Source organism: Polyangiaceae bacterium, assembly GCA_020633205.1.
In the GTDB taxonomy this organism is placed as follows: domain Bacteria; phylum Myxococcota_A; class Polyangia; order Polyangiales; family Polyangiaceae; genus JAHBVY01.
In genome coordinates, this window is the sequence record JACKEB010000020.1 from 230,686 (window position 1) to 288,356 (window position 57,671).

Genomic DNA, 57,671 nt, shown 5'->3' on the forward strand with positions numbered 1-57,671 from the left:
AATGCCTCTCGCTCGGCGTCTAGCTGGGACGCAGAGGTGCCTTCGCTTGAAGGAGCGGCGAGCGGCTCCGACTCCGCGAAGCGCGCAACGGAGGGACCTGGCGCAACGTCGAGGTCGCTGGCTGCGCCTTCTATCTCCGCACTTCCAGTTCGGTCGGACCTGGAGCCCCGCCCGGCAACGCCACGGGGCGCGCCGGCTGCTGGAGCCTCGCCACCCGGCTCGGAGGCAGCTACGTTTCCGCGCGGTTTCACTTGAGGCGTAGGCGCTTGCGGCGCCGTGGGCTGACTTCCGCTGACCGAGCGTTGCTCCTCACCCCCTGATTGTGAGTTGGCACCAGGGCTCGAGACGAGGTGACCCACGCCTGCCGTCGCGCCGCCGAGCACCAAGCCAACGACCAATAGCTTCAGCACGCCGCCCCCCGCAGCAGTCGTCACCGAACCACCCGTGGCCAGCGTCGCTGCGCCGGCCGTCTTCGTGGTGGCTGCAACAGCTGAGCCGGTAGCCTGCGTCGCACCAGCGCTGGTGGCGACGTTCGCAGCGCCCAAGCCGAGGTGCGCGCTCAACGCCAGGAACACCTGCTCCTGGGCCCCCTCCGGGGGCTCTGGGCCATCCTCACGCATGAGCTCGATCAGCTCTTGCTCGAGGTCGCTAGCGCCGTCGTCGGGCCAGTGGCGCATCAGTCTTGTCCTCCAACGCGCAACCAAGCGCCTTCGCGGGCGCGCAGCCGAGCTAATTCCTTACGGAAACCAGCGCGCGCGAGCCTCAAGCGTGAGTGGACGGTGCCAAGGGGGATCGCCAGCCGCTCGGCGACCTCTTGGCTGTTCAGCCCTTCGAGCTCGAAGCACACGAAGACCGCACGCTGCTCGAGGGGTAGGCTCTGGAGAATGCGTGTCGCCAGCGCTTTGAGCCCCAGTCGCTCGTCGCCTGCCTCGTCGAGCGCATCGTAGGCGGCCTCATCCGGGTGCTCGAGGGACTCGAAGCGCTGGCTCGCGCGTCGACGTCGGTCACTCGCCACCCGCATGCAGATCCCGTAGAGCCAGGTGTCCATCCTGGAGCGGCCTTCAAACTCTTCTAGCTTGCGATGCACCACCACGAACACGTCCTGAACCGCATCGGGCAGGTCACGCTCCGGTACACCCAGGCGCGCCAAGAAGCGCCACACCTGCCGGAAGTGCTGCTGGTAGATGCGCTCGAAATTCACACGCAGTCCATGAGTGGCTCGGCTGGGGGATCTGCATCACCAAATCGACCTGGGCCGCTCGCTTTGCCTGGGACCCTGGCGAAATCAGCCCGATTCAAGCTAGATCTCGCCTAGAAATGCGCACCGAGCTCGAGGGTGATGAGCGGCATCAGTCGCCAGGTGGTGAAGGCGTCCCCCTCCACGTTCGCCACGGTGATCTTCTCTTCAGTCAACGCGAGCATCCCGAGCGTCGTCATCCCCGCCTCCCAGTGCTCGCTGAACGCCTGGTGCACACGGACGCCAAAGCTGAGCCCTGGCTGCCAGCGCGCCACGCTCGAGTTACGGTCGTAGCCCTGCCCCTCCGCCGAGAGGCGCCCAACCCAGCCGCCGCCGCACACCCCGAAGAGATCGAAGAACAAGTAGCAGACATCGCTACCGAACCCGAGCCAGCTGAGATCCACCCGCCCCGGCCCGTGTTTGATGCTCGAACCAAACTGATACAAGAACCAAGTGCTGAGCTCCACGACCCCGGTGAACCTGCCGTAGGCTCCCACGACGGCGTGGGGCGCGAGCACTCCCCCCAACCCGAGCGAAGCGCCGAAGCGCGACTGCCAGCGGACCTCCTCATTTGGTTCCTCGGGGATTCGTCCAGCGGGTGTCCACTCGGGCTCCTGCACCGCAGGCAGGCGCGCGGGCGCGGCGTCCACCAGCATGAGCAGGCTCAGGCCCGTCGCCCGCGCGAGCTCCCCGCAGTCGGAGCCTTCGAGGCTGCGTACTCGGCCTGCTTCGTCCTTGATTTCCGCGTCGTAGCGCCCACTCCAGGGCCGGAACTGGACCTCGTAGTCAGCCGGGCCGGAGGTCACGGGCTGAAGGCGTAGACGCCCCTCACTCGCCTCGAGGTCCGCGACCAGCTCCTCGGCGGTCGGGCACTCCGGCGGGCCAGTCACGTGGACGCTGGGGAGACTCCGGCGATCACCGGGGAGCAGAGCTGGACGCTCAGCGATGATCCCTGGCTGTGGGGCCACGCTGTCCGGACCCGCGTCGGCGGCTGCGTCAGTTGGAGGCGCAGCAGGCGGCGCAGCAGCGTCGGCCCCTGCATCCGCCTGAGCCAAGGCGACCGCACTGCAGCGAGTAGCAACAGAGCCAACCAGGCACACAACCAGCGCGCCACCGAACAGCACTCGCTTCACGCACCGCCTCCGGTCTGCAAGCGCCACAGCGCGGCGTAGGCCCCCCCCTGCCCGAGCAGCTCCTCGTGGGTGCCCCGCTCGACGATGCGCCCCTCGTCGAGCACCAGGATGGCATCCGCGTGGCGCACCGTGGACAAGCGATGGGCGACGACGATCAGCGTGCGATCCTTTGCGGCGCGCTCCAAGGAGCGCTGGATGGCGGCTTCGGTCTCGTTGTCCACCGCGCTGGTCGCCTCATCCAGCACCAAAATAGGCGGATCACGATACAGCGCGCGGGCCAGCGCTACGCGCTGGCGCTGGCCTCCGGACAGCTGCAGCCCGCGCTCACCGACTTGCGAGTCGTATCCGTCGGGTAACGACTCGATGAAGTCGTGGGCCTCCGCCGCGCGGGCTGCCGCGCGCACCTTCTCAAGGTCTGGATCGAGCTCTCCGTAGGCGATGTTTTCGAGCAGCGTGCCATCGGTGAGGAAAGGATCTTGCGCCACGTAGCCAATGGCGCGCCGTAGCTCCTTCGTGTCGAGGGCCTGCACGTCTTCCCCATCGACGCGCACCGTGCCGGCGCCCGGCGTCTCGAAGCGCAACAGCAACTTGAGCAGGGTGCTCTTTCCACTGCCGGTCGCGCCGACCAATCCGAGTGTCTTGCCGGCGGGCGCTTCCAGGCTGACGTCGTGGAGCACGGGCGTTTCGTCGTAAGCAAACGAGATGCCTTCGAAGCTCACGCCGCCACGCACGGGCTCGGGCAACTTGGCGCTGACTTCGTGCGGCGGCAGCGGCACCTGGAGCAAGTCATCGACCCGCTGCACCGACGTCATCGCGCGCTGGTAGAGGTCCGTCATGTCCGCCAAGCGGGTGAGCGGCCAGAGCAAGCGCTGGGTCAGGTACACGAGCGCGGAATAGCTGCCGACGCCCAGCGCCCCTTGCAAGGTGAGGCGCCCGCCGTAGAGCAGCGTCGCCACGAAGCCCGCCAGGATCGCGATGCGGATCACTGGCGTGATCGCCGCTGCGACGCGGATCGCGTCGGCGTTGCGTGCGCGGTATTGCTCCGAGCTGTGCATCAGCTGCTGGGCTTCGAACGTTTCCGCGGTGTAAGCCTGAATCGTCGGCATGCCGAGCAGGTTGTTGTTCAGGCGGTGGGAGACTCCGGAGGCCGCTTCGCGCGCCGCAGCGTAGCGAGGTGCCAGACGGCGCAAGAACCAGAAGGCGCCCACGAGGATCAGCGGCACCGGGAGCAGCGCCAGGGCCGCGAGGCTCGGCGTCAGCGCAAAGAACACGGCGCCGACCATCAGGCTCGAGCAGGCCACCTGAATCAGGTCGTGGGCGCCGTTGTTCACGAAGCGCTCGATCTGGTTGATGTCCTCGTTGAGCACCGCCATCACGCGCCCAGTACGCAGACGAGTCAGCACCGCTGGCTGCAGCCGCTGGAGGTGTCCGTACGTCTCCATGCGCAGCGCGTGTTGCAGGTTCTGTGCGAGGTTTCGCCACTTCAAGTTGGCGAGGTATTCCGTCAGCGACTCGAAGCCCCAGACGCCGATGGTGAGCAACGTGAGCACCACCAGCTGCTGAGTCGGATCGCTGAGGCCCATGCGCGCCAGGAAGGACTCCTTGCGGTTCACCACCACATCGACGGCGACGCCAATCAGCAGCTCGGGCAGAACGTCGAAGAACTTGTTGAGGACGGAGAACACCGTCCCCGCTCCCATTTGGCCGCGCCAGGCTTGAGCGTGATGCAGCAGTCGCTTGAGGGGGTGCATGATCTAGTCTGAAAGAAAGATGGATGTGGAACGCCGGCAGCGACCACTCACGGGATGTAGCGCAGGAAGCGCTGGCTGAGAACGGCGCAACAGCCGCTCGTTCATGAGGCAAGCTTAGGAGGAAGTGATGCGTACTTGGCTAATCTTGGGAGCCTGCCTTGGGCTCGCTGCATGCGACACCAACTCGAGCGAGGTGGGTGGGGTCAACGACAAGGTCGGTAACCAGGGCGGCACCGGCGGGCAAGCCGGTAGCGGCGGTACCGCAGGCAGCGGCGCGACGGGAGGCACGGCGGGCAGCGCGGGCAACGGAGGCAATGCGGGTAGCTCTGGGAGCGGCGGCAGCCTCGGTTGCGACACCGTAGCCGATGAGTTCCGCGCCTTCGCGGCGGCGAACAACCACTGCACCACGCGCGACGATTGCTTCGACGCGACACCCGAGTGCCTGGCGATGGACCAGTGCGAGCAGAACCTGACGAGTCAGGACATCGATCGGGATCAGCTGCAAGACTACGCGAATCGCATGCAGGCGTGCGCGACGTGGACCTGCGGAGCCTGCGCAGTCCAATGGGCGGAGCCTGACTGCGTCAACAACCAATGCGTCCCGGGCACCCTCAACCAGGAATGCGGGGGCCCCGCCCAAGTGCAGTGCAACGCGGGTCAGTACTGCGACAAGCCCGATGGCGCGGACTGTGGCCCTGGACCGTGCTTCGGCACTTGCAAGCTCTCACCGGAAGGCTGCGTGACCGCCGAGTGCCTCGGCGTGTGCGGCGACGACGGCAAGGTGTACTGCAATGCCTGCGAAGCGCACAAGGCGGGTGTCGATGACGTCGCTGGAGACAGCTGCAACCTGAACGGCAAGGGCATCGGCGACACCTGCCAGACCGACCCGGAGTGCCAAGGCGGCCTCAAGTGCTGCTATCCGTGCGGCATCGCTGGGTGTGACAACCAGTGCATGGTCCCCGACGAGAGCGGCGAGTGTCCGCTGTTCCCGTGAGCTGACTTCACGAACCGGCCATGGGCAGGTGTCGGCGTTGTTACCGACTTCTGCCCGGGTCGGTTCGGCGTCTGTCCACCCCGTGGGCGAGCTAGAGCGAACCAGAGCGAGGCCATGGGCGGCGATCGCCCGTGGCGCCCATCGGAGCCACCGCGTGTGGTCCCATAGGGGTCATTAAGAATGAAAAGCAACTTGGACATCAGGGAGGTCCTTCTCGTAATGGAGAGGCGTGCTCGAAGACGCCAGACGATTGGCGTCCGCGCGCACACCCATGGTTCAGCGTTTCATGCTCGACGTCGCCCTTGAACTTCAAGCGCAGCAGGTTCTCCAGCGTTCGACCCAATACCCTGTGCTTCCCTCTGCTCTCCCTTGGCCATTCATCGCTCTGTGACCCACATGCGATGCCGGGAGGATCTGCGGGCCGTTTTGAGTCAGGGTCACGCCAGCTACGGCAAGCCGCAAAGTACGGGATGAGCGGGATCGAGGGCGTGTTGGTTGCGATGCGTGCGTCGGAAGACGACCTGATCTCTTGGGCACGTGCGCACCGTGTAGACGGACGTTCGCGGAGCGCGTGGGGACTCAACCTGGGCTTGCAGAGACCTGCCAAGCGCAAGCCGCGGAGCACTCGGGGCGGGTTGCCTCAGACCAAGTTGGTCGAGCTGGTTCCCGCGGCTCTGACATTCCCCGCTCAACATCAACGCTATGTGATCCGCGTAGGCGGCGCAGAGCTCGAGTTCAACGACCACTTCCGAGAGGAGACGCTATCGCGGATCGTCAGGGTGCTGCGACCATGTTGAGTCTGCCTCCCACGGTCCGGGTGTTCGTGGCGATCGCGCCAGCCGACATGCGCGGGTCGTTCGATGCATTAGCTGGGGCGACCCGACGACTTGGCTCGATCCGGTCGATGGGCACCTGTACCTCTTCTTGAACAAGCGTCGCCGAATCGCCAAAGCGCGGTGGTTCGATGGTCGGGGTGGTGCGTGCTTGCGAAGCGTCTTGAGGCGGGCAGTTTTCAGCTCCCCGCGCTTCGAGGCGACGAGGGGCAGGTCGTGATCGACGGAGCGGCGTACGCCTCACTTCTCTGAGGGATTGACTTCACCGCGTCGCGAGATGGTTGGTATCGCCGCACGGCAGCGAGATAGGGGATCGACACCGATCACGGTCTGTGATCTTCTGTGCAGGTGCTCGACTTCGAGGCGCTGCTGAAGGAAAACGCCGCGCAGAGCGAGCAGATTGCTCGACTCGTCGAGCAGATCGCGAGCCTCAACGATCGCATCCGGGAGCTGCTGGCGGTCGCGCAGCGCAAGCAGCGCAAGCCCGCAGAGCCCAAGGCACCGCCGCCGCCACCGGTGGTCGATGCGGAGGCGAAGGCCGCGTTCGAGGCGCGCCCAAAGCCGCCGGTGCTGCCGCCGAAGGAGCGAGGCAAGAAGAAGGGGCGCAAACCCACCGGTCGCAAACCCTTGCCAGAGCACCTGGAGGCGGAGGAGCACCACCTGCGCCCAGATTGCTGCGAGCATTGCGGCTCGTCTGACCTCGACGTAGCTGACGAGGTCGTCGAAGAGAAGCTCCACGTGGTCAAGGAGCACCAGCGGCGTCGCGTCGTCAAGCGCAAGACGTGCCGTTGACGAGCCTGCTTCAAGCGCACCACGCCGCGGTCCTTGCCCGCACCCTACGCTCGGTCGAAGGTCACCTGCGACTGGCTCGCGTGGTTCATTCACGCCAAGTTCTCCGTGCTCACTCCGCTCGACCGTATCCGTCGCGATCCCGCCGAGCGCGGCGTACCCCTCGCCATGCGCACGCTCGTGAGCTTCGTTGAGCGCGCTGCGGATCTGCTCGAGCCGATCGACGGATTGCACTGGAAGAGTCTGTTGGCGGGCTCCTGGATGGCGACTGACGGCACCGGGCTGAAGGTGCTGGTGCCCGGGTTGCCGGCAGCTCACAACGGCTACTACATCGAGTTGTACCGCAACGCGGAGTACGCCGTGTTTCAGTATGCCGCGGACAAAAGCGGTGACGACGTCGTCTCCAAGCTCAAGCGTTTCCCGGGACACTGACGGCGGCTGCTGAACACCGATTCAACGACGTCTATGCGAGCGGCCGCGTCACCGAAGCGGGCTGCAACGCTCACGGCCGGTGCAAGTTGCGGAACGCCGAGGCCACACAACCCACCCTGGCGGCAGAAGGTGGCGCGTTCATCGCAGCGATGTACGCCGCCGAAGACGAGGCTCAGAAGTTGGAGCTTCGCGGAAACGCACTCCTCGCGCATCGACGCTCCAAGATCAGACCCATCGTCGACGAGTTCGAGCGCTGGTGTGAAGCGATCGAGCCAACCTTGTTGCCATCCGAGCTACTCCGAGCTGCCGTGCGGTATTACAGAAATCACGGCAAGGCGCTCTTCCGCTTCATCGACGACCCGCTGGTCCCTATCGACAATCGCCAACGGAGCGAGAGTTTCAGAACGTCGCCAAGCCCCGACTCAACATGCTCTTCGCTGGCAGCACTGAGGGAGCACACCGAGCCTCGGTCTTGCTCGGCATCGTCGCGACTTGTCGCGCGATCGGAGTCCCAGCCCAGGCTTACCTCGCATGGGCATTCGAGCGCCTCGGGACTCATCGCGGAGTGCACGGGCTCGAACTCCACGAGATGACTCCGACCGCGTTCAAGAAAGACGCTCGTCTAGCGCGCACCTATGTCTACGCGGAAACGATACCGGACTAGTTCTGCTGATCACGCCGATGTGCTCAGCTCCATCGCCCCAAGCTCCGGCCCTGCCCATCGCTGGATGCCGAGGTTTCTAAGTCAATTCGTGCCCAGAGAGGCGCCTGGGTGAGATTGCACCACGCACGGCTCCCAGCAGCCTCCCGGCGTCTCTGATCGATCACAACGTAGCCGCCGACCTGCACGAGGCCGCGCGTCTTGGCGTCGCTCTATTGCTCGAAGACGACTCGCTATCTCCACACGGAACAAGAGGTCCGCCTGGGTCTCCGCGAAGTCGCCGTCGATGAAGCTCGGAGCAAGACGTCCAGCCAGCACCGCTTTTGACCTTCGAGAGAATCGTCGAGTCTACGGGAACGTTCCGATCGGCGCCATCACAGTGGGCTCGAAGCCGTTGTGAATGATCACTCGACACGTGTTTTCCTGACCACAAGTCGCTGCACCGGTTCCGGACATCCGCACGTTCACATAGATAATCGTGTTTGGAGGGATGAAACAATAGGTTTTGCGGCTCAGGGATGCGTTGAGGGATTCATCTACGAAGTTGGTTGTCTCGAGGACGGTCTGGCTCGCCTGACAGCCCAGATCCGGCGGATTGAAGTCGCCCGGTGTCGTCGAGAAGGCTACATCGAACGTGCCGTAAGTGCTGAAGCTCTGGTTCGTGGTGACCGCAAGCTGCTGAAGAGAAGTGGAGGTTTTGAACGGGATGCGCATAGCGTACTTCTGCGTACCGAAAATCGTTCCCTGGAACTGGCAAGCATTCTCTGGCCCGGAGTGGCCAATACAACCCGGTATGTGCATCCGGTCCCCGAAACTTGCACGGTCGAAGACGATAGTCCCATCTGGTGCAGTCCAGGTGCCATGACCTGGGTCTAAGGCCGAACCGCCGCTTCCTCCTGTCGCGCCTCCGCCACCCGCCGCGCCGCCGGAGCCAGCGGAGTTGCCACCGGAGCCAGCGGAGTTGCCACCAGAGCCGCTTCCGCCGTTTGGGGAGCCTGCGCTGCCGCCATTACTGGAGCCGCCGCCGCTCGTGCCTCCAGTGGCTGAACCGCCGCTCGCGCTGCCACCGTCATCTCCGCTCGCGCCTGACAAGCCAGCGCTGCCGCCAGATGCAGTGCCGCCCTGGCTTTCGATGTGGTGCTCTGCGCTCTCAGCACAGGCGACGAGCGCAGGGGTACCGAGAAGGGCTGCAACCGAACCAAGCGCTACCGCAGCGCGAATGACCTTCATCTGGGAACTCCTTTCAGAACCGTACTGCGTTCCGAGGAAACATCTCGCAGCTCTGATTTATGTGGGGGGAAGGCGATGGCGTTGAACTCCAACCGTCGCTCGAACCTCTCCCATGTGAACGACCGCATTGGCGAGCGGCGGTCGAGCCACTTGAAGCGCACTCTCTTCGCGCTTGCCGTGTTGCGGCCTGTACACTCCCGTCCACGCTTCGCCCAGCACCTCGCGCGGCAAGACCCAAGACTCGGGACAGTGACCTCTCGGTACTTCCGCTGATGAGCTACGCTCGGGAACCTCCCGCGAGCGGCGCTCGCTGGTCGACCGCAGCCCTCTGACGCACATTTTTATCGAAGTTATCAGGTTGTTGGCAGAAAACAACTCCGTTCATGCTTGCTCGTCCTCGCAGACGCGTCTGCCCCTGCGAAACTCGTGGCTTATGTCATCGGGTACCCGGCAGACGCTTGGACGACATGCGCTGCGTCACCAGATCGCCTCCGGTGGGTTGGCGACGGTGCCCTTCCTTGAGGCATTGAAGAGCTATCGTCAGGCGGACGCAATCATGGCCGTGCCGTCAACTCGTGGCGCGGGCGCGAGAACATTGGCGGAGCTGGGCCGGCTACTCGAGGCCAGTGAAGAAGCAGCGAGTCTTGGAGATCCCGTCGGAGGTTGACGAGCCGCGCGCGTTCGTCAACGCGCGTGCCGATGCGGTGCGCCTGGTCGCCTAGCTGGACGCCTGCATTCCGCCCCTACTCGTGAAAGTGAGCGCGCCGTCTGGTAGCTCCATCACCATGGGTCATCCGCCGCACCCAGGCCTCGGACAGCGTCGCCGCCTCGAGAGATCCCCGGGCGCGCTCGATCCGAGTCAGTTCCGCAGTGATTCGGTTCGTGATGCTGAAGCTCGGAGCGAATGCCATGGGTCTACGCCGCTCCGCAGCACTTCTTGTACTTCTTCCCGCTTCCGCAGGGACATGGGGAGTTGCGATCGACCTTCGTGGAGACCGCCTGAGCGCCTTCGCCAGGGAGGCGCCCGCGGTTTCTGAGGTACATCTCTTCGAGCGTTGGTAGATCCTTACTCCTTCCCGCCAGGCGGGCGATGGTCAAAGTCAAGACCCCCGTACAAACCGTGCATGCGGATTTCCCGCACACGGCTTACCAGTAGCCACTCAGCGCACAGCATTACGCGGCCTCCATGATTCTGGATTGCTCCGGATAGCGGACGGTTCCTCGGAGTTGGTACAGGCCCAGACGGTGGAAGTAGTTGCGATCCCAGCGGTCGACTTGTTTGGGTTTCAGGTGGCGACCCTTACGGGCCACCAACAGCCCTTGCAGCTGCTTCCAAACATAGGTGTCGAGCTGATTGAATCGCTTCGCAGCGTTTCCCGTGCGGAAGTAGTTTCCCCACCCCCGCAGTACGGGGTTCAGCTGTTCGATGACGTCACGGATATCCGCGTGGCATCTCGAGCGGGGGGTGAGCTGCTTCACACGGCTCCGGATCCGCTGCATCGCGCGCTGGGACGGCCAGCGATGGAGGAAGTAGAGCCGCTCGCCCGACCTCTCCAGCACCTTGCCGCTCAGCCGCTTGTGCAGATGACAGCCAAGAAAGTCAAAGCCCTGCTTGCCATCGTAGAGCTCGACTCGCCTGGTCTTTTCCGGATGTAGCTCGAGACCGAGGCGCTGCAAGATCACTCGGATCCGCGCCTCGGCCAGCTCGCAATCCTTCCTGGTGCGACAGATCACCACGAAGTCGTCCGCGTAGCGCACCAGCGTTCCATAGGGAGCGCTGTGGCGGGTCCACAAGACGTCGAGCACATGCAGGTAGATGTTGGACAGCAAAGGAGAGATCACTCCCCCTTGCGGCGTGCCGCCCACCGACGCCTTCACGACGCCGTCCTCCATCACTCCTGCTTCGAGCCACTGCCGCAGCAACTTCAGCACCCGACGATCCGAGATGCGCCGCCCAACCAGCTTCATCAGCTTGGCGTGGTCGATGCTTCCAAAGTAGTCGCGGATGTCAGCGTCCAGCACGTGGTGACCACCCTTGGCGCCCAGTTTCCTCAGCGTCTCGAGCGCCATCGGCGCGCTGCGCCGGGGACGAAACCCGTAAGAACAAGGCAGAAAATCCGCCTCGAAAATGGGCTCAATCACCAGCTTCGCCGCCATCTGCACCACCCGATCGCGCACCGTCGGGATGCCTAGTGGCCGCTTCTTACCATCGGCTTTGGGGATGTACTGCCGCCGCACCACCTGCGGCCGATACCTCCCCGCTTTCAGCTCAGCTTGTAATTCCTCGAGGAATCGCTGAGCCCCGTACTCCTCCACGTCGCAGATCGACTGGCGATCCACGCCCGCGGCTCCTTGGTTCTGTCTGACTCGCTTCCACGCCTCCTGGAGGATGTCACCCCGCCAGATGTGGTCGTAAAGGGCGTGAAAGCGCCTGTCCGGTGCCCGCTTGGCTGCTGCATATAGTTGGCGTTGTAGTTGTTGCGCTTTTCCGCGCGGCTTACGCCTGCCGGGGTCGTTAGGTCCGGACTTGCCGGCCATTCCCTCACGCTTACCTACGCTTCCAACACGACTACCGCAGGGACCCTTCCCTCCTGCCGCGTTTTGCCGCACGGCATTCGTTCCCGCTGGTTGCCCAGCGGTCTTCGGTACCATGATCCCCTCGGACTCCCGCTGTGCAGTGGCCGATTTCGCCCTTGGCTTATACGACACACCTCGCCCTGACTTGGGCCGCACAGACGGGCCTCCCGAGTTCCGCGCTCCTCCTTGCACACGTGCTGCCCCCCCTACCCCGCCGGAGCCGGCGGCGAGCTTCGGTGCTCTCGCCGTCGATGTTGCCTTCGCCGTGAAATGAGCGGCTCGGCCTCCGGATTGTTTCTCTGTCGAGGCTGCAGGTTTCACTTCATGTTGCGGCCCGCGTGCTTGCTCCCCGCTACGCAGCTCTCGCTGCTTCACGAGCTTTTGACACCCCGCTCGGGCAGGGAGATCTCTCTCCACTACCTGGGGCCTGCTACCCGGCGCACCGACGCTTACCGGGACGGGACTCTCACCCGCTGGAGAAACGCAGCTAGCGAAACACCCAGCATCCTGCGAACAGGCTTCCAAGTCTTTCGCGTCACGGCGCACCATGTCCGGGAGCTCAGCACAGGCGCTCGCGAGCCAGTCCGCTTTGGTGCCTTCGATGCTGACCTGTGGATCGTCGAGGACGGTCGGATCGGCGAGGGCCAGGAGGACGAAGGCGATCTCCTCTTCCTCGCGGAGCCAGTCTTGATCCAGCTCCATCACCTCGAGGTAGGCGCTGCAGAACTCGGCGGCCGCTTCGAGATCGTCGGCCTCGGGGGTGATCATGCCCTCCTTCTCCAGCGTATCGCCGACCTCGTTGTATTGATCCATCAGCGCTGCGAGCGCGGGGCCGTCCGCTTCGCTCAGCTGGCGGTCCCGGAACACCATCGGCAGCCACTCGCTCGGCGGCACCATTTGCCGCGCGGAGAAGACCGCGACGAACACCCCTATCACCTCTTCCGGGGTCATCGACTGCTCGCCGTCGAGCAGCGCCTTGAGGGCCTGCAGGCCTGGATCGTGGATGAAATCACCGGCGGATTCTCCGCCGTTCCGCCGTTCCGCCGTTCCGCCGAGCCTGTCGAGGCTAGGGCCCGACGAAGTTCACGACGTTCCCCGCGACCTCGTAGTAGGCGGCGGTCAACGTGTTAGGGTTCGGGGCGCCATTGGTCTGGAAGAAGTAGAAACTCGTGGCAGGCTGCCAGTTCCACTGGAAGTCGTTCGCCGTCTCGTAGAGGTTGCCGTTGTCGAGCATCACGTAGAGGGAGATCCAGAGGCCGCCCTCCACGTAGTTGTCGGCGTCCCCGACCAGCGTCCAGAACTTCGGGGGCACGCTGCCCTGGGGCGGGGCCGCGCCCGCCTCGTCGACCAGCGCCTGTACGCGGGACTGAGTGATGTTCAGGTTTGAGTCGACGGAGTAGACCCCGGCGTTGGGGAACGAAGAGAGGTAGACGTCTTCCTTCGCGGGGTTGGTGTTGCTGGTGTGGTTCCAGGGCACGGAGTAGGCCGCCTCCACCGTGGATGAGTTGTGGAAGAACTTGGAGCCGATGGACGCGTGGCTCCACACGGAACCACGACGCAGGTAATACTGGCCCGACGTGGTGAAGACGAGCAGCATCGGCGTGCTGAAGACGTCGAGGTTCGTGGTCGCGCTGATGTCCCGGGGCGGTGGCGCACCCGCGCCGGTCCAGACCTGGTCGAGGGGGAAGGTCTGCCAGGTGTTGGTGGAGAGGCTGAAGCGATGCAGCTTCCAGACGACAGGCGGCGCGCCGCCGCTACCTCCAGAGCCGGAGTCGCCGCCGCTACCTCCAGAGCCGGAGTTGCCCGCGCTGCCTCCAGTTGCCGTGCCTCCAGTTGCCGTGCCTCCAGTTGCCGTGCCTCCAGCTGCAGCGCCTCCAGCTGCAGCGCCTCCAGCCGCAGCGCCGCCGACGTCGCTGCCGCCGCTCGAGCTGCCTCCGTTGGGCCAACCGCCGGTCCCTGCGTTGCCGCCGCCTCCGTTGCCGCCGCCTCCGTTGCCGCTGCCTCCGTTGCCGCTGCCTCCATTGGCGCTGCCGGCGTTGCCGCTGCCTGCGCTGCCTCCCTCACCCGCGAAGCCCGCGCTGCCCCCATCGCTGACGATGGGGTGGTCCGTCGACTCTCCACACGCCGCGAGGGCGAGCGCGCTGAGCGCCAACGTCGCGGCCGTGAACCTGGCGGATCGCATTCCCACAAGGCTACCAGCGGCGTCGCGGATCCCGAACACAAATCGCCCCGATTGGCCTGGGTCCGAGAGCGTGCGATACTCGCGCTTCATGTCGTCGGCTACGAGGCAGACAGTTGGGCGATACGCTCTCCACGACCAGATCGCCTCGGGAGGGATGGCGACGGTGCACGTGGGACGCTTGATGGGGCCCGTTGGTTTTTCGCGCACCGTGGCCATCAAGCGGCTGCACTCCCACTTCGCCAACGACCCCGAGTTCGTGGCGATGTTCATGGACGAGGCGCATCTCGCCGCGCGGATCCGCCACCCAAACGTCGTGAGCATCAGCGACGTGGTCGCGGAGAGGGGCGAACTCTTGCTGGTGATGGACTACGTCGCCGGGGAGTCGCTCTCCAAGCTCGTGCGGGCCACTCGGCGTCTCGGTCAGACCATCGATCCGCGCATCGCCGTGAAGTTCCTCACCGACGCGCTCGCCGGCCTGCAGGCGGCGCACGAGGTGAGGGACGACGAGGGGCAGGCGCTCGGCGTCGTCCACCGTGACGTTTCCCCGCAGAATATCCTGGTCGGCGTCGACGGCGTGACTCAGCTGATCGATTTTGGCGTGGCCAAGGCCGCCGGGCGCATCCAGACCACGCGCGAAGGCCAGCTCAAGGGCAAGCTGGGCTACATGGCGCCGGAGCAGATCCAGCACGGCGTCGTCGACCAGCGCACGGACATCTACTCTGCGGCGGTGGTGCTGTGGGAGGTGCTAACCGGGCAGCGCCTGTTCAAGGGCGAGGACGCCAACCTGATGTACGAGGTGCTGCACGCTCCAGTGGAGCCGCCGAGTCATATCCGCCCGGATCTGCCCCCCGAGCTGGACGCGGTGGTGATGCGCGGCCTCGCGCGGGACCCGAACCAGCGCTTCGCCACGGCGCTCGACTTCGCCGACGCCCTGGAGGACGTCCTCGCCCCCGCCAGCGCTCGTGAGGTCGCACGCTGGGTCCAGTCGACCGGCGCGGACGCGTTGAAGACGCGCAGCGAGATCGTGGCCGACATGGAGAGCGACTCCGCGCTCTACGCCGATCCGCCGACGGCCGCGCTGCCGTCAGCCGCCTCAGCGTCCCCGGCCGAGCCAACGCCCGCGCCGCCCCAAGCCGACGTTCAGTACTCCGAGCTGATGGATCCCGGGTTGGGGGTGAGGCGCGCCTTCAAGCCCCTGCACCTGGCGCTCGCTCTGGTTGGAGTAGTAGCCGGAGGGGCGGTGCTCGCCCTGGGGATCCGCCAGCTGAGCGCCGAACCAGAAGAAGCCAACCCGCCGGCGACGCAAGCACCAAGTAAAATCCCTGAGGAAACCCAGCAGGCTGCGGCGCCGCGAGATCCCGCCAGCGAAGCCGCCAGGCCAGGCGGCGAGGCGGCGGCAGGCGAGGCGGCGGCAGGCGAGGCGGCGGCAGGCGAGGCGGAACGCGCCGCGGCGCCCCCCAGCGCCGACGAGCCCGCCGAACCTGTCACCGATCCGGAACGGGACGGCGAGACGACCGCCAACGAAAGCACCTCGCAGGCTGCAGGCAGCGCGCCGAAGCCCGCTGCAAAGCCCCCGGCTCCGCCAGCGCAGAAGCCCGCTGGGATCAGCGACGCCGTTCGCAAGGCGAAGTACGGCTTCTGAGCCGCGACAGACGCGCGCCGATCGGCTACTCTCAGACCCACCCGTGCTGCTCCGTCCGTTCGCCTCGCGCCTCGCGCCCGCCCTGTTGTTGCTCAGTCTGAGCGCGCCCGCCCTGGCAGCGCCGAGCGAGACCGACAAGCGCAAGGCGGCGAGCCTGATGCTGCAAGGGGACAAGGCTGCGGCGGCCGAGCGTTTCCCCGAGGCACTCGAGAGCTACCGCAAGGCGGACGCCATCATGGGCGTGCCGTCGACGCGGGTCGCCGTGGCGCGCGCCCTCGCCAAGACTGGCAAGTTGCTCGAGGCGCGGGACGTCGCCCAGCAGGTGCTGGACCTGCCGGAGGCGGCCAACGAGCCGCGCGCCTTCGTCAACGCTCGCGCCGAGGCGGTGCGCCTGGTGAAGGAGCTGGACGAGCGCTTGCCGACGTTGCTCATCAGCGTCTCGGCGCCTGCGGGGAGCGAGCCCGACGTGAAGGTCGACGGTGAGGTCCTGCCGAGCGCGCAGGTCGGCGTCGCGCGCCAGGTCGATCCAGGCAGCTACGTGGTCACCGCGGCGATCGCCGGCGGGGAGCAGGTGAGCCGGGAGATCACCCTCGAAGAAGGCGTCCGGGAGCGCCTGGAGCTGAACCTCGCAGCGCCGAGCGAGCCCGCGGCAGCGGACGACCGCGCGACGTTCGATACGGCAGATCCCGGCGGCAACGGTCTGCGCCTCGGCGCCTACGTGAGCCTGGGAGTCGGCCTGGTCGCGACGGGGGTCGGCGTGTTCTACGCCATCAAGGTCGGAGGCACTCGCGACGACTCGGACGCCGCCTTCGCGCGCTGCGGCTCACCTTGCCGCGACACGCACCCCGAGGCGTCGAAGGTGCGTGACCTGGACGACCAAGCCGACAACGAGCAGCTGATCAATACCGCGGGCTTCATCGTCGGCGGCGTTGGGCTCGCGACGGGCGTGGCGCTGTGGCTGCTCTCGAGCGGCGATGAGGCGCCCGAGCGTGCGGTGCGCCCGATCCATCCCGCGGGGATACAGCCTTGGCTGGGGCTGGGCAGCGCGGGTGCCTTTGGGCGCTTCTGACAACGCTCCCCCCTCACCCCTATCCAAGATCTCCTGTGTGTCGGCACAGGCGGTCTACATGCCTGTTCCCATCTCCTTCTCCGAGCCCACGATCTCATCGAACGTCGCTTGCTCGATGTGCGCGGGCGCGTATTCGCGACCGCTAGTCAGACGTTGCTCAGGCGCTGGGCGTCGAGAAGGGCACCCTCTACGGGTACGTCCAGTCCAAGGACGCGCTCTTCGACGCGGCTGTCCGATTCGCAGACGGCCACGGTGTGGAACCCGAGCCGAGCGCTTTGCCGGTGTCGACGCCCGCGAAGGGCAGCACGGTCGAGTCCATCCAGGCTCGTCTGCTCGATGAGGTGCGCAATCTCGAACTGGCTACCGTGCTGTCGGCACCAAACGGCAGGCGCACCAGGGCGGACGAGTTCGAGGGCATCGTTCGCGACCTCTTCTGGCGCATGTTCCGAAACCGCCGCGCGCTGAAGCTGATCGATCGATGCTCCGTCGATCATCCTGAGCTCGCTTCCGTGTGGTGCGAACAGGGGCGTTAGGGGCAGGTCGCGATGCTCACGACCTATCTCGAGAAGCGGAGCGCGACCCGGCAGGTGCGTGGCGTACCCAACGTGCAGCTCGCCGCTCGGATGACCCTGGAGACCATCGCGCTCTGGGCGATCCACGTGCCCTGGGATCCATCGCCTCGTCCGTTTTCCGAAGACGAGGTCGAAGAACGCTGTCGTGGACATGAGGGGAAGCTCGTGTTGGCCTTTCGACCCGAGAGTGATGACATCCCGAACCGCTTCCGCGACCCCACGTATCGATTCCCTCGGGCTGAGCTCCAGGAAGCCGCGCTGCAGCGCGTTGGCCTCAAGCTGGAGCGCTGGGCGCACTCCGCGGCGTCGCTGGCCACGGTTCTCATGACTGCGATCCGGCCGTAACTCGTCGGTTGTTTCTCCTTCCTTCGGGCATGTCCGTCGCGTCCCCGTCGTTCGTTCTAATCCGAACCGGACTCCACAAATCAAAACGAACTTCTGGCACGTGGATCAAGGGACGCAGCCCCCGATACTCAGCCCTCTGACTAAGCGTTGCTCCCTACCCTCAAGAACCTCGCGAATCTGGAGCTCAATATTCCACGCGGAATCTAATCGGCCCAGCAGCCGACACAAAAGTCTAACCCTTTGGTCAGCGCCTGAGCCCTCTCTGGGCCCTGAACGCTCTCAGAGCCCCCACGCGGACCACCCATCGCTCTTTGTTCCGCGCGGTGCCGATGCACACAAAGAGTGGGCGGAGACGAAGCAGCTTGAAAAATGCGCGAACGTCGCGCGAGGCGCCGCGAAAGAAGTCTAACCGGTGGGTCGCTTCCGTTGCGGGGTTTGGGGTGAGTGGCACAGCGAAGAGGATTCGAACTTTGCCGTGCGGATTAGACTTCGCGTCTCGGCTACGACGTCTGATTGTAGCTCGTATTCTCGAGCAAGATGATGTTCGTCTTGGAGCGCGTCTCGCCGGCGTTGGTCACGTAGACGGCGGGCTTGTCCACGATGGGGCACACCTTCTCGCAGGCGCCGCAGCCAATGCAGAGCGTCGGATCCACGTGAGGCTTCTGCACCTTGATGCTGGTCATCTTCGCGTGACCTTCACCCTCGTAGTGGCTCTCGCGCTTCGGGACTTCGGTGTCTTCCGCCCAGATCGCCTTGGGAGACGTCGGGCAGAACTCCTCACACACGATGCAGGGCGTCGCCATCGACCAGGGCAAGCAGCGGCCCTTGTCGTACATCGCGGTGCCGATGGAGATGGGCTTCTGACCGACGCCCATCTTCTCCTTCTCGTCGATCTTCTGGATCGCACCCGTCGGGCAGACTTGCCCGCACAGCACGCAGGAGAACTCGCAGTAGCCAATGCGCGGGATGAGAATGGGCGTCCACAGGCCCTCGATGCCGGCCTCGAAGAAGGCGGGATGGAGCGCGTTGTTGGGGCACACCTTCATGCACTCCGCACAGCGGATGCAGCGCTCGAGGAACTCGCGCTCTTCGACTGAGCCCGGCGGGCGGATCACCTTCTCGCTGTACGCCTTGTCCGGCCAGTTTGCGATGCGCATCGCGGGGATGCCGATGGCGCCTGCACCGACAGCCGCCAGCGCCGTGCGGCGCTCGAGGTTAGGCTTCTGGATGGTGCCCTTGCGATTCGGCAAGAAGCGGAACTTGATCACGTCCTCCGGGCACGCGCTCTCGCAGTTGAGGCACATGTGGCACTCATCCTGACGATGCTTCACGCCGCCCTGGGGGCTATCGGCGCCCTGGCAGTTGACCAGGCACAGGTTGCAGTCGGTGCACTTGGCATGGTCTTTTTCCATGCCGAAAAGCGCAAACCGGGAGAAAACGCCCAAGAACGCGCCCAGCGGGCACAGCGCGCGACACCAGAACCGCGGGATGAAGCGGTTCATGAACAGGATCGCGACCAGGAAGAAGATGATGAACCAGGTCTGGTGGAAGTAGAACTGCTTCGAGGTCCAGACCGACTGCGCGAGGAAATCTTGAGTGCCGTCCGCCGCGATCTGGAGCGGCCGAATGTTCGTGTCTGCGATGGCGGTCCCGCCATGGATGCCCAGGTACTGCAGCGCCGGCAACACACCGAGGCCCACGGTGCGCACGGCGACGCAGATCGGGTCCAGCAGCCCCCCGATGGCGCTCCCCGCAGCCGCTGCCGCGAGGAAACCAAGCATGAGGTAGTATTTGCCTGACTGCCACCACTTGGTGGTGTTCGCGCTGACTCGCTTGTTCCCCTTCACGTAGCGGGACGGGAAAATCCACGCGAAGAAGTGGTGCATGGTGCCAAACGGGCAGATCCAGCCGCAGAACACCCGGCCAAACACCAGGGTGAGCAGCAGGACCCCGAGGGACCAGGCAATGCCGCGATAGATCGTGTGGGTCGAGAGCAGCGTCATCGCGCCGACGAACGGATCCGCCGACAGGAAGATTTCCACCGGGTAAGGCAGCCGCACCGGGGAACCAGAGTCCGCCGAGAAGGTCCCCCGGAACGCAGTCTGGAAGAGGAAGTACAGGAACAGCGAGATGAAGGCGACCTGGGAGACGCGCCTCACCCAAACCAAAATCTGAATGCCCTTACGCGCCGGGATCCCCGACCCCGGCCGCTTCTTCTTGGGCTTCGCGTTTTTTGGGGGGAGAGGCGCAGCAGGTGCCGCCGCGTCTGACGCCCCCGCCGCAGCAGTGCGCTCAGAAGGAGCCGCGTCAGAACTCGTCGCTGCGACCGCAGTTGCAGCCTTGGAACCACAGCCTCCGGTCGCGCCGCAGCCACAGGCGCTTTTCCCCGCGGTAGCGGGAGCCGGCTTGACACCCAGTCCGGATCTCAGCGCCTGCCCTGAGCTCAGCGCCTGCTCGGTGGTGACTCCGTCCAGGGCCTGCACCTCGCCGGCGACTCCCAGCCAGGGGATGGGCGCCGGCAAGTCGCCCTCGAGCGCCACACGCGCTCGAGCTGCGCCTGCTCCGTGAGCTGCACGGGTAGCGTCCGAAGTACCATTCGGTGACGTGCCCAGAGAATGCATCTGTTCCTCGCGGAAACTGCCAGGCGCATCCGAGGTCAGACCTCGACGACCCGCAGCTCCTTCCAGTTCATGTTGCCGATGCCGCGTTCATGGCCGAGCTTGAGGTACTCGACGTTCTCTGGCTTTTCGCCGATCAGCGTGCAGCCATAGGCATCCACCGCGACCTGATCCAGGCTAGCGATCACCTGGTGCATGTCCTTGGCGTCGTCGATGTTGCCGCCTTGAGGGCCGTTGCGCATCAAGACGCGCGTCGCGTCGACCACCGTCAGCGTGGGGCGCATGAAGGTCGCCAGATCCGCGATGCTGGTGTTGATGTTCTGGTGGAGACGATTGCGACGGCCACCGAGCACGCCGTACCAGTTCTTCATCGCCGCCGTGTACTTCGACAGGTTGTGGTGCTTGGCGACTGGCATGTTGATGACCTTGTCCGCGTTGACGAGCGGCGTGTACACCGGCCACTGGTCGAGCACGTCGCCGCGCATCCGCATCTCACGGAAACGATGCTCCGCCGGGATGATCACGGTCGCGCCCAGGCTGTGGGCCGCGCGCCAGATCCCCGAACGCTGGAAGCAGCGGTTTGGCTCGTTGCAGGAGGCGTCGGTGACGATCACCTTCGATGCGCCAGCGTCGAACACCATCTTCACCACCGCCGCGACGACCAACGGATTGGTGTTCGCCGCGTGAGCTGGCTGACGATCCCAGCCAATGTTCGGCTTGATGGAGACGATGTCGCCGCGCGAGATGAACCGCTTCATCCCACCGAGAGCCTCGACCGCCAGGCGCACCAGCACGTCGGGGTCTGTGCTGCTCTTGGCGATCGCCATCACCGGCAGGTCGGCGGCGGCCACCTGGAAGTCTCGCACCTGGCGCTCGCCCATCGGGGTCGCCAGGCCGAATCCGCCCGGATCGTAAGCGAGCTTGGCGGTGACCGCGGCTGCGCCCATCACGGCGCCCGCCAGCCCGACGCGAGTCAGCGCCTCCCGGCGTGGGATCACCACGCGGCTCTCGCTCGACGGCTTGGCAGACGGATCACGCCCCATGGGGCTCACCTTGATCCAGGAATGACGTAACGTCAAGTTTGTTCATGCCTGCGACTTCATTGAGGTTTTCTGGATTTTGCCGCTCCAGGCCGCTGGACAATGGGCCCAGCGCGGGAGCGCGCCGGGTCGATTGGCCAACCTGCCACACGGGAGCGTCGAAATGCGCCGGTGCAGTATCCCCCAACCACTGAGGTGTCGCGAGCAATCCGCAGAAGCGCCTGGGTAGTGCAAGTTGCCGAGGAGCGCAGCGTCGCGAATTGCGCGGGGTGGGTTGTGCAGGGGCCGATCAGGAGCTAAGTTCCGCGCCCCTTTGCTCCCGGAGTCGGCCCCAAAGCCCCTCCGGAGCACGGCCAAAGCGTGGGCTTACTAAGCGGTCCACGAGAGAGCGAGCCAAACGATGAAAGCTGAAATCCACCCCAATTACGACGTCGTCTCCGTGAGCTGCGCCTGCGGCAGCACCTTCGAGACGCGTTCGACCTCCAAGGAGCTGCACGTCGACGTGTGTGCCTCCTGCCACCCGTTCTTCACTGGCAAGCAGCGCCTCGTGGACACCGCGGGTCGTATCGACCGCTTCAAGAAGAAGTACGGCAAGTAGTCGTCGCGCGCGCACGGCGCGCTGATCGCCGGGGCCCCGCTGCTTTGCAGCGCTGGGCCCTTCGGCGTTTTGTACCCGTTCATTGGCCTCATCTGCCGGTCTGGTCGACGCGCGCTATATACCGGTAGATGAGCGCGCCGACGAACTCCGACGAAGCGCCCCGCCCAGTGGTAGGCGGTCAAGCGCTGCTCGAGGGCGTGCTGATGCGCACGCCGGAGCGCGCGGTCGCCGTGGTGCGGCGCCGCGACGGGCGGCTGGTTGAGCGAGAAATTCCGGTGCCACGCCGCGCGCGCACACGGGCGGGGCGCATCGTGGGTGCGCCCTTCATGCTGCTGGACGCGCTACGCGTGGGCAGCGCGGCGCTGCAATTTTCCGCAAAGATTTACGAAGAGGAAGAGCGGGGCAGCGCCCCCAACGTCGGCGGCATGCTGACCTTGCTGTGGCTCACGGGGGGCCTGACCGACGACGTGGAGAGCGCGCCTGCTGAAGGCGGCGGGGCGCCGATGCTCGAAATGGAGCAGCTCAAGCTGCGCCACATCGTGCCCATGGCGATCTCGGCGTCGTTCGCGCTCTTCACGTTGTTCACGGCGCCGCAAGCGGTGGCCTGGCTCGTGGCCTGGCTGCTCGGCTTACTGGGGTTGAGCGTGCCAGTCAGTGGCTTCGTGTTTCAGCTCATCACGGTGGTGACGCTGCTCGTGGGGGTCGCTGCGTATGTGGGGTTGCTGGGTCGCATCCTGGAGATCCGGCGCCTGTTCATGTTCCACGGCGCCGAGCACAAAAGCGTGCACGCGTTCGAGCAGGGGCTGCCGCTGCGCGTCGAGAACGCCGGGCGGCAAACTCGCCTGCACCCACGCTGCGGCACGAGCCTGATCATCACGCTGGCGCTGCTGAGTCTGCCTTGGTTCTGGGGTCTCGCCTCGGGTCTGGTCTGGTTTGGGCTGAGCCCGCTCTGGGCGAACCTGGCGCTGCTGGGGCTCAAGCTCGCGTCAGCGCCGGCGCTGCTCGCCCTGAGCATCGAGGTGCAGCGGTTGATCGCACGGGACGTGGGGCGGCTTCGGGTGCTACGAACGCCGGGCTTCGCGTTTCAGCGACTCACGACTCGAGAGCCAGCAGCAGATCAGCTCGAGGTCGCGTTGCACGCCCTGCGCCGAGCACTGGCCCAATAACGCTCCTCCCCCCCGATCATGATCCCCGTAGACAAACTCCAACAAGTGGAGCGCCGTCAAACCGAGATCGACGCGCTGATGTGCGACAGCAGCGTGCTCGCTGACTCCAGGAAGTTGCAGGATCTGAACCGCGAGCGCAGTCGCATCCTGCCCATCGTGCAGGCGTTTCAGAAGTGGCGTCAGATCGAGAAGCAGATCACGGAGGACAAAGAGGCGCTGGACGATCCGGAGCTAGGGCCGCTCGCGAAAGAAGAGTTGCCCGAGCTGGAGGCGCAGCTCGAGGCCGTGGAGCAGCAAATCCGCGTGCTGCTGTTGCCCCAGGATCCGGCAGACGAGAAGAACACCATCCTCGAAATCCGGGGTGGCACCGGTGGTGAAGAGGCCGCCTTGTTCGCAGCGGATTTGTTCCGCATGTACGCGCGCTACGCGGAGCACCGCGGCTGGAAGGTCGAGGTGCTGAGCAGCAGCGAGGCCAGCGCTGGCGGCTTCAAGGAAGTCATCGCGCTGATCAGCGGGGACCGCGTCTTCTCACGCATGAAGCTCGAAGCCGGCGTACACCGCGTGCAGCGCGTGCCCGAGACGGAAACCCAAGGCCGCGTGCACACGTCCACGGCCACGGTAGCGGTGCTGCCAGAAGCCGAAGACGTCGAACTCGAGATCGACGAGAAGGACCTGCGCTACGACATCGCCCACGCGTCCGGCCCCGGCGGCCAGTCCGTGAACACCTCGAACAGCGCCGTTCAAATCACGCACTTGCCTACGGGCATGGTGGTCAAGTGCCAGGATGAACGCAGTCTGCTCAAGAACAAGCAGCGCGCGCTCAAGGTGTTGAAGAGTCGTTTGCTGGATATCGAGCGCCAGAAGCAAGCCGACGCGATCCGCGACGAACGTCGAGGCATGGTCGGCGCGGGCGAGCGCTCGGAGAAGATTCGCACCTACAACTTCCCCCAGAATCGCCTGACCGATCACCGCATCGGGCTCACGCTCTACAAGTTGGATCGAGTCGTCGAAGGGGATCTCGACGAGCTACTCGACGCAGTGGCATCCTGGCAGCAGGCGGAACGCCTGAGAGGCCAGGAGACCAACGGAGAGTGACGGAGCAACGCCTAGACAGCGACGCGCTACTGTGCGCCCTGGTGCTGGTACCAACCAGCTTCTCCAGGAATCGCTTCTACGAGCTCTTCGAGGGCCCGGGCGGCAAACGCGTGCGCAAACGCGCCAAACGTTTGCGCGGCCTGATCCGCCAGTTGCTCGGTCGGGGGAGAGAGCAAGCCGAAATAGTCGGCCGTCAGGAGCTGGATGACGGCAGCGTGCTGATGCGTTTCCGTGTGGATAATCTAGGGTTCCAGCGCACGACGTCGCTCAACCCCCTCGAGATGAGCATCGTGAACTTCGCCCTGCATCGCGCTGGCAAGCAAGAGCTGCCGCTCGAAGATCGAGAGCGGGTCGAAGGCGCGTTGCTGCGCCTCGCGCCCCAAGCCATCGGCGCAGGCCCCGAGAGCTTCCCGCCGGAGTCGGCGCCCTAGCCTCGACTGTGCCGCAACTCAGCGGGTCGCGTGCACGCCGGAGTCGCGACGTGCTTGATCCTGGTTCTGGGAATCTCGCAGCTCACTGACCAGCGCTTGGGCTTGCTCCGCGCTCACTCCGAGGCGTGCGAAGCGCGCCACGTCGATGCCAGGCTTGCAGTAGCCGTCGCCGAGCAGCGCATCCACGCAGGCGTCTGCGATCATCACCAAGCGCACATGAGGCTCGTGCTCGCTGTCCAGGTCGTGGTGAGCCGCACAACAGTCAACTATTTCCGCAGGGAGTCGCCAGGCCATGGCCACTTCGGCACCAGCGGTGGTGTGGTAGCGCTCGACGAGAGCTCGCACCAGGCGCATGTTCTTGGTCGGAGGTAGCTTTGCCAGCAGGCGGTAGATGCGCGCCTCGCCGATGTCGTGCAGCAGCCCGCACATGTAGTCGTACTCGAAGCGCTGCCCAAGGCGCTTGGAGATCAGGCGCGTGGCAGTGCCGGCGAGCACCGAGCGCCGGAAGGAGTCCGCCACGTGATTCTGAAACGGCCCGACTCCCTGGGTCGACGCTCCGTAGACCACCTGGAACAAGAGATCGCGGGTCGTCGCAAGCCCTAGGCGAATCACGGCGTCGCGGGTGGTAGGTGCAGCATAGCCGCGATAGTAGGCCGCAGAGTTCGCCACCGAGAGAAACCGCGCGGCAATAGGCGGGTCGGTGTCGATCAGATCTGCCAAGTCCCGGGGGCCCGCCTTCGGGTCGTTGGCGAGTTGCAGCGCGCTCGCAGCGACCTGAGGCAAGACGGGCAACGAGGTGATGCCTCGTCGCATCAGGCGCAAGAGCCCCTTCTCGAGGGCGCTCTGGGGCTCCTCGACGCTGGCTAGCGGCAGAGTCATCGGCGACCTCCACTGACTGGAAACAGCGAAGGCCGTTCGTAGCCAGCGCTGACCGCCGGGTGAGTCGGGGGCAGCACCTTGAGCACGGTCTGCGAGCGGGCGAGCGCCCCGCCTTCTCTCGAGGCGACGACCGTGCGGTTTCTCCCTGCGTGCTTGGCGTCGTAGAGCGCCTCGTCGGCGCGCTTGATCAGCTCATCCAGGGTCTCATCGTCACGCCGCGCGTCGTACACCGCAACGCCGATGCTGATCGTGATTTGGTCGATGCCGTGACTCGTGAGGTCCAGGGCGCTGACGCCCTTGCGGTGACGTTCCGCGACCAGACGTGCGGACTCCTGGCCAGCGCCTGCGACGAGCACCATGAACTCTTCACCGCCGTAGCGACCCAGAGCATCTCCAGGGCGGATGCCATCCTTCAAGCAACGACTGACCTGGCGCAGCACTTCATCGCCCACGTCGTGACCGTACGTATCGTTGATGCGCTTGAAGTGATCGACATCCAGGAACAAGATCGCGAAGCGTTCGCAGCCATCGTAGTAGGCCCTGAGTGCGCTCTCGAGGGTGCGCCGGTTGTGCAAACCCGTGAGCGGATCGATCTCCGCAGTGCGTCTCAGGTGATCCCGCTCGCGACGCAGCCGACGCAGTGCATCGCGGAAACGCTTGTTGCGGAGCTGAACTTGAATGCGCGCCTTGAGCTCGGCGTCCCGCTCGGGACGCACGATGAAGTCATCTGCACCCGCGAGGAGTCCTCCAGCGACTAGCCCTTCGTCCGTGTCGCTCCCCTCCCCCACCAAAACAATCGGAGTAGCGCGCTGCATGTCCGATGCTCTGAGTTCGCTGCACACCTCGAGTCCGCTCAGCCCGTTTAGATCGGCGCCGAGCAGGATCAAATCAGGCTCCCATTCCGCTACCACGCGGAAAACATCATCGACGTCGTCGATGGCCAGGCACTCGTGGCCAAGCAAGCTGACAGTCGCCTTGAGCCGTGCGGCTTGCCCCGGCGCTGAGACTGCAACCAAGACGCGGGCGTTGGTCTCGGCTCGCGGAGGTGTAGTGGAGAACTGAGGAAACATGAGAGATCAGCGCCCACGCGCGACGGCGCGAACCACCTCTGTCGAGGTTCGGGCGACGTATCTCCGAACGGCAGTGCTCAGCGAAGCTTGAGCGTTGACCCGCCCGCGTCAGTTCGAGCAGCTGACGACGGCAAACCCGCCGCGCTCGTTGCACTCACAGCCGCTCCCGAGTGCCGGCTGAACGCAAGCACAGGTCGCGGCTTCCGCGCACTCGGCGAGCCAGCCACAGCCGGCGCCCCCGGCGGCAGACTCGTTGCAGAAGTAACCCTCGGGACAGACGCCTTCCCCGCAGGTGACACACGAGCCATCCGCGCACGGATCGCTCGGGTCGTCCCCGACCGCACGCCCACCAGCGCTGCTTGGACCGTCCGAGCCGACAGCGCCTGATTCCCCATCGCCCGGATGATTGGCCGCAGGCGTACCACCCCCGCAGCCCCACTGAAGTGCCAACCCGAGGCCCGCCACCCCAACCAACAGTCGCCCAGGAATCCTCACTGCTGCCCGGTATACCGAGAGCAAGTGAGGTTACACAAGCGGGCCTTGGTCCAGGCGGTCATGACCGCTACAAGAATGGCGTGGATGTAACGCGCGCCCTCAAAGAAACCACCGGTGTTCGCTGTTCAACCGACGCTGCGGACCGCGTCGCCTATGCGCGAGATCTTTGGCCCAAGAAGCTGATCGAGATCCGCGGGGGTCAGGTGGCAGACCACCGCCCGCTCGCTGTCGCCTGGCCTGAGACGGGAGAGCAGGTTGCCGACATCGTGCGGGTCGCGCGCGACGAAGGTCTGTCTCTCGTACCGTTCGGCGCGGGCAGCGGCGTGTGTGGTGGCGTGCTACCCGACCCGACGAGCATCGTGCTCGATCTGAAGGGTCTGCGGAGCTGGAGCATCGACGAGAGCGCTCCACTCATCGACGTGGGTGCGGGCGCCATGGGCATCACCCTGGAGGAAGACATCCAGCGCCGCGGCCACACCATCGGACATTTTCCGTCGAGCATTCTCTGTTCCACCGTCGGTGGTTGGATAGCGGCGCGCGGCGCTGGGCAGTGCTCCGGGCGTTACGGCAAGATCGAAGACATGGTGGTCAGCCTCGAGCTGGTGACCGGGCGCGGTGAGCTCGTGACCCTCGAGCGCCGCCAGCTGGGCGCCAATCTGATCCCGCTGATCGTCGGCAGCGAAGGCACCCTCGGTGTCATCACCCGGGCGAAGTTGCGTCTCCACGCGGCACCAAAAACGCGCACCTTCATCGCCTACGAGTTCCCTTCGACGGAGGCAGGCTGGGAGGCGCTGCGGGAGCTATTTCAAGCCGGCCTACGCCCCGCCGTGTCGCGACTCTACGATCCGGTGGATTCGTTCTTCCTCAAGCAAGGCGCCGTCAAGAAGCCGAAGACCGAAGGCGGAAAGAAGCACTCTGGGGGTGGTGGTAAGCAACGCATGCTGCGCGGCTTGCTCAGTCAACCCAGCGCGCTCAATTCGTTGATCGAAGCTGCGGAGGGCAATCTGCTCGGGGGCGCGACGCTGGTCCTCATCTTCGAAGGTGAAGGCGAAGCCACCGCCGAAGACGCCGATCGTGCGATCGCGATCTGCAATCGACTCGGAGGGAAGACCCGGGGAGAAGGCCCTGCGCGGCACTGGCTCGAGCACCGCTACAGCGTGAGCTACCGTCAGGCGCCAGTGTTTCGTCTCGGCGCATTCAGCGACACCATGGAGGTCGCGGCGCCGTGGTCGAAGCTCGGCACCTTGTACGACGCGGTCCGCGCGGCGCTGGGCAAACACGTGCTGGTGATGGCGCACCTGAGCCACGCGTATCCCGACGGATGCAGCATCTACTTCACGTTCTCTGGTGTCGCCCCCGACGATGAGAAGGCGAGCGCCAAGTATGACGCCGCGTGGCGTGCGGCGATGGACGCCGCCATCGGAGCCGGTGGTACCCTCAGCCATCACCACGGCGTGGGGCGGAGCAAGGCACCGCGCCTGGGCCGCGAGCTAGGCTTTGGCGTGGAGCTGGTGCGTCGCCTGCAGCGCTGCATCGACCCGGATCAGCTGCTCAACCCGGGTAATTTGCTACCGCGTGAAGATACGCCTCAAGACTGGAGCAAGGCGCTCGATGAAGCCAAGGCGCCCCTCGGCATCGACGCGCAGAGCTTGCTGGCAACTTTCCGCGGGGAACAAAGCTTACAGATCATCGAGGAGCAGCTCCGCGGCGCTGGCCTGAGCCTACGCTTATCCCAAACCGACATGCAGCAGACGCTGGCGGCCTGGCTCGCCAGCGGGATGCCTGGCGCGCGTGATGCCTACTCGGACCCCGTGGAGCAGCGGGTGGCCGGGCTCGTTGCGCGTCTGCCATCGGGGGAGGTGCTAGGCATTCGTCCAACTCCGCGACGCGCGGTGGGCCCCGACTTGAGCGCCTTGGTGTACGGCATGGGTGAGCGCTGTATGCGGGTGGAGCAGGCGACGCTCTGCGTATCCCCGCTCTCAGCGCGGCAGTCGCGAGACCTCGCGTTCGACTACGCCAGAAATCCGGAGCCTAACCCCGCGGAAGCGCGCTTGATTGACGCCGTGATCGACGGCGTCGCGCACCCCTCGAGCTGATGCTTCACTCGCCTTTGGGCTTCTGGGCCAGCACGATGATGCTCGGCGAGTTCGGCCCAAAGAACACGCCCGGCGTCGCGATCTGACCGCTGGCGTTACGGATCACGAAGCCAACGTCGTGCAGCAACTTCCCAAGCTCGTGCAGCGCGTATAGCCGCAGGGAATAGTTGCATTCCTTGGAGCGACCATCGTCCAGCATCACGGTACGCTTCACCTTGAGGCGACTCGTGATCCAATCCACTTGGGCGTCGTCCATGCACACGCAGCCGTCACCCTCGAACCACACCGAGCTGGGTGTCTGAACCGCCACGTAGTCGCGGTTCACCATCTCGAGCAAGAAGGTGCCGCCGGGACGCAACGCCCGGAAGATGCGCTGCGCCACGTTGATGTTCTTCTCTTCTTCGAAGTATCCGAAGGCCGAACTCCAGCAGTAGACGCCATCGAAGGTGTCTTCGAAGGCCATCTCGCGCATGTCGCCTTGCAGGAAGTTCAGCTTTTGGCCGCGCTCCTGAGCGATTTCCTGCGCCTGAGCGAGCATGGTGATGGACAGGTCATAGCCCACGACAGCGTAGCCGCGGGACGCGAGCTCCACCGCGTGTTCACCAGAGCCACACGCAAGGTCGAGCACGACTCCGCCTCGAGCCACCCCAAGGGACTGCTCGATGAAGTCCACTTCAGCGGCAATCTGCTTCGGCTTCGGGGTGAAAATCGCTCGCCCGAAGTCATCGCCAAATAGCTCCTCCCACCACGGTCGGACCTTGCGCTTCGCCTGAGCCTCTTTGACCGCGCGCTCCTTGTCGACAGCTGCGCGCGGGGGTGGCGGACGCTTCTTGGGTGGTGGCGGCGGCTTGGCTTTGCCGTCAGCATCGGGAGTCGACTCGGGCGCGAGCTCCTCGTCGGCGATTTCCTCCGCATCGAGATCATCGAGGGATTCCTCTGCGTCCTCGTCCTCCGCCGTAGGCGGACGCTCAGGCTCCTTGATGCTGATGATGCGCATCGCCAGCAACGCAGAGGGCTGGGAGGGCGCCACTTCCATCTTGGGCTGACTCGACGGCACCTCGTCGTCAGGGATCGTCACGCCCTTGAGAGCGGCCGAAGCTTCGAGCTGAGGCTCATCTGAGGGCGGAGGGTCAGAGCCCTGCGACGCGGTTTGGTCCGCGCTCTCGAGCGAGGTTTGGGGGGGAGAGTCCGCTGCGCTCGGCGGCTCTGACGTCTTGGCGTCGGTCTGCCCTTCCTGCAGCGCTGCAGATTCCTCGTCCTCTTCCAGGGTGCCTTCCCCCACGGAAATATTGGAGTCAGGCCCCGACAGCTCCTCCGCAGCTCGCGGTTCCGTGGTGGGCACCTCATTTTGGACGACGGTGTCCAGGGCGTCCTCGCCGTCGTCCAGAGACACGTCGATGTTCAGCGGGGCCAGGGGCGCTGGGGGCGGGAACGACGCGGGGCGGGGCGGCGGAACCGAACCCGCGCTTGGCGGGGGAACCGAGGCAGGACGCGGAGGCGGAACCGAAGCCGGTCGCGGAGGCGGAACCGAAGCCGGTCGCGGAGGCGGAACCGAAGCTGCTCTCGGCGGCACCGAAGCGGGGTGCGGTGGAGGCACGGAACCCGAGCGCGGCGGGACGGACGCGGGACGCCCGGGGATAGCTTCAGTTCCGCGTGGATTCACTGACGCGGGCTCGGGTGGACTCGAGTCGTGGGTCACCGTGGCGTCGGCCGCCGGCGGCTGGGAGACCATGGCGCTCCCGGACTCGAGCAACACGTCGATCTTTGGAGTGGGGGGCACCACCGGATCCGCCGCAGCCAGGCGCCGAGCGCTCGGGGGCGGCGGCGGTATGGAGCCGCGGACAGCCGCGATCCCGTCACTGGAAACCCTACGAGGCTTGGGAGGCGGCTTGCTCGAGAGGCGCGTCTCCACGACCACGTCGCTGATCTCTTCCTCGTCGAGATCAGGGATTTCCGGCGGAGCCTCATCCTCGAGGGCAGCCCCGTCGGACTCCTTGGCCGCTGCGGCAGCAGCTTGCTGTCGCTCTTCGTCTGTCATGTAGCCCCAGTCAACGCCTCACCGTAGCGTACGGGACCCACCGGACGCGAGATAGTGACTCCTGGCTCCAAGAGCACAACAGCTGTCGAACCTAGGTGGAATATTCCAATCTCGTCCCCTCGCGAGACCTCGACCTTCGGCTCGATGGTGTGCACACCGGGTGGAACTGCAGGGTCCGGCAAAACCGATACGGAAATCCGCCCGACGATCATTGCGCCGACCATGACCACGGTGACCCGCCCAAGCTGCTCGGTGTCGATACAGATGGCGACGCGGTTGTTGCGAACGAACAGCCCCGGCACGTAGCGCTCCCCGATCGAATTGACCGGGAACAAATCCCCCGGGATCCCGCGGATGAGACTCACATGCCCAGCCACCGGCGAGTGAACCCGGTGGTAGTCCCGTGGAGAGAGGTAGACCACGAAGAACGAGCCGTCGTGGTAGCGCTCCGCGTCGCTGGGAGCGCCAACCAGGTCTCCCAGCGCGTAGCCTTGGCCCTTGGCGTAGATGCGCCCACCTCGATCGACTCGGCCCAGGGAGGACAGCTGCCCATCGGCCGGACTCACGACACGCGCATCGGCCACACGGCGCGCTCCTTCACGCAGTGGGCGCGTGAAGAACGCATCGAACGATGGGTACGCAGACTCCGTAGGCAGTGCCTCGTCTAGGTCCACCCGGTACGCCTTGGCGTACGTGCCCATGACGACGCGAGAAACCACGTCAGGCAGCTGGGCCTCGGAGAGGCGCCCCATCAGGCTACTAATGCGGGCACGGGGCAAGACTCGGATCAACTGTGCGGCAGCAAAACTGGCGGCGCTCACGGGTCGTTTCAGGCCTCTTGGTAACTCGTGGGTGGGGCTCGGCACTGCTGCTGGGCGCGACGAATGGGCGACGGCCAAGCGAACTCACGGCGAGACTCAGCCGCCGCGCAAGCGATCGGAGAGTGTCGCGCATCGTAGGTTCTAGGCGCGAGCGGAGTCAATCACGGCCAAACCGTCGAGCCGCTTCGCACAGGGACCGGTACCCCTCAGCGAGTTCGCCATCAGTGACAGCGGCCGGTCCCACCGGCGTGGGCGGATCCGAATCGCGATCCTTGGCGTCGTTCGGCAGGGAATTTGACGCAGAGTGTTGCTCGTCAGGCTTGCCACGGGACTTCCAGAAGCCACCACACGCGACGAGCTCCGAGAGCGGATCCAAGGCCACTCCCAGGCGATAGGCAGCCTTCCGGGCCTCCGGGGTGTTGGGGCGCTCGGCGCCTGTCCCTAACCCAAACCGCGCACGCAGCGCCCACCAGTGCGCATTCGCGGCATCGACGTCTTCGAGCTTGGACACCAGCTCCTTCGCGCGCTCCGTCTTGCCCTGGGCCAGTGCGGCTCGCGCCAAGCGGGCACGCAGCGACGCATCGTCGGGGGATGCGTCGAACATCTTGGTCAAGCGCGACTCTGCGGCCTCCATATGACCGCGTTCGAACAGCAGATCGCCAAGCCGCGCGTTGCGAATCATGTCCTCCGCACGTTGGTGCTGCTTGCGGACCTCGAGCGGGGTCAGCTTCGGAGGAGGCTCCGGCGCCGCGACGTGACCCTCTAGCCACGTCTGCCAGCGAGAATTCCACTCGGAAAGCGATACTCCAGACACACTCGCCAATGCGGCGTTGGGGCCGCGCTCGCCGACCCCCTTCAGATCACGCAGCAGCATGTGAAAGGCCGGCGTACCATTCTCCCGCAGCCAGAAGCCCACGAAGCTCGTCACCTCAGCGAAGGCGATGGAGGCCGCCTCGGGAGTGGGCAACATTGCGATGGAGGAACCAAGGCCGCCGATACCCACCGACTGACCTTGGACCTGCGCGGCCCGCGCGACGCGATCGTAGTCCGCATCGTCGAATGGCTGCTTCTCGCGCCAACGGGTCTCTTCTCGCTTGGCGACCCCCTCCTGCAGCCATAGCGGCGCGCGGTCTCGCGTCGCCCGGGACAGCGCAAGGTGCGTGATCTCGTGAGCCAGAGTGTCTTCCCACGGATACCCCAGGGAAGCGGCCCGTGGGGTCAGCATCGTCACCCTGCCCCAGCGCGCGACCGCGACGGTGCCCGTCGTCTCTGCGGCCTCGAGCGGCAACCCGGTGACGGCGGCCAGGGAGAAGAGGTCGCGCACCAAGTCGATGCGCAGCGGACGTGGCATGGTGACGCCGAGGTCCTGCTCGATACGTCCACGGGCCTTGTCGGCCACCTCCGCGATCAGCGGAGCCAACGCTTTGTCCTCGGCGTCCTGCAGGCGCATCCACACGCCCCGCTCTTTGTCCTCGATGACCAGGCCACCCACCGTGGTTCCGGTGCATCCGTCCGCGACCTCGCGAAAATGTCGCGCCTCTTCGACATCCGCGAACTGCGGCGAGGATAGGATGGCTTGTGCGGTCTCGCAGTCACCCAAGTAGAGCGCGAGCCGCGCTCGTTCGAAGGCGAGGTCCCCGCGCTTCTCGGCGTCCTTCAAGAGCTCCTTGCCGCGCTCGACGTCGAGTTCGATGATCGCATCCGAGACCTGCCGCGGGCTGGTCGCCGAGCTCGCCGTCCCGGCGCACAGCACAGCGCCGAGTGAGAGCAAGCCTCCAAGGCCCTGCGCCGCGCGGCGCGTCCACCGGGCACGCGGCTTCGCGAGGTTCTTGCCGCAAGGCAATGACTGCTGCCTCATCGCAGCAAAGACTCCGCGTAACGCTTGACCGCAGGCGACATACGTCCGGCCTTGGTCTTGCCAAGCCCTTGCATCACACGACGGCGGAACTCCTCGGCGCGCTCGGCCTTGGAGCGTTCGGGTACTTCGCCGCCCGTCTGGATCCCTTTGCCATTCGGTGAGCTTTCTTGGCTTGGCTGCTTGCTGTCCTGGCCTTGCGATCCGGTGGTTTGGCCCTTGCTAGCCTGCTCCAATAGGCGCTGCGCCTCGCGCTGGAGCTCCAGCGCCTTGTCGCCTTCGCCTTTGGCAAGCGCCTTCGCCGCATCACGCATGGCTGCCTCCGCGCGCTCCAGCGCTTGGGTCGCGTCTTCCGGTAGGGCGGTCTCGCCTTCCTTGCCTCGCGCGCCGAGGTTTCCAGCGCGCCGCGCCAGCTCCTTCTCGCGCTCTCCGGCTTGATCCAGTCGGGCCTTGGCCTTGTCCTCCGCGCTCTCCTTGAGGCGCTCTAGTGCCTTCTTCGCCCACTCGAGCTCGCGCTTGACGGCGGCTTCGGCGGCCTCCAACGCGGCGCGATTCTCCATCGAGCCGTCTTGTTTCCGCGAGGCATCTTTCAGGGCCTGGAGTGCGCTCTTCCCGGACTCGACGGCGTCCGACAGCGATAGCTTCGAGAGAGACTGGGCCATCGCCTCGCCGTGCTCCCGACCCAGGGCCGCTGCGGCGCGCGCGCTACCGGGGTTCGCCCCGGCCATGGGCAATGCGTTCATCGTCTGCCGCAAATCGTCGGCGCGCTCCTTGGCCTCTTTCTCCAGGTCGCTCATGTCGACGCTCTGCTCAGCCTCCGAGAGCGTGCGTTGGACCTGACTGATGCTCGCGGAGTGCTCCCGCACCAGCTGGCCGAGCTCGTCCGCCAGCTGATTGAAGCGCTCATCCGCCTGCGAGGGTTCGCCCGTCTCCTGAGCCCCTCCCCCGGACTCGACCCCGCCGCGCCGAGCGGAACCGAACGAGGGGTTCGGGCGGCGCAGGCGCGCGGCAAGGTGCCTAGCAGCAGCCTCGACCTGAGACAGCGTACCCTCGCCGCGGGCCCGCTGAATCCGTCCAAGATCCGCTTCCGCGACCGACCCCACGTCTTTGCCCAAGGCGCCGAGCTTCCTCAGCTCGGTGGCGCCACCCTTCAGGGCCTCGATGGCCGACGATAAGCGCACCTCAGCGCCCTGCAGGTCTTCCGACTCGCGAGCCGCGCTGGCCGCGTCGGCGACTTCTTCCGCTACTGCGCCGAGTCGGATCGCGACTGCGCGCGCGTCTGCACCAGCGAAGCGCCGCAAGGAGACGTCGAGGGCCAGGAGCACGTCCTCGGCTTGACGAGTCTCCGAGGCCCCGCGGGGGGTTCGCCGTTGGAGGACGCGGATCTGTCCTTGGATGAACGCTTGCAGACCTTCCGGCACACCAAGCCCGCCATAGCTGGACGTCATGACCTCGCTCGTGCGCTCAGCCACCCGCTTCACCAGCTCGCGATCCTTCTTCGCGCGTTCCGTGCGGATCTTTGGTTTGGTCTCGCGCTCGCTCCCGACACGCCAGGCGACGACATCCGTGACGTCGTCGCGAATCGAGACCAGGGCTTCGTAGCGATCGGCCTCCGGTTGACCGACCGTGGGCGGCACCAGCGTGATCGGCGCGCTGCGCCCCCACTTCGGCCCCGTAACTGGGTCACCGTCGCGAGCTTCGACCCGCAACACAACGGGCAGGAACATGCGACGCAGAAAAGGGTCACTCCCCTTCAAGGCGTGGGCTCCGCGTTCTCCCCGCGTCTCACCGTCGAACCGCCCGAGCACTCGGCGCTCTTCGCGGCCATTGGCGCTCATCACGACGTCGATCTGACGCAAACCGTTGTCGTCGCTCACGTCGTACTCGAGCTCGAGCCGATCGAGCTTGGCGAGCTCGAGCCTGGCTGGCGCCGGGACGGCTTTGCCAGCGGCGTCCCGGTAGCTCAACTTCACCGTGGGCACCTCGTCAGGGATCGCGTCCACGCTGAGCGCGTCCGGCGCCTCGATCAACACATCGCCGAAACGCGCCGCGGTTCGCAGGTCGGCGTTTTGCTCCAGGGTGAAGCGGGCCACCACACCACCACTTCCGTCTTCCACGAATGGGATCTCTCGCTGGCCATCGGTGAGCACCAAGCGCCGACCTGCGAACCGCGGCTTGCCGCGCACGGTGATCAGCGTGCCCACGGGCTGCGCCGAGAGCGCCTCGGTGAAGAGCAGCCGCTCGCCGCGCCGCAGGTAGCTCGGTGGCTGGGCTCGCACCTCAGTGCTCTCCAACCAGTCGATAGGCAACGGAGCACGCCCACCGCGAGCGACCAACACGTCCAGGCCCTCCACGATGTGCATGGGACCGAAAGCCAAGGCGAACGTGGCGGCAACACCGAGCAGCACAGCGAGCACCGCAAAGGTACCAGAGCGTTGCCGCGCGGCAGCTTCCACGCGATCGAGTGAAGCCTTGGCAACTAGCCGCTCGAGATGCGTGCGGGCTAGCGCCGGAGAGCCCGCGAAGCTGGTGCGCTCGCTACGCTCCACCAACCCAAGAGCGCGCTGGGCTCGCTCCGCCAGATCCGGATCGTAGCTCGCGATCACCCGCTCGATGAGTCGGCGCGGGCTCAACGCCACGCGGCGCTCACGCCGGATCCACAAGAGCCAGAAACCCAGGAGTCCAATCAGCACTCCCGCTGCAGCCGCGCGCGCACCCATCGTCCCGATACGCGCGAGATGAGCCGAGCCAAAGAGCGCCAACAGCGCCGCCGCGAACACCAGCCAGCGACGAGCGACGCGGGTGCGCTTGCGCCACACGTCTCCGAGTCGAAATAGGCCAGCGAGCGGCATAGGCGGGAAGCTTACACGCGTCGGGCAGGGTCTGCCGCTCTAGCGGCACCGAGGCGGAGGGCCCGCTCGCGCACTACCAGGCGACTCACAGCAGGTGACGCGCCTTGATCTGCAGATAGTGATTGATGAGCGCAGGCGTCAGCTTACTCGGCAGGGTGTCGAGCACCAGGGCGCCCGAGGCCCGCAAATCGCGGATCAACTGATCGCGCCAGCGCAACATTTCCGCCGCCGCGCCGCGAACATAGAGCGAGTCGCTCCCGCCTTGGCTCCCCAGCAGGCGCTCGACCTCCGCGTCGCGAAACAGCACCAGCAACGGGAGGTGCAAGCGCGCGATGCCTCGCGTGCGCTTGACCAGCGTCTCGGCTACGGCATCGTCCACCACCTGAGAGAACATCACCACCAGCGAGCGCTTGCGCACTTTTAGCGCGAGGTACTCGAACGCCGCGTCGTAGTCCGGCTCGACCAGTCTCGGGTGGAGGTCGTAGCTTGCTTGAATCAAACGGCGCGCGGCCCGGCTCCCGCTCTCGGGTGGGACGAAAGACCGCACCGCTTCGTCAAAGCCCACCAGGCCCACGCGATCTCCGCCGCGCGTGGCAACATGCGCCAACATCAGCGTCGCGTTCAACGCGTGGTCGAAGCGCGCGATGCCATCGGCCTCGGCGGTCATCAAGCGCCCCGCGTCGAGCATGAACATCAGGTTCTGGTTGCTCTCGAGCTGGTACTCCCGGGCGATGAGGCGTTGGCGACGTGCGGTCGCCTTCCAGTCAAGGGCGCGATACTCGTCGTCGCGAGTGTACTCCCGAAGGCGCTCGAACTCGCTCTCCCCCCCCTTGAGCTTGGTAGCCCTGACCAACGCGAACTCGCGGTCCTGTCGCGCGAGCAGCTCGTAGGTGCGGATCGACTGCAGGTCGGGATAGACCTTCACGCGACTCTCCGCGGGCAAGTTCAGCTGCCGTAGCCACAACCCAAGCGGCGACGCGTAGCGCACATGGTGGGCGCCGATGGTGTGAGCCCCACGCCGCCGAGGCTCGATGTGATAGACGAGCTCTTCACGGCTGCGCCCCGCCACGCGTACTTTGAGCGGGAGCTCCGCCGAGATGGCGTCCTCGAAGAGATCTTCGGTCACCTCGATCTTCAGGCGTCGGCGCGACAGATTGCGGATGCGTAGCCGGACTGGGTTCTGTCTCCCCAGGGAAAAAACCGGACCGATCTCGCGACTGACCTGCACCAGCGGCTTGATGGCAAACAGCAGATCCACCAGAGCCACCGCGGCAATCGCTGCGTCCACCGCGAGCATGGGCATGAGCATGCTGGGGTCGAACAGCATCATCACCGCCAACACGAGCGGGATGATCAACAGGATGACGAGGGAGCGATTGGGCAGCATGCGTGAGCTAGCGCTTTCAGGCGGCAGTGCGCGGCACGGGTGCTTCTCGCAAGATGCCCTCGACACAGTCGTCTGCCGTCGTGCCTTCGAGCTCCGCGTCCGGGTGCAAGATGAGCCGATGCCGCAGCACCCCAGGAGCAAACACCTTCACGTCGTCGGGCACGACGAAGTCGCGTCCTTCGGCGGCGGCGCGCGCGCGCGCGGTGGTCAGGAGGCCGATCGAAGCACGGGGCGAAGCACCGAGGTACACCGCGCGATGGCTGCGGGTGCGTCCGACGATGTCCGTGACGTACGCGACGATCTCAGGGTCGACGCGCACGCTGTTGAGGGCGCTCTGCATTTCGAGCAGCTGCTCGACGCTCAGCACCTGCTGGAGCCCAACGCGGTCCAGATTCGCGGGATCGAAGCCGTGCAGGTAGTTCGTCAAGATCTGTTGCTCGGCCGCCTGGGTTGGATGCGTCACGTGCACCTTGATCAAGAAGCGATCGAGCTGCGCCTCAGGCAACGGGTAAGTGCCCTGGGACTCCACCGGGTTCTGGGTCGCGATGACCAAGAAGGGCTCCGGCAAGTGACGAGTCTCGCCGTCCGCTGTCACACTGCGGTCTTGCATCGCCTCGAGCAGCGCTGACTGCGTCTTGGCTGGGGCGCGGTTGATCTCGTCTGCCAAGAGCAGCTGAGTGAACACGGGCCCCGGCATGAACATGAACTGTCCCTTGGACTGGTCGAAGACGTTGCCGCCTGTGACGTCACTCGGCATCAAGTCGGGAGTGAACTGGATGCGCTTGAAGCCCGCACCCAGCACGTGGCTGAGAGCGCGCACGAGCAGCGTCTTGCCCAATCCGGGGACGCCCTCAATCAACACGTGCCCGCGAGCCAACGACGCGGTGAGTACGTGCTCGACGATGTCGTCCTGGCCCACCAACACCCGAGACATCTCGGTCACGACGGCGCGAAACGACTGACTAAACTCGGCAACGTTCAACGAATTCCTCCAGTGTCGGCGAGGAGCGCTTCGAGCTCCCGCATCAGCTTCAAATCCTCGTTCGGCTCCCCCGGAGCCGTGTAGGCATCGCGCGCGGACTCGCTTTCCACGAGGATTCGCGTCACGTCTCGCTCATCGCGCCCTGTCCGAGCGGCGATCGCAGCAGCCAAAGGCAACAGGCCGCGGCGGTTGCCGCCGGGTTGGCAGCGCTCGCGAAGCCTTTCGAGCGCCCAACCCGCGTACATGCCGAGCGCCATGCGCGACGCGCGCGCCTTCGCATACTGGCTGCCGAGCGCCTCCACGTGCTCACGGAACGCCCGACGATGCGCCTCGGGAGGATCCTGGGGCCGCGCGAAGTGACGCCCTTTCCACCAGAACAAGACGCCCATCAGCAAGAACAGCTGAATCAAGAACGGGTTCAACTTGCCGTGCCCAACGGCAGCAAACGGGCTCTCCTGCCCTACACCCGTCCAGGTATCGATGAACACCACCACCGACGGCGTCCCGAACATCAGGTCCATCACCACGTGGGCGTGATCGTCGCTGATCATCGAGGCGTTGGTGAGCAGGTCGGAGCTCGGCAACACCACGACGCTCCCCAGGCCGAGGTCTCGCGCGACCGCGTAGGGCGTGGCTCGGCCGCTGCCGGTGTCGTAACACTCGAGGATCGGCCAATAGCTGCTGTCGCTCAGCCCAAGCGCCTCCGGCGTGACGGCAGTCAGTTTCTCCGCGGAATAGTTTGGGTAGGCAGCGGCAACTTTGAGTTGATCGCACGCGGCCCGGATCCGGTTCGCCTGGAGTTGCGTCTCGGGCAGGTCACTGTCGAGGGCCACCACGAGCCGGCCGCCGCGGCGCACCCACGCCATGATCCTCGACCACTCGAAGCTCTCCAGGTCTGTCGGGCCATGCACCACGATGGTGTGCACATCCTCCGGGATCTCGTCGATCTTTCCGTCAAGGTGCCGCACCTCGCTCCCGCGCTCGATCAACAAGCCCTGTAAGACCGACACACCGGCCGGGCCATAGTCCCCGCTCGGCGTCGACTTCGGTGCGGAGCCGCCGCTCGAGCTGCACGCCATCACTTGGGTGAGTAGGCTCACAGTCAGCAGCAACGCGGCTGCGCGTCCCAGTACCGGGAGGATACGCCCCATCAAGCGTCGGAAGCCGTCGGCGCCCGACTGCGAGGCGCCGAACTGCACCGCTTCCACTTCTCGCGCGCTGGCGCGAAACGCCTCCTGCAGCTGCGGATGCTCCCGAAGGTGGCGCGCGTATTCCCCGTTCGTGCGGCTGTGGTGCAGCTCGATCAGGCCGTTGCCGTCCAGGTAACGCAGGAGCGCCGCGTGCGCGTCACTCATGGCCTGGTCGTAGTCGCCAGCCTGCGCAGCTGCACGGGCTCGAGCAAGCAGTCGATCGATGTCGGTTTCCACGATCGAGCGCTTGGCCCGCGGCACGAAGCCTTCGCCGTCGTCATCGAGCTTCTCCGGTTCGTCTGATTTCTCGACGATGTCTTCCCGGCGGAAATTGCGCGCGACGGAGAAGAGCAACAGCAGCGCCAGCCCGAAGAGCAGCGCCCAGAACACGACCACCGCGGCGCCGCTCATGCCAGGACTCACACTGGGCGTCGGCGTGCTGGTTTTCTCCTCCTCGGGCTTCTTCCCCTCGCCACGGGTCGTGCGCCTGGAGTCCCCGCCAACGATGCTCCCCTTGTCTTCAAGGGGCGGCTTGTCGCAGGCCGCAGCGAACCCTGGGCAACGCGCCTTGGCGGACTCCTTCAACTTGCACAGCGGATACTCGCCGCTCTTCACTCGCGACTCGAGATCGCGGCAGTAGTCGTAGTGTTCGTCGCCGAGGATCTTGCTCAGGTCACCCTCGACAGTCCGCTTGCGCGACCGCTCCATCTCGCGCTGATAGTCGTAGCCGGGTTCCTCGTCGTCGTAGGGGCTTCGATATCCGTTTCCCGGAGGCAACGAATCCCCGTCATCATCGTCGTCTTGCTCCCCGTCATCATAGTAGCCGTCATCGGGGTCGTACTGGACGCTACGAAAGTCGCGGTTGTTTCCCTGAACCCGCTCGAAGCCAGGTTTGGGGGTGAGGGTAGTCTCCGCGTGCTGCGACGCCGCAGAGGCGCTACCTGAAAACCCTAGCGCCAAGAAGAGGCAAACCCAGGCCCTGAGGAGCACGCTCCCAACTCGACCGCGCGGATTCACTGCGCTGTGCGTGATCACTGCGCTGTGCGTGATCACTGCGCTGCGCGTGATCACTGCGCTGCGCTTTCGCGTGATCACTGCGCTTCGCGTGATCACTGCGCCGGCCTCAGTCACAGCGCCTCCTCCGCACGGGCGCGGATGGCCATGAAGCGCACCTGGATGTCCCAGCCATCGCGACGCGTCCGGGAGTCGATGTACGAGAGGAAGCGAGCCGTCGCGCAGAACACCAAAGACAGAAAGAAACCGAGCAGAGCGAGCAGGGAGCCACCATCTTCAAACAGGTCGCCAAGGGGAGCCCCGAGCTGGAAGACATCTTGCAGCAGCGCTTGCCCGATCAGCTCACACCCAAACACGATGGTGAACGTCGCGATCAGGAGCACCAAGAGCATCGCAAACGTCGCGCCGGTGTAATTCTCGGAGAAGCGTGAGGAGCGCTTGACCGCCGTTCCCGTTCCCGCTCCCTCCAGTAGCGACGCCTCGTGCACATGAGCCATGCGCACCCACACGATGGGCAGCGCAATCACCACCAAAGCAGACAGCCCCATCAAGAAGCGCGAAAGGAACAAGGCACCGATGTAGCCACCAAGACGCGAGAAGAACTGACGCGACACCGCACGGAAAGTCACGTCGTGTTCGAACATCAGGCGCCCGGCGGCCACCGTAAAGATCCCCTGGACGCCGCTCCCCAGAAGGAACGCCCAGAACCAGATCCAAGTCCAGCTCACCTCGAGGAAGTGCTGCGCCGCCCAGAGCATGACCACCAGCGGCACCGCGTAGAACAAGAACAGCTTGAGGAAGAGCATGCCGCCCAAGCCGAACACATAGCGAAACGCTAGGTCGGTCACCTCCAACAGCGCACGCTTGCGGATCTCGACGTTGGCCTTCTCGACGTTCATCCGGACGGCCTCGAGGATGCGAATGAAGGCGGCGGCGCCGACGCTGGCGGAGCAGACATGCGAGAACTGGGAGGCGGCGCGCTCATGCGCGAGCTCGGTGGAGCCGCGTCGTCATCGGTACCACGCTGGCGGCTTGGCGTCGCGACGCGGCGCTTGGCGCGCTTCTCGCGACCGACGAACAACAGGTAGACCAACACCAGCGTGGTCATCACCGCGGAGAAGCCCCACTTCACCGGTGGCGGAATGGAAGAAGGCGACCAGAAGCCTTCGATGAACGCCGCGATGAGCAGCATGAAGGCTGCGCCGCTGATCTGCGAGAAAAGCTCCGGCGCGCGTTTCCTCAAGGATGCAGTCCGAGTCAGCCCGTTGGTACGGACCAGTGCATACCCCATCTGCAATCCGGCGCCGCCTGCGATGACGATCGCGTTCAGCTCGAACGGACTGTGACCACACACGAAGGTGAGGATGTTCGCGCCATGCCCGACGTGGATCACGTGACCAAGCACCGCGCCCGTCACCAGGCCGTTGTAGACCAGGAAGAACATGCTGCCGAACCCGAACACGATCCCCGTGGCGAAGCAGCGGAAAGCGATGCCGACGTTGTTGTGGACGTAGAAGCCCGCCATGGCGGCGTCCGCACCGGTCGCACGCCCATCGTCGAAGCCTTGGGAATAGGCCTCCTCCATCGCCCGCAACATCGCGCGCGGTAGGATGCCTTCAGCGAACTCCGTAGAGTGCAGCGCGCCGATGATACCTACAGCGAAAGGCAGGTAGAACAACACGAACGCCAGCAGGTTGAAGCGCCAGTTCGAACGAAAGGCCCTCGGGAAGCCGAACACGATCAAGTCCCACAGCGCCCGCAGGCGATAGGGCTTTGGGGCGTAGAGTACGTTGTGTGCGCGACTCGCGAGCACATCGAGATGTCCCGTGACGTCAGCGCCAATTCCCAGCGAGCGGGCGCGCATGAGATCCGCGCAGATGACTCGGTAGAGCGCGGCAACGCGGCTGATCGTTGCTGGCGGGAGCCGGTGAAGCCCCTTGTCGACCAGCAATCGCTCGAGCTCATCCCAGCGGGCGGAGCGCTTCGCAACGAATTCGTCGCGTCCAATCATGGCCACCCCTGCCCCGATTGCGGGGGCTGGTAGCCGTCACGAACCGTGGCGATGTACGGCGTGCGCGTCGGCTGCGACTCCTCCGGCAGGACGCCTCTTGTCGCACGGAAATACAACAATCCAAGAAAGCGCGCCGCGCTGCGATAGCGCAGGCCGAGACGATCCGCGAACGTGGGCGCCACGAGGTCAGCTAGCTCCTCCTGGCGCGCCGGAGACAGCTGCCCAAATCGACCCACGAAGAGTTCGAGGGCCTCGACCTCATCGGCGCTCAGCCCTGGGCGCGCGGGGATGCGCGAGAGCTCCTTGGCCGTCGGCGGCGGATGAATCATCAGCGGCTCACGCACGCGCGACGACTCCTCGCTCACTACCAGCGTGCCTGCGACCAGGTCTCCCAGTCGCCGAAAGTACCGATCACGGCCCATCACGATGATGCCCACGACGTAGAAGTTCGGGAGCAAGTCCGCGCCCCGCAGCAGGTTGCGTAGCAGGCTGTCTGAGAAAGATAGTGGCACGCCGCTCTGCTTCACCACCCTGAGGCGCATGGCTCGCTTGCCCACACTGCGCCCGCCCATCAGCGTCTCGCTAACAACGTAGTAGAACCATTCCACGAGGAAATATAGCGTCAGCAGCAGACCGATGCCGACGCCGCCGATCCCGTCCTCCCCCAGGGTGGCACCACCAATCAAGGCAAGGAAGGCGAAGACACTGATGATGACCGTACGCACGATCAGGTCGATCACGTAGGCAGCGGCTCGGCGCGCGGGCCCCGCCGTGCGAAACCGGAAGCGCACATGCTCGGGAGTCTCGACATCCGCGGTGGTGTCGAGCGGCTCTCGTTCCTCGCCACGCAGCGCTGAGTTCCTGCGCGCCAGTTTTGCTTGATTGCCCGCCATCTTGCGCTCGGGGGCACTAGCCTAGTCGTTTGGCGCCCCACGTCACGCGGCCTGTTCCACGAAACAGCGGTTTCACACAACGAAGCGCGGAAGAACCGCACCTCGCGCTGAATCCTCGACCATCACGAGCACAAAACCCGCTTGGAAGGGCACGCCCCGCAAACGCGAGTCGGCACCCAGCTAGCGAGAGGGTGGGTCCAGACCGTGCGGCAGCTTTGGTTTGCCGGCCCGCCTGACGGACTGGCCCTCATGCTTGCGCTGCAGTCAAAGGCACGCGCGTCGACCGCGCGCCGCCACGATTCAGAAGGCTGCGTAGCTCTCGGCGACGATCACATCCGTGGTCGCCAGCATGTCGTGCAAGCAGCGACGCTGCTCGGTGAAGATCATCAACGCGTCCACGAGGCCAATCGCTCCGACGACCTGAGCAGCGATCGCCAAGATCCAGTTACGAAGGATCACACCGGACACGAAATCGACCGGGCTGCCATCCTGCTTGACAACCTTGATCTTCATCATCCGTTTCCCCACGGTTTGACCGGACTTGACGATCCCCATCCACTGGTAGATCGCCATTCCGAGCAGACCGACCACCATCAGCAGGCCACCGACCACGATCAGCGCCTCTTCGTTGGCCGCGCCAGCGGCGAACAGGACCACGATACCGGGGAGCATAGCGCCCACGTCGCATAGCCCATCGATCAGCTTCGCGGCGAAGCGCGAGCCTCGCTCCGCCTTGATGAACATCGAGTCGCTCGTGGGTTGGGCGAACGGAAACTCGGGCCCCTGCGGAGCGGCGTAGGGATTGTAGCCGGGCTGCGCCATTGAACTTACCTCTCAAGGTCATTCCCGTACGTCAATGCGGGAAGCGTCGAGGTGTGGTGTACGCACGCTCGCGTTTGGACCTTCCCTCGTTTCAAAGCTGGCGCGCGGCACCGAACTCTCGCGGAAGGGCTGCTTCAGCGCTGTTTCGCCGGCTCTCGATCGCTAGCCTGGGCGGCGCCTGGAGCCAGCGCTATCCTGACGGGTAGATGCCAAGTGTTGAATCCGCAGCAGGTGCGGGATCGCTGAAGCACCGGCTGCTGACGATCAGCGAGCTCGAGCTTCGCGCACGCTGGCTTCAGGCTGAGTTGCCGCGCTGGGGAGTTCAGCTCGCGAGCCGGATCCTGAACGAGCTTGCGGTGGAGTGCGAGGCCGCACACAGCCGAGCCCGGGAGGCGATGGTCGCCGTCGCTCTGTGCCTGGTTCGCATGGCAGACGATCCCTGGCTCGCGGAGCTGCGGGACGAAGCAAGCACAGCGCGGCTGCTGAGCCTGGAGCGCGTCTTGCGACGTGGAGAGGTGGCGAGCGACGAGACCGCTCAACCCGATCAACTGCGTGTCCCCGACTACGGAACGGGTCGCGAGCTTTCCCTCGGCGAGCGGCGGAGTCTGGCTCGCCGACCCGATCGGAGAAACTTCGATCGCCTGCTCGGAGACCCGCACCCGATGGTCGTGCAAATCCTGCTACGAAACCCACGCCTCACCCTGGATGACGTGGTGCGCATGACCAGCCGCCGCCCCGCGAATCGCCGTGTGCTCCAGGAGATCGTCACCTCGTCTCGCTGGGTGGCCCGGAGCCGGGTGCGGCTCTCCGTGCTGCTCAATCCCGGAGCGCCAGACGCCCTGGTGATGCCGTACCTCCCGCTCTGCGGCCGCCGCGAGCTCGAGGAGCTGATCGAGAGCGGTCGCCTACCCCTGGTACGCCGCGCCACCGCTCACGAGCTGCTAGAGCGGCGCCCGCCCATGGCCGAGCCTGACACCCTCGACGTGCACTGAGGGGCCCAGATAATTCCGCACGGTAGTTAGGGAACTGCCTCCCCCCATGGCGCGCTTGGCGTCCTCGGCGGCCAACTCCGTTTGAAGAGGGACCCCAAGAACGCCAGGAGCGTGATCACTCGGCGGCTTCTGCCTCGGGCTGCTTCTCTTCGGCGCCGCAGGAGATGGCGAGCAGCTCGACGATGTCCAGCTGCTTGATCTTGTCTTCCTTCTCCTCAGCCTTGATGCCGTCGGTCAGCATCGTCATGCAGAAGGGACACGCGGACGCGATGGTGTCCGCACCGGTCTCGAGCAGCTGCTTGGTCCGCTTGATGTTCACGCGGTCCTTGTTCTGCTCTTCCATCCACATCTGCGCGCCGCCAGCGCCGCAGCACAGGCCCTTGTTCTTGGTCCAGTACTCGGGCTCCACGAGCTGTACGCCAGGGATGCCTTCGAGGATCTTGCGCGGCGGATCGTAGATGTCGTTGTAACGGCCGAGGTAACAGCTGTCGTGATAGACGACCTTGGCGTTGACGGACTTGCCGGGCTTGAGCTTGCCCTCGGCGACCAGCCCCAGGAGGTAGTCCGTGTGGTGAACGACCTCGTACTTGCCGCCAAAATCCGGGTACTCGTTGGCGAGGGTGTTGAAGCAATGGGGGCAGGTCGTGATGATCTTCTTCACCCCACCCTGCTCCTTGTATCCGTTCAGCGTCTCGATGTTCGCCTCGGCCAAGGTCATGAAGAGGTACTCGTTACCTGCACGGCGCGCTGAGTCGCCAGTGCAGGTCTCTTCTTGACCGAGCACGGCAAAGTCGATTCCAGCCTGACGCAACAGCGCTGCCGTTGCGCGCGAGATGCGCTTGGCGCGGTCGTCGTAGCTCGCAGCGCAGCCGACCCAGTAGAGCACTTCGGCGTCGGGCTTGTCAGAGGCCAGCGGAATGTCCAGACCCTCGGCCCAGTTCGCGCGGTCCATACGCGACAGATTCCACGGATTGCCGTTAGTCTCCATGCCATCAAACGGGCCTTGCAGTTCCGCGGGGAACTCACCTTGGATGGTCACCAGGTTACGTCGCATCTGCACGATCTTGTCGACGTAGGTGATCATCACCGGGCACTGCTCTTCGCAGGCGCGGCAGGTGGTGCATGCCCAGAGGACGTCCTCGTGAACGACGCCGGGCACCAAGTTCAGGTCTTCGAAGACGCGCTCGCCGCTGTCGGCCTTCTCGCCGCCGTCGGCTTCGGCGCTCGCCTCTTCCGTCGACTCCTCAGCGCTCTCCTCACCCCCTTCTTCCGCACCTTCCTTCGGACGTAGGTCGTCGAGGAGCACGCGGTTGATCTTGGTGACCTCCATGATCTCGTCCTGGCGGTGATACAGATGATCCCGCAGGTCGAGGGTGAAGTGCTTGGGACTGAGGATCTTGCCGGTCGTTGCCGCAGGGCAATTGTCCGAGCAACGTCCACACTCAGTGCAGGTGTAGAAGTCGAGGACGTCCTTCCAGGTGAAGTGCTGAATGCGCGCGTAGCCAATCGGCGCCGCGTGCATGTCGTCAGACTCCATGCCCTTCTCCACCATCGCCATGAGCTCGTCAGAGTTCTTGGCCATGGGGCGAATCCGGCCCTTGGGGGTGAGGTCCGTCAGGAAGACGTTCTGCATCACCGTCAGGATGTGGAAGTGCTTCGAGTAGGGCAGGATGTTGAGGAAGATCAACACCAGGCTCGAGTGCGTCCAGAAGCCGATGTGCGCGAGGATGACCAGCGCGTTGGGCGAGAGCCCCTGCACCGCCAACGCGGCGCTCGAGCCCGCGGGTTCCCAAGGGCTGAAGTGGACTTGCTCGGGAACGTGGGAGCCAAGCGGCGCGACGATCGTCTGGATGCTTCCGCAGGTCGCGACCAGGTCGCCCGTGGGGTTCGCACACAGCGCGGCGTGCTTCACGTGCAGCACTTGAGCGGCGCCATCGTAGAAGATGTCCGCGAGCATCATCGTGATGATGATGCCGAGGATCAACAGACCCTCCCAGCTGAGCGCCATGCGCTTCTGCTTGTTGATCGTGCGGTAGTACACGAACACCAGCGCGCCCAGCACGACGAGGGACGCCAGCACGTCCTTCAGCAGGTTGTAAATTTTTCCGAGCGGAATTCCAGCAACGGGCTCCGGCCCGAGGATGAACAAGTTGAAGCTCGGGTCGAAGCCACGGCCCCAGAGGATGATCGACCGCGCGAGCAGCAGCACGAACCCCAGGAAGATGAACTGGTGCGCGAGACCCGCCGCCAGGTAGTAGCGCATCTTCTTCTGGAAGAAGGCGTAAACCCAGACTGCCTTGGCGCGTGCACCGATGTTGGAAACACGGCTTTCATGGGTGGGGCCACCCACCTTCAGCATCGCCCACCGACGATGAGCGCTCCACGCGAACATCGCGAGCAAACTGAGGATGACTGCGGCCATTGCGATGGGGTTCATCTGGACCTCTCTAGACGCCGTTTGGGGGAGAAGGCGTAGCTCTCGGGGAACACGCGCGACGGGGCGCAGAAGTAACGGGAAGGCAGCCTGGCTGCCAAGGCTTACCAAAACCCAGCGTCCCGACGTGGGGAGCTGGTTTTTCAAGCGTTGCGTGCCTGGTGGTTCAGGCAGCAGGCCGCGTGGTGTCTTAGAGGCTAATGCTGCCGCGCGTCAATCGGGCTCGCAAATTTGTTGGACAAAGTGCGCCGCAGGTTCGAAATGCACTGCCGCAGGCGTCAACCTCGTCCGGAAATTCTCAGCAGAATCAGCACGATAACGTACAGCACCACGGCCGCTGCCAGCAGCTTGACCCAAAGCGCCATCGCCGGTTTTTCGGGACCGGGAGTCGGCGGGACCACGGCGAGCGCGTCCTCGACTCGCGTCACGCCTTCCTCGGGCTCTTCGGCGATCCTGACCTTCAGCAGCAAATTGCCCCGCGGCAAGTCGCTGCCTTCCGGGGCGAGCCCGCCGTGGGCGGGTACGCGGATCACCAAGGAGCGCGGCCCTGACGACGGAGGACCGTCGTCTGAGTGCATTGGCAACTTCACTTGCACCAGCTCGGGCAGCTCACGACGTCCACGGGTGCTGATGGCTCCGGCGCGCTCGCACGCGTCGCACCCGCCTCCACCGCACACCGCACACGAGAGATTGCGCGGCAGCTCGAACTCGATGCTGGCGCCTTCCTCGAGCCACTCCCGAGGGATCTGGATGCGGTGCTCCACGTCAGGTCCCCGCGGACCGTCCGTTGCGTGCGTCACCTTGCCAAGAACCTGCGCCCCCACGATCCGCTGAGCGTACCTCAGGACCGCAGGGCTTTGGCCGCAGAATCACCGCTCCAGATCGGTTCGTCCAGTCGACGAGATGAGCATCAAGTCAGGACACTGACTCAGCTGCCGGATGCGTCTTCAGCGGCGGCGGTCACCTCCTGAAGCACTTCGTTCAGCGCGCGCTCGACGAGCTGGTGCTCCTCCGCTGATGGCTCACGCGCCAGATCAACGCGGAATCCATCCTGATCTTGGGCCACGCTGCGCAACAAGCCCGCGGGCAGGCGCGCCTCGAGAGCGGTGGCAACCGCCTGCAGCAACGCAGTATCCCCAAAACACCCACAGGGCCGGCCCTCCTCCAGCGCCTCCAAGTGCTCGGTTGCAATATCCGCATCGGGATGTCCCAGCGTCAGCAGATCGAGCGCTGCCTCCAGCTTGCCCGCGGCCTCATCATCGCCGGCATGCTGCAAGAGCACGCCCTGGGTCGTCAGGCAGCTGCCGATCAGTTCCTGTTCCTTCGAGTCACGCGCCGCTTCAACGGAACGCTCCATGAGCTCCCGGGACTCGGCGTCATCACCTATTGCCGCACGGTACTGAGCATGGCGCGCCAAGCCAAGCGCCAGCACTCGCGGGCCCTTCGCAGCGAACTCCGCCGCCCGCTCGAATGCTGCGATGGCTTCCGCCTTGCGGCCCTGCGCGGCGTGAGCCTCTCCCAACGCGATCTGGATGTCCGCTTGTCCAAGCAGGTCACCAGCACCCTTCGCGAGCTTATCGAGCACCCCCAGCGCACGCATCTGAGCGTCATCGTCGCCAGCTTCCGCCGCCGTGCGCACCGTCTGCGCCAGCAGGGCACCACGCAGCCGGTGGGTGTCTCCCAGGCTCTCGCAAACCAACGCCTCGATATCGGAGAGCGCCAACAGCGCGAGAGGTGGCGCTGATTGGGGTACGCGCTCCAGGGCGGCCTCCGCCAGCGTCTCGACTAGTTCAGGCGGCAGCTCCATTTCCTCAGGGAATGATGGTTCGACGGGGCTATATGCCTTGACCACGAAGGCTCGCAGCGCGAGCGCCGGAGCCACGCCCGCATCTCCCAGGGACGCCAGCGTCTGAACCGCGCCGTCGACCAGCGCGAGCGCTTCCTCGATCTCGCCTTGCTCGTAGAGCACACCGGCGAGCGCCGTGTTCCCCGTCGCTACCGCCTGACCGAGCTCGCCATAGGTCTCGCTCAGCTCAGAGACCAGCGCCCGCAACACCTGCTCGGCGGCTGACAGCTGACCCTGGCGATCCAGGGCCGCGCCCAGCTGAAACAGGTAACCGAAGCGCGCGGCTTGCTCTTCCTCGTTTTGCGGCACGACCCGCGCGGCGGCCTGCAAGCTCATGAGCATCTCCGTTGGCTTACCCGCAGCGTGAAAGAACTGCGACGCCTCGAAGTGCGCCTGGCAAGCGCGACCGCTCTGGGCCCCGTAGGCCTGCGCCGCGATCTTCACGGCGTCGGTGACGATGCGCTCACCAGAGAGGGGGTTACCGCGTTGGAGCGCCTCGAGAGCGCGCTGGAGGGCTGACATGAGGGTCGGCATGTTGTGCCGAGAGGCGCCGCTTGCCAATGCCGATCCCCAACTCCTTTGCGCAGATTGCTTCGGCGGTGCGTAAGCCGCCAAGGGCCGCCGCAAGGATGCTCTGCCCGGGGAAAACGCTGTCCCCCACCAGGTAGAGTCCCGGTTCGACCCGCAGCGGCCCAAGGCGCCGGTAGTTTGCGAGTCCAGCTCGGCGCGGAACGCCCCCGACGTATCCGCCAAAGCGGCCGGTAAAGCGTTCGAAGGTGCGCGGGCTAGCTGGCATCCAGTGGAGCGCGGCACCTGCAACCTCCGGGGCGCGCAGCTCGAGGGTGCGGCGCATGGCCTGCTGGATCGCTCGAACCGTATCAGCCCGCTCCGACTCGCTCAGGCTGCGGAGCCAAGCCAGCTTCACGTGCGTCGAGAGCGTGGCGCTCCGTTGCTTCGATCCCGAGGCTACCCCGTCGCTGTGCTCACGAGCGTCGCTCACGGAGCAGAACACGTGATTTCCGCATGAAAATTCCTGCTCCGTGTCCGCGACCAACTGCAGGTGAAACGCCGCCTTCTCTGAGAGCTTGGTAGCGTCCAGAGTCAGGTAGCTCATCACGGCTCCCCACCCCGACTCGACCTGCGCGCTCAACTCTCTGAGCTCCGCGTCCGCGTAGCCAAGCAAACGCGCCAGGTCTTGAGGCAGCAAGTTTGCGATCACACTTCGCGCGCGCCACGTGCCGTGCCGCGTCTCGACTCGGAAGTCTCCAAGCGGTTCCCGCGCGATGCGCTGCACCCGATTGGAGAAGCGAACGTCGGTGCCCCGACGTGAGATCGCGTCGGTGACCGCGGAGGCAAAGCTGCCAATGCCCCCAGCGACATGCCCTGTCCCGCGAAAGCAGTAGTCGAGGGCAGCCAGCGCGAAAGGCGCTTCCGCTTCGTCTGCAGCGGTTTGCACGGTGATTTGGCACACCGCGTTCAGGTAGGTCCGGAGGGCCTGGCACTCACTCAAGCCATGGCGTTCGATGTAGCGACCGAGGGGCTGCCCGATCAGCGGGAGCAGCTTCAGGTAGCTCGGTGTACGCAGGGAGTGCTGCCACAGAGAGCTGCTGCGAAACGGGGGCAGCAGCTCCGGCGTATCGAACAGCTGCCATAGGGTGTCCGCTATGGTTTTTTGTTCCGCGAAGAAACGCTGCAAGCTGGACGCGAAGCGCGGCTCGAGCGCAGACAGCGTCTCGACGAAGCGAGCGCGGTCGCGCCAAACGGGGAGTACCAGCTCTGGCGTACGCAGCTCAATCAGCGGGTCGAGGGCTTGAAACTCGACGCCCAGTTCGAGCTGGCGGCTCCAGTCATCGAACAGCTGTCCTGGACCAAAGCCACTGAACAGCGTGGCCCCGGACTCGTAGCGCTGGCCCCCCCGGGTGAAGCTGCTGGCACAGCCGCCTGGGTAGCGCAGTGCTTCGCACAGCACAACGCTTGCGCCGGATCCGAGGAGACCAACCGCCGCCCCTAACCCCCCAAAACCCGCTCCGATGATCAGGCAGTCGACGACGCCCTGCGCGTTCTGACGGCTTTCGCGTTCCTGCGCCACGAGGTGGGGCGTAAGACCTGCCGCGGAGCCCGTCGAGCCCAGGCTGATCGGTCCCAGAGAGGCTCAGTCGAGACTCAGCGAGAATGCGCCGAAGGCTCCCAAGAACGCTTCCACCACACTCGAGGGTGTGCTGGTCATAGCTCGAAGACGAGCTTTTGTTGTTCATCGTCAGCCTTGAAGCGGATCCGCGTGGCAAAGGTCTTCGGGCCAACCCGAGCGCCCAGCGTGACCTCCAAGGGCGGCTGAGAGGTGCCGAGCTTCTCGACGCGGATCACGACCGAGTACTCACCGCGCGCGGGCTCGCCCTGATCGAGGAAGACGTTCTCGATGTTCTGACCGAGGCACTCGTTGCGCGAACCTGGGCAGTCGCGCTCCTTGACCAGGCCGTCTTCGCTCACGCGGCCGACCTCCACTAGCTCACCGCTAGGATCCGTCACCTCGAGATCGACGTCCGCGTCCGCTTCGCTCCACGCGATGGTGAACTGCACGAGCCCGGTGTGGAGGCCACAACCTTCATCGAGCACGCCGTTGCAGTTGTCGTCGATGGCGTTGAAGCACAGCTCCGGACCGCTCGGCACACACACCCGCTCCAGCACCACACCGGGAGGAAGCGACACGTTGGCGAGCTCTGGGGTCGCCTTGGACTTCGTGCTCGCCGCCGGGCGCGCGGGGCTACACGCTTCTGCCAGGACAAAAAGCGCCAAGGCGCCAAGTAGGAACTTTGGCGCCTTGGTGATGTGGGCTTTCGCTGCAGGGCTCACGGAGCGCTGACTCTAGCACCGCTCCGGGCAGCGAAAACCCGCAACGGTGAGCGAGCGCCTTTCCCGAGGCGCCCACCCTGGACGAAGCCGCTCAGTCGTCCTTCTTCGCGTCCTCGGGCATCGCCACGCCAGTGACGATCTTCGGGTTCATGAGGTCGTGGTAGGCCGCCTTGGCGAGCTCGCCGGTCGGGCCCTTTTCGTCGCGCAGCGAGAGCAGCACGCCTTGCTCACCCATGAACTTGAGCGCGCGGATCGCGCCTGCGCGCTTCGCCTCGTCGCTGCCCTTCGCCATTTGCATCAGCTTCATGCGCATCACCACGCGCGTGAAGGAGTGCGGCCCGTTGTCGATGGACAGGTTGTTCATCTGCTTCTCGAGCATCACCCGCGCCCACTCTTGAGGCGTCTGCTTGATCGGCACCTCGCTGATGGCCTGGGCGTTATCGATCCAGCGGAAGATACGCCCTTGCTCGAGGTCCTCGGTGCTCCAGTAGCCGAAGGTGTTGTACCAAAGCTGCTGCAACGCCTCGACCTCGGTCTTGTCCTTGTCAGCGAACAAGGCCATGGCGCGCTTGGCCGTGGACTCGGTGCCGCCGAGCATCAACGCCAACGCGGCATCGACGCGCAGCGCATCGCTCTCCATCAGCTTGAAGAGCTTGTCTTCCACCGCCTGATCGAAGCCTGCCATACCCACCGCGCGCGCTGCCTGGTTACGCGCCTTGAGCGAAGCCTCGGGGGTGATCAGCTCGACGAGCGCCGCCGAGGTGCCCTTGGTGGGACGCTGGATCAACGTCTCGAGCAAGCATTCCCTGCGGAACTGGTCGTCCTTGTCAGGCTTGTTGTACTCGCCGATCTTCTTGGCGACTTCGATCATGTCCTCGTCTTTGGCGACCCAAGCGAGGGCCGCGCAGGCGCGCATGCGGCTCTGCTCGTTCTCCTTCGGACGCTCGATGTACTCGAGCATGGGCTTGAAGGCCTTGTTGTCGCCGAACTCGCTGAGGCCGTCCGCAGCGCCGTAGCCCACCGCGCGCAGCGCCATGCCGAGCATCGCGATGCCGCCGCCCATCAAGCCGTCCATGGTCACCGTGATGTCCGGCGGCTTGCGGTCGAACTGCTTCACCAGGTTCGGGAAGTCCTGGTTGTCCTTGTAGGTGCCGATGTAGCGCAACGCGCTCTGGGAGATTTCCCAGGCCTTCGGGAGCGGCGGCTGCTGCCCTTCCAGTGGCAGCGCCTCCGGCGGGAACGCCCAGTCACGCAGCTGCTTGATGTCCTTCTCGCTCTTCATGTTGGAGAGCGCGCGCAATCCGTTGGCGTGGGGCGTCGGCAGGTCGTGGATCCAGAAGATGATCGCGTCCTCGGTCTGAACGCGCAGCTGCTCCGCCTTGTCAGGATGTAGCGTCCCCAGGTCGGCGAGCATGCGTGAGGCCACGACGCGCTCCTTGTCGTCGCGCTTCAGCATCATCTCGTAGTCGTTCTTGTCCGAGTAGATCTTCAGCGGATCCATGCGCAGGCGCTTGGCCAGCGTCGGCGCGGCGCGCACATCGCCAATCTCTGCGAGCGCGAAGGCGGCCTCGGTCTGCCAGTGGATGTGCGGCTTGGTGGCGATGTACGTGAACAGCGCGTCGCCTCCCCGCGGATCCGCCAGTTCGCGGATCATGTCCATGATGACCTTGGTCTGGTGCCAGCTCTGCTCCGGGGTGTCGCCCTCTTCGATGGTATCGAAGGCGAGCACCAGGCCGGCGGTGCCGATGCCGTCGCGCAGCGCCTTCAGGTACTCCTTGCGGCTGTCCTTGTCGGCACCGCGAATCGCGCGCACCAGCGGCTGACGGGCGCGATCGTCGCCGATCTTGCCGAGGCCAGGCGCCGCCTGACGGCTGATTTCCTTGTCCTTGTCGTTCAACAGCTCGATCAGCTGATCGGTGTACTTGGGATCCGCGTGCCGGCTGAGCACCGTGGCAACGAGTTGCCGCACGGCACCGCTCTCATCCTTGTAGAGCTTGGCCAGATCGTCCAGGCTCACCAGCGCGACGATCTTTTCGGTGTCGAACGCGACGCCACCGTCGAGTCGCTGGACCTTCGAGAGGTGACCCAGGCGATAGAGCGTCATGATCTCGTTGAAGGCTGAGCTCTCCCCAAGCTCCACGAGCGCCCAGGCGATTTGCGGCTTCGAGCCTGGGCCTGCTGTCTTCAACGCCTCGAGCAAGGGCTGCTTGGCCTTCTCCGCGAGCTTGGGTCCGTACCAGGCCAGGGCCACGGCTGCCTGCGCTTGCAGGGGCTCCGATGGCTCCTTCAGGGCGGCGATCGCCAGATCGACGCCATCGGGATCTTTCATGTAGGCGAGCTGCTTGATCGCCTCCTGCTTGAGGTAGTCGCTGCGATCCCCAGTGGCCCACTGGCGCCACTTCGGGATCTGCTCCGATTCCGGGAGGATAAAGATGGCCTTCTTTTGCTCTTCGGCCTGCTCGACGGTGAGCTTCTCCGCGTCTTGCTTGCCACCGAGCGCCAGGGCAGCCGCCAGGCCGCCCACGGCGAGCAAGCCGACGAGCACCGCGACGGGCTTGAAGCGACCCTTCTTGAAGTTGCCGTCGCCGCCGTCGAAGCCGCCGCCGGCCGGAACGCCGCCTCCGCCACCACCGGCGGGTAGACCGCCACCACCGCCAACATCGTCGTCATCGGGTGGCCACTTCGCCGCGTGGACGCGATCGGAAGGTGCCTTGGCGGGCGGGAAGACGGCGGGCTGCTGAACGGGTTCGGGTTGGCTGGAATCGAGCATCGGTGTCCTCCGTCATGCCGGGCCCGAGGGCGGGTCTCCGACGATGGCGTGCCGCTCCTGGGTCGGCGCAGGGATCCAACTCGCGCGAAAAAGCAGCTGCGCGAGCCACTCCGCGACTGCCATGAAGCCGACGGTCACAGAGCCGCGCGACCTTATCTCAAGCGCGGGTGCAGGTGGAGATGATGAACGGCAACGCCTTCCGGCGAATCGTTGGCGACGGAAATCTACCGCGGAGCTGTCGGAACCGAGGACCGCTCCAGCGCATAGAAACGCCAGCGAACCTGCTCGGGATGGCGTAGAACGCGCCCAGTGACCGCCGCGGTACCCAAGAGCCCGTCGATCGCGCTGCGCGCCATCGGCCTGACCTTGCTGGTGAGCACCGTCGTCACGGCGCTGTCGTATGGCCTGCCCAGGGACTACGCCGCCACTGGGGTCGGCCTGACGTTCATGCTCGCCACCTACTGGTTCGCGCTCTCGAAGAAGGGCGACGCAGAGGTGCGGGCGAGCGGGCTCTCCTTGGGAGGGGTGCTGGAGACCACGCCCATCGAACCGCGACGCTTGGCCAGCTCCACCCTACGCGCGCTGCTGTGGGCGCTCGGCGCTGCGCTGATCTTCTTTCCGCCGTTCGTCGTGGGTTGGCTCTGGTGGTGGAAACCAAGCCACGCCTGGAACGCGGCTGCACTGCCGAGCCTGGGCCAGGACGTGCTCGGGGAAATTGCGGTGATCGCCCTGCCAGAGGAGGCGTTCTTTCGCGGTTTTCTCCAGAGCGAGCTCGATCGCGCCTGGGCGCCGCGCTGGAAGCTCCTGGGAGCATACGTCGGGCCCGGGCTGATCGTTTCGAGTGCCTTGTTCGCGGTGGGCCATGTTGCCACCGAGCTGCGCCCGGATCGCCTCGCGGTGTTCTTTCCCTCGCTGCTGTTTGGCTGGATGCGAGCGCGCACGGGCGGCATCGGCTCCGGCGTACTATTCCATGCCATGTGCAACCTGTTTGCGGCCTACATTGCCCACAGCTTCGGCTTTGGTCGATAGCGCGGCTCTATTTTTCCTCACGGATTTAAGACATGCTAACCAAATTCATCATCGACGAAATCGTGGACCGCGCCCTTGCGGAGGATCTCTCGGGGGAAGACCTGACCACCATGGCGACGGTGAGCGCCGAGACCCGCGCTCGCGCTACTGCCAAGGCGAAGAGCGAGCTCGTGGTGTGCGGCGGTGACGTGTTCAAGCGCGTGTTCAAGCGCCTGGCCAACGACCTCTCCTTCGAGGTGTGTGAGCCCGATGGAAAGCTGGTGCAGCCCGGCTCTCCGATTTGGCGGGTGGAAGGCGCAGCCAGGCCCATTCTCATGGCGGAGCGCACGGCGCTGAACCTCGTGCAACGCATGAGCGGTACGGCGACCATGGCGCACACGTACACCGCAGCCGTGCCCAAAGGAGCGAAGACGCGCGTCGTCGACACCCGCAAGACGACGCCGGGCTTGCGGGCGCTGGAGCGCTACGCCGTGCGCTGCGGCGGCGCCCACAATCACCGCGACACGCTGGGCTCAGCGGTGCTGATCAAGGACAACCACATCGAGGCCGCGGGCTCGATCAGCGAAGCCGTGCGCCGCGCGAAGGACTACGCGCCTCACACCACGAAGATTGAGATCGAAGTAGAGAGCCTCGATGGGCTAGACGAGGCCCTGAACGCCGGCGCCGACATCGTGATGCTCGATAACTTTGCGCCGAGCGAGATCGCCACGGCCGTGGCACGAGCGGCCGGTCGCGCATTGATTGAAGTTTCCGGGGGGATCACCTTGCCGCGCATCGCTGAGCTCGCGAGCCAGGGCGTAGACATCATCAGCGTGGGCGCACTCACCCACTCCGCGCCAGCAGCTGACATCTCCCTCGACATTCAGCGCATCGATAGCTGAGGGCCGGTTTTTTTTTGGGGGGGGAGCGGCACCGCTCCGCATGCTGCGTGGGTGTTCACGAGTCGAACT

The 57,671-nt window shown here is 65.4% G+C and carries 46 protein-coding genes and 1 pseudogene (1 of these 47 running past the window's edge); 17 read left to right on the top strand and 30 right to left on the bottom strand.

Translation table 11 applies throughout. From position 1 onward, the window contains the following. The 4 genes from H6718_32200 to H6718_32215 all read right to left on the bottom strand — a co-directional run. A protein-coding gene (locus H6718_32200) for a hypothetical protein (protein ID MCB9590121.1) crosses the window boundary here: on the bottom strand, positions 1 to 677 show its 5' portion. The gene continues 235 nt to the left of window position 1, outside the view; only the first 677 of its 912 coding nucleotides appear in the window; the start codon lies at positions 675 to 677; its stop codon lies off the left edge, out of view. Next, on the bottom strand, positions 677 to 1,207 hold the full coding sequence (locus H6718_32205; GenBank protein ID MCB9590122.1) for an RNA polymerase sigma factor: 531 nt from the start codon (positions 1,205 to 1,207) through the stop codon (positions 677 to 679). Before H6718_32205 ends, H6718_32200 begins: the two co-directional genes overlap by 1 nt. A 104-nt stretch (positions 1,208 to 1,311) precedes the next feature. Then, complete coding sequence (locus H6718_32210) at positions 1,312 to 2,370, bottom strand: hypothetical protein (GenBank protein MCB9590123.1); 1,059 nt, start codon at positions 2,368 to 2,370, stop codon at positions 1,312 to 1,314. Then, entirely contained in the window at positions 2,367 to 4,121 is a 1,755-nt protein-coding gene (locus tag H6718_32215; GenBank protein MCB9590124.1) for an ABC transporter ATP-binding protein, read from the bottom strand. Before H6718_32215 ends, H6718_32210 begins: the two co-directional genes overlap by 4 nt. A gap of 127 nt (positions 4,122 to 4,248) precedes the next feature. Here H6718_32215 and H6718_32220 point away from each other — a divergent pair, with 127 nt between their 5' ends. From H6718_32220 to H6718_32240, 5 genes are all read left to right on the top strand, one after another. After that, positions 4,249 to 5,115, top strand: a complete 867-nt coding sequence (locus tag H6718_32220) for a hypothetical protein (GenBank protein ID MCB9590125.1) — start codon at positions 4,249 to 4,251, stop codon at positions 5,113 to 5,115. A 470-nt stretch (positions 5,116 to 5,585) separates the two neighbouring features. Then, positions 5,586 to 5,912, top strand: a complete 327-nt coding sequence (locus H6718_32225) for a hypothetical protein (protein MCB9590126.1) — start codon at positions 5,586 to 5,588, stop codon at positions 5,910 to 5,912. A 384-nt stretch (positions 5,913 to 6,296) separates the two neighbouring features. Continuing rightward, a complete protein-coding gene (locus tag H6718_32230) occupies positions 6,297 to 6,740 on the top strand; it encodes a hypothetical protein (protein MCB9590127.1) in 444 nt (147 codons plus the stop codon). A 33-nt stretch (positions 6,741 to 6,773) separates the two neighbouring features. After that, a complete protein-coding gene (locus H6718_32235) occupies positions 6,774 to 7,169 on the top strand; it encodes a transposase (GenBank protein ID MCB9590128.1) in 396 nt (131 codons plus the stop codon). Continuing rightward, the gene (locus H6718_32240; GenBank protein ID MCB9590129.1) at positions 7,166 to 7,762 is read left to right on the top strand and encodes a transposase; all 597 of its coding nucleotides are present in this window, start codon (positions 7,166 to 7,168) and stop codon (positions 7,760 to 7,762) included. Before H6718_32235 ends, H6718_32240 begins: the two co-directional genes overlap by 4 nt. A 416-nt stretch (positions 7,763 to 8,178) precedes the next feature. On the opposite strand, the gene H6718_32245 is transcribed toward H6718_32240, so the two are convergent. From H6718_32245 to H6718_32260, 4 genes and pseudogenes are all read right to left on the bottom strand, one after another. After that, positions 8,179 to 9,060, bottom strand: a complete 882-nt coding sequence (locus H6718_32245; protein ID MCB9590130.1) for a hypothetical protein — start codon at positions 9,058 to 9,060, stop codon at positions 8,179 to 8,181. Positions 9,061 to 9,975: 915 nt separating this feature from the next. Beyond that, positions 9,976 to 10,059, bottom strand: a pseudogene (locus H6718_32250) (SEC-C domain-containing protein). Positions 10,060 to 10,233: 174 nt separating this feature from the next. Further along, positions 10,234 to 12,588 carry a group II intron reverse transcriptase/maturase gene (gene ltrA / locus H6718_32255; protein MCB9590131.1) on the bottom strand — a complete coding sequence of 785 codons (2,355 nt, stop codon included), beginning with the start codon at positions 12,586 to 12,588 and terminating at the stop codon, positions 10,234 to 10,236. Between the two features lie 115 nt (positions 12,589 to 12,703). Beyond that, positions 12,704 to 13,819 (bottom strand): hypothetical protein, encoded by a 1,116-nt coding sequence (locus H6718_32260; GenBank protein ID MCB9590132.1) that lies wholly within the window; start codon positions 13,817 to 13,819, stop codon positions 12,704 to 12,706. Positions 13,820 to 13,907: 88 nt separating this feature from the next. Here H6718_32260 and H6718_32265 point away from each other — a divergent pair, with 88 nt between their 5' ends. The 4 genes from H6718_32265 (at position 13,908) to H6718_32280 (ending at position 17,447) form a co-directional block, all read left to right on the top strand. Next, positions 13,908 to 15,461, top strand: coding sequence for a protein kinase (locus H6718_32265; protein MCB9590133.1), 1,554 nt, complete (start codon positions 13,908 to 13,910; stop codon positions 15,459 to 15,461). Positions 15,462 to 15,504: 43 nt separating this feature from the next. Beyond that, complete coding sequence (locus tag H6718_32270) at positions 15,505 to 16,530, top strand: hypothetical protein (GenBank protein ID MCB9590134.1); 1,026 nt, start codon at positions 15,505 to 15,507, stop codon at positions 16,528 to 16,530. Positions 16,531 to 16,694: 164 nt separating this feature from the next. Then, a complete protein-coding gene (locus H6718_32275) occupies positions 16,695 to 17,063 on the top strand; it encodes a hypothetical protein (protein MCB9590135.1) in 369 nt (122 codons plus the stop codon). A gap of 12 nt (positions 17,064 to 17,075) precedes the next feature. Continuing rightward, entirely contained in the window at positions 17,076 to 17,447 is a 372-nt protein-coding gene (locus H6718_32280; protein MCB9590136.1) for a hypothetical protein, read from the top strand. Positions 17,448 to 17,947: 500 nt separating this feature from the next. Here the strand turns inward: H6718_32280 and H6718_32285 are convergent, their stop codons facing one another. Together H6718_32285 and H6718_32290 are read right to left on the bottom strand one after the other, a co-directional pair. Continuing rightward, the gene (locus tag H6718_32285; GenBank protein ID MCB9590137.1) at positions 17,948 to 20,068 is read right to left on the bottom strand and encodes a 4Fe-4S binding protein; all 2,121 of its coding nucleotides are present in this window, start codon (positions 20,066 to 20,068) and stop codon (positions 17,948 to 17,950) included. A 35-nt stretch (positions 20,069 to 20,103) separates the two neighbouring features. Then, complete coding sequence (locus H6718_32290) at positions 20,104 to 21,108, bottom strand: DUF362 domain-containing protein (protein ID MCB9590138.1); 1,005 nt, start codon at positions 21,106 to 21,108, stop codon at positions 20,104 to 20,106. A 397-nt stretch (positions 21,109 to 21,505) separates the two neighbouring features. On the opposite strand from H6718_32290, the gene rpmE reads away from it, so the two are divergent. From rpmE to H6718_32310, 4 genes are all read left to right on the top strand, one after another. Further along, a complete protein-coding gene (gene rpmE, locus H6718_32295; GenBank protein ID MCB9590139.1) occupies positions 21,506 to 21,703 on the top strand; it encodes a 50S ribosomal protein L31 in 198 nt (65 codons plus the stop codon). 128 nt (positions 21,704 to 21,831) lie between these two features. After that, on the top strand, positions 21,832 to 22,869 hold the full coding sequence (locus H6718_32300) for a DUF1385 domain-containing protein (GenBank protein MCB9590140.1): 1,038 nt from the start codon (positions 21,832 to 21,834) through the stop codon (positions 22,867 to 22,869). An 18-nt stretch (positions 22,870 to 22,887) separates the two neighbouring features. Further along, complete coding sequence (prfA, locus tag H6718_32305) at positions 22,888 to 23,964, top strand: peptide chain release factor 1 (GenBank protein MCB9590141.1); 1,077 nt, start codon at positions 22,888 to 22,890, stop codon at positions 23,962 to 23,964. Then, the gene (locus H6718_32310) at positions 23,961 to 24,395 is read left to right on the top strand and encodes a hypothetical protein (GenBank protein ID MCB9590142.1); all 435 of its coding nucleotides are present in this window, start codon (positions 23,961 to 23,963) and stop codon (positions 24,393 to 24,395) included. The genes prfA and H6718_32310 overlap by 4 nt, the downstream gene beginning before the upstream one ends. 18 nt (positions 24,396 to 24,413) lie before the next feature. Here the strand turns inward: H6718_32310 and H6718_32315 are convergent, their stop codons facing one another. From H6718_32315 to H6718_32325, 3 genes are all read right to left on the bottom strand, one after another. Beyond that, complete coding sequence (locus tag H6718_32315; GenBank protein MCB9590143.1) at positions 24,414 to 25,274, bottom strand: HDOD domain-containing protein; 861 nt, start codon at positions 25,272 to 25,274, stop codon at positions 24,414 to 24,416. Further along, positions 25,271 to 26,344 carry a diguanylate cyclase gene (locus H6718_32320; protein MCB9590144.1) on the bottom strand — a complete coding sequence of 358 codons (1,074 nt, stop codon included), beginning with the start codon at positions 26,342 to 26,344 and terminating at the stop codon, positions 25,271 to 25,273. The genes H6718_32315 and H6718_32320 overlap by 4 nt, the downstream gene beginning before the upstream one ends. Before the next feature lie 108 nt (positions 26,345 to 26,452). Continuing rightward, positions 26,453 to 26,839, bottom strand: a complete 387-nt coding sequence (locus tag H6718_32325) for a hypothetical protein (protein ID MCB9590145.1) — start codon at positions 26,837 to 26,839, stop codon at positions 26,453 to 26,455. An 80-nt stretch (positions 26,840 to 26,919) separates the two neighbouring features. Here H6718_32325 and H6718_32330 point away from each other — a divergent pair, with 80 nt between their 5' ends. Next, positions 26,920 to 28,935: an FAD-binding oxidoreductase gene (locus H6718_32330; GenBank protein MCB9590146.1), complete on the top strand. Its 2,016-nt coding sequence runs from the start codon at positions 26,920 to 26,922 to the stop codon at positions 28,933 to 28,935. A gap of 4 nt (positions 28,936 to 28,939) precedes the next feature. On the opposite strand, the gene H6718_32335 is transcribed toward H6718_32330, so the two are convergent. The 11 genes from H6718_32335 to H6718_32385 all read right to left on the bottom strand — a co-directional run bounded on the left by H6718_32335 (position 28,940) and on the right by H6718_32385 (position 44,800). After that, positions 28,940 to 30,973 (bottom strand): methyltransferase domain-containing protein, encoded by a 2,034-nt coding sequence (locus H6718_32335; protein ID MCB9590147.1) that lies wholly within the window; start codon positions 30,971 to 30,973, stop codon positions 28,940 to 28,942. Continuing rightward, entirely contained in the window at positions 30,970 to 31,725 is a 756-nt protein-coding gene (gene psd / locus H6718_32340) for a phosphatidylserine decarboxylase (protein ID MCB9590148.1), read from the bottom strand. Before psd ends, H6718_32335 begins: the two co-directional genes overlap by 4 nt. A 226-nt stretch (positions 31,726 to 31,951) precedes the next feature. Further along, positions 31,952 to 33,652, bottom strand: a complete 1,701-nt coding sequence (locus tag H6718_32345) for a tetratricopeptide repeat protein (GenBank protein ID MCB9590149.1) — start codon at positions 33,650 to 33,652, stop codon at positions 31,952 to 31,954. Beyond that, on the bottom strand, positions 33,649 to 36,501 hold the full coding sequence (locus H6718_32350; protein ID MCB9590150.1) for a DUF4175 domain-containing protein: 2,853 nt from the start codon (positions 36,499 to 36,501) through the stop codon (positions 33,649 to 33,651). Before H6718_32350 ends, H6718_32345 begins: the two co-directional genes overlap by 4 nt. Positions 36,502 to 36,586: 85 nt before the next feature. After that, a complete protein-coding gene (locus tag H6718_32355; GenBank protein MCB9590151.1) occupies positions 36,587 to 37,888 on the bottom strand; it encodes a DUF58 domain-containing protein in 1,302 nt (433 codons plus the stop codon). Between the two features lie 16 nt (positions 37,889 to 37,904). Then, positions 37,905 to 38,822 (bottom strand): MoxR family ATPase, encoded by a 918-nt coding sequence (locus tag H6718_32360; GenBank protein ID MCB9590152.1) that lies wholly within the window; start codon positions 38,820 to 38,822, stop codon positions 37,905 to 37,907. A gap of 44 nt (positions 38,823 to 38,866) precedes the next feature. Continuing rightward, the gene (locus H6718_32365) at positions 38,867 to 41,191 is read right to left on the bottom strand and encodes a DUF4350 domain-containing protein (GenBank protein MCB9590153.1); all 2,325 of its coding nucleotides are present in this window, start codon (positions 41,189 to 41,191) and stop codon (positions 38,867 to 38,869) included. Beyond that, positions 41,188 to 41,973: a hypothetical protein gene (locus tag H6718_32370; protein ID MCB9590154.1), complete on the bottom strand. Its 786-nt coding sequence runs from the start codon at positions 41,971 to 41,973 to the stop codon at positions 41,188 to 41,190. The genes H6718_32365 and H6718_32370 overlap by 4 nt, the downstream gene beginning before the upstream one ends. Further along, positions 41,970 to 43,085: a stage II sporulation protein M gene (locus tag H6718_32375; GenBank protein ID MCB9590155.1), complete on the bottom strand. Its 1,116-nt coding sequence runs from the start codon at positions 43,083 to 43,085 to the stop codon at positions 41,970 to 41,972. The genes H6718_32370 and H6718_32375 overlap by 4 nt, the downstream gene beginning before the upstream one ends. After that, complete coding sequence (locus H6718_32380; GenBank protein ID MCB9590156.1) at positions 43,082 to 43,978, bottom strand: RDD family protein; 897 nt, start codon at positions 43,976 to 43,978, stop codon at positions 43,082 to 43,084. The genes H6718_32375 and H6718_32380 overlap by 4 nt, the downstream gene beginning before the upstream one ends. Positions 43,979 to 44,278: 300 nt before the next feature. After that, positions 44,279 to 44,800 (bottom strand): RDD family protein, encoded by a 522-nt coding sequence (locus H6718_32385; GenBank protein MCB9590157.1) that lies wholly within the window; start codon positions 44,798 to 44,800, stop codon positions 44,279 to 44,281. A gap of 206 nt (positions 44,801 to 45,006) precedes the next feature. On the opposite strand from H6718_32385, the gene H6718_32390 reads away from it, so the two are divergent. After that, on the top strand, positions 45,007 to 45,792 hold the full coding sequence (locus tag H6718_32390) for a hypothetical protein (GenBank protein ID MCB9590158.1): 786 nt from the start codon (positions 45,007 to 45,009) through the stop codon (positions 45,790 to 45,792). Positions 45,793 to 45,907: 115 nt separating this feature from the next. Here the strand turns inward: H6718_32390 and H6718_32395 are convergent, their stop codons facing one another. The 6 genes from H6718_32395 to H6718_32420 all read right to left on the bottom strand — a co-directional run bounded on the left by H6718_32395 (position 45,908) and on the right by H6718_32420 (position 55,692). Further along, on the bottom strand, positions 45,908 to 48,229 hold the full coding sequence (locus H6718_32395; GenBank protein ID MCB9590159.1) for a 4Fe-4S dicluster domain-containing protein: 2,322 nt from the start codon (positions 48,227 to 48,229) through the stop codon (positions 45,908 to 45,910). Positions 48,230 to 48,504: 275 nt separating this feature from the next. Further along, positions 48,505 to 49,050 carry a hypothetical protein gene (locus H6718_32400; protein MCB9590160.1) on the bottom strand — a complete coding sequence of 182 codons (546 nt, stop codon included), beginning with the start codon at positions 49,048 to 49,050 and terminating at the stop codon, positions 48,505 to 48,507. Between the two features lie 104 nt (positions 49,051 to 49,154). Next, positions 49,155 to 50,594: a hypothetical protein gene (locus H6718_32405; GenBank protein MCB9590161.1), complete on the bottom strand. Its 1,440-nt coding sequence runs from the start codon at positions 50,592 to 50,594 to the stop codon at positions 49,155 to 49,157. Next, the gene (locus H6718_32410) at positions 50,551 to 52,161 is read right to left on the bottom strand and encodes an NAD(P)-binding protein (protein MCB9590162.1); all 1,611 of its coding nucleotides are present in this window, start codon (positions 52,159 to 52,161) and stop codon (positions 50,551 to 50,553) included. Before H6718_32410 ends, H6718_32405 begins: the two co-directional genes overlap by 44 nt. A gap of 134 nt (positions 52,162 to 52,295) precedes the next feature. Continuing rightward, positions 52,296 to 52,922 carry a hypothetical protein gene (locus tag H6718_32415; protein MCB9590163.1) on the bottom strand — a complete coding sequence of 209 codons (627 nt, stop codon included), beginning with the start codon at positions 52,920 to 52,922 and terminating at the stop codon, positions 52,296 to 52,298. Between the two features lie 91 nt (positions 52,923 to 53,013). Next, a complete protein-coding gene (locus H6718_32420; protein MCB9590164.1) occupies positions 53,014 to 55,692 on the bottom strand; it encodes a HEAT repeat domain-containing protein in 2,679 nt (892 codons plus the stop codon). Positions 55,693 to 56,001: 309 nt separating this feature from the next. Between H6718_32420 and H6718_32425 the strand changes: the two genes are divergently transcribed. Together H6718_32425 and nadC are read left to right on the top strand one after the other, a co-directional pair. Then, positions 56,002 to 56,721, top strand: coding sequence for a CPBP family intramembrane metalloprotease (locus H6718_32425; protein MCB9590165.1), 720 nt, complete (start codon positions 56,002 to 56,004; stop codon positions 56,719 to 56,721). A 32-nt stretch (positions 56,722 to 56,753) separates the two neighbouring features. Then, on the top strand, positions 56,754 to 57,602 hold the full coding sequence (gene nadC / locus H6718_32430; GenBank protein ID MCB9590166.1) for a carboxylating nicotinate-nucleotide diphosphorylase: 849 nt from the start codon (positions 56,754 to 56,756) through the stop codon (positions 57,600 to 57,602). The last annotated feature ends 69 nt before the right edge of the window (positions 57,603 to 57,671 follow it).

Coding starts and splice junctions, on each gene's coding strand:
- H6718_32215 (MCB9590124.1), bottom strand. CDS start 4,121: ATGCACCCCCTCAAGCGACTGCTGCATCACGCTCAAGCCTGGCGCGGC.
- H6718_32220 (MCB9590125.1), top strand. CDS start 4,249: ATGCGTACTTGGCTAATCTTGGGAGCCTGCCTTGGGCTCGCTGCATGC.
- H6718_32225 (MCB9590126.1), top strand. CDS start 5,586: ATGAGCGGGATCGAGGGCGTGTTGGTTGCGATGCGTGCGTCGGAAGAC.
- H6718_32245 (MCB9590130.1), bottom strand. CDS start 9,060: ATGAAGGTCATTCGCGCTGCGGTAGCGCTTGGTTCGGTTGCAGCCCTT.
- ltrA (MCB9590131.1), bottom strand. CDS start 12,588: ATGACCCCGGAAGAGGTGATAGGGGTGTTCGTCGCGGTCTTCTCCGCG.
- H6718_32260 (MCB9590132.1), bottom strand. CDS start 13,819: ATGCGATCCGCCAGGTTCACGGCCGCGACGTTGGCGCTCAGCGCGCTC.
- H6718_32265 (MCB9590133.1), top strand. CDS start 13,908: ATGTCGTCGGCTACGAGGCAGACAGTTGGGCGATACGCTCTCCACGAC.
- H6718_32280 (MCB9590136.1), top strand. CDS start 17,076: ATGCTCACGACCTATCTCGAGAAGCGGAGCGCGACCCGGCAGGTGCGT.
- H6718_32285 (MCB9590137.1), bottom strand. CDS start 20,068: ATGCATTCTCTGGGCACGTCACCGAATGGTACTTCGGACGCTACCCGT.
- H6718_32290 (MCB9590138.1), bottom strand. CDS start 21,108: ATGGGGCGTGATCCGTCTGCCAAGCCGTCGAGCGAGAGCCGCGTGGTG.
- rpmE (MCB9590139.1), top strand. CDS start 21,506: ATGAAAGCTGAAATCCACCCCAATTACGACGTCGTCTCCGTGAGCTGC.
- H6718_32300 (MCB9590140.1), top strand. CDS start 21,832: ATGAGCGCGCCGACGAACTCCGACGAAGCGCCCCGCCCAGTGGTAGGC.
- prfA (MCB9590141.1), top strand. CDS start 22,888: ATGATCCCCGTAGACAAACTCCAACAAGTGGAGCGCCGTCAAACCGAG.
- H6718_32315 (MCB9590143.1), bottom strand. CDS start 25,274: ATGACTCTGCCGCTAGCCAGCGTCGAGGAGCCCCAGAGCGCCCTCGAG.
- H6718_32320 (MCB9590144.1), bottom strand. CDS start 26,344: ATGTTTCCTCAGTTCTCCACTACACCTCCGCGAGCCGAGACCAACGCC.
- H6718_32335 (MCB9590147.1), bottom strand. CDS start 30,973: ATGACAGACGAAGAGCGACAGCAAGCTGCTGCCGCAGCGGCCAAGGAG.
- psd (MCB9590148.1), bottom strand. CDS start 31,725: ATGGGGCGCCTCTCCGAGGCCCAGCTGCCTGACGTGGTTTCTCGCGTC.
- H6718_32345 (MCB9590149.1), bottom strand. CDS start 33,652: ATGAGGCAGCAGTCATTGCCTTGCGGCAAGAACCTCGCGAAGCCGCGT.
- H6718_32350 (MCB9590150.1), bottom strand. CDS start 36,501: ATGCCGCTCGCTGGCCTATTTCGACTCGGAGACGTGTGGCGCAAGCGC.
- H6718_32355 (MCB9590151.1), bottom strand. CDS start 37,888: ATGCTGCCCAATCGCTCCCTCGTCATCCTGTTGATCATCCCGCTCGTG.
- H6718_32360 (MCB9590152.1), bottom strand. CDS start 38,822: ATGTCTCGGGTGTTGGTGGGCCAGGACGACATCGTCGAGCACGTACTC.
- H6718_32370 (MCB9590154.1), bottom strand. CDS start 41,973: ATGAACGTCGAGAAGGCCAACGTCGAGATCCGCAAGCGTGCGCTGTTG.
- H6718_32375 (MCB9590155.1), bottom strand. CDS start 43,085: ATGATTGGACGCGACGAATTCGTTGCGAAGCGCTCCGCCCGCTGGGAT.
- H6718_32380 (MCB9590156.1), bottom strand. CDS start 43,978: ATGGCGGGCAATCAAGCAAAACTGGCGCGCAGGAACTCAGCGCTGCGT.
- H6718_32385 (MCB9590157.1), bottom strand. CDS start 44,800: ATGGCGCAGCCCGGCTACAATCCCTACGCCGCTCCGCAGGGGCCCGAG.
- H6718_32390 (MCB9590158.1), top strand. CDS start 45,007: ATGCCAAGTGTTGAATCCGCAGCAGGTGCGGGATCGCTGAAGCACCGG.
- H6718_32395 (MCB9590159.1), bottom strand. CDS start 48,229: ATGAACCCCATCGCAATGGCCGCAGTCATCCTCAGTTTGCTCGCGATG.
- H6718_32405 (MCB9590161.1), bottom strand. CDS start 50,594: ATGTCAGCCCTCCAGCGCGCTCTCGAGGCGCTCCAACGCGGTAACCCC.
- H6718_32420 (MCB9590164.1), bottom strand. CDS start 55,692: ATGCTCGATTCCAGCCAACCCGAACCCGTTCAGCAGCCCGCCGTCTTC.
- nadC (MCB9590166.1), top strand. CDS start 56,754: ATGCTAACCAAATTCATCATCGACGAAATCGTGGACCGCGCCCTTGCG.